At 50.0% G+C, this 57671-nt stretch carries 49 protein-coding genes and 1 tRNA gene (2 of these 50 cut by a window edge); 25 read left to right on the forward strand and 25 right to left on the reverse strand.

Annotation, left to right across the window (positions count from 1 at the left end; genetic code table 11):
- The 3 genes from ACJJIW_RS22050 to ACJJIW_RS22060 all read left to right on the forward strand — a co-directional run.
- Positions 1–718 carry the 3' portion of a S9 family peptidase gene (locus ACJJIW_RS22050; protein ID WP_444936370.1) on the forward strand. The gene continues 1358 nt to the left of window position 1, outside the view, so 718 of the gene's 2076 nt are visible here — the last part of the coding sequence; its start codon lies off the left edge, out of view; the stop codon is at positions 716–718.
- A 166-nt stretch (positions 719–884) separates the two neighbouring features.
- Positions 885–2939 carry a S9 family peptidase gene (locus ACJJIW_RS22055; protein WP_444936371.1) on the forward strand — a complete coding sequence of 685 codons (2055 nt, stop codon included), beginning with the start codon at positions 885–887 and terminating at the stop codon, positions 2937–2939.
- A 123-nt stretch (positions 2940–3062) separates the two neighbouring features.
- A complete protein-coding gene (locus ACJJIW_RS22060; protein WP_444936372.1) occupies positions 3063–5018 on the forward strand; it encodes an alpha/beta hydrolase family protein in 1956 nt (651 codons plus the stop codon).
- A gap of 81 nt (positions 5019–5099) precedes the next feature.
- Here the strand turns inward: ACJJIW_RS22060 and ACJJIW_RS22065 are convergent, their stop codons facing one another.
- The 4 genes from ACJJIW_RS22065 to ACJJIW_RS22080 form a co-directional block, all read right to left on the reverse strand.
- The gene (locus ACJJIW_RS22065) at positions 5100–5564 is read right to left on the reverse strand and encodes a Spy/CpxP family protein refolding chaperone (RefSeq protein ID WP_282933689.1); all 465 of its coding nucleotides are present in this window, start codon (positions 5562–5564) and stop codon (positions 5100–5102) included.
- Between the two features lie 262 nt (positions 5565–5826).
- On the reverse strand, positions 5827–6195 hold the full coding sequence (locus ACJJIW_RS22070; protein WP_282933690.1) for a hypothetical protein: 369 nt from the start codon (positions 6193–6195) through the stop codon (positions 5827–5829).
- A gap of 6 nt (positions 6196–6201) precedes the next feature.
- Positions 6202–6744 (reverse strand): flavodoxin, encoded by a 543-nt coding sequence (locus tag ACJJIW_RS22075; protein ID WP_282933691.1) that lies wholly within the window; start codon positions 6742–6744, stop codon positions 6202–6204.
- Positions 6745–6965: 221 nt separating this feature from the next.
- Complete coding sequence (locus ACJJIW_RS22080; RefSeq protein ID WP_282933692.1) at positions 6966–7430, reverse strand: Spy/CpxP family protein refolding chaperone; 465 nt, start codon at positions 7428–7430, stop codon at positions 6966–6968.
- A gap of 168 nt (positions 7431–7598) precedes the next feature.
- Between ACJJIW_RS22080 and ACJJIW_RS22085 the strand changes: the two genes are divergently transcribed.
- The 3 genes from ACJJIW_RS22085 (at position 7599) to ACJJIW_RS22095 (ending at position 10456) form a co-directional block, all read left to right on the forward strand.
- Complete coding sequence (locus tag ACJJIW_RS22085; RefSeq protein WP_282933693.1) at positions 7599–8303, forward strand: response regulator; 705 nt, start codon at positions 7599–7601, stop codon at positions 8301–8303.
- A gap of 10 nt (positions 8304–8313) precedes the next feature.
- Positions 8314–9690: an ATP-binding protein gene (locus ACJJIW_RS22090; RefSeq protein WP_413662836.1), complete on the forward strand. Its 1377-nt coding sequence runs from the start codon at positions 8314–8316 to the stop codon at positions 9688–9690.
- 88 nt (positions 9691–9778) lie between these two features.
- Complete coding sequence (locus tag ACJJIW_RS22095; protein WP_444893170.1) at positions 9779–10456, forward strand: SRPBCC family protein; 678 nt, start codon at positions 9779–9781, stop codon at positions 10454–10456.
- 52 nt (positions 10457–10508) lie between these two features.
- Here the strand turns inward: ACJJIW_RS22095 and ACJJIW_RS22100 are convergent, their stop codons facing one another.
- The 7 genes from ACJJIW_RS22100 to ACJJIW_RS22130 form a co-directional block, all read right to left on the reverse strand.
- Positions 10509–11012 (reverse strand): hypothetical protein, encoded by a 504-nt coding sequence (locus ACJJIW_RS22100; RefSeq protein ID WP_282933696.1) that lies wholly within the window; start codon positions 11010–11012, stop codon positions 10509–10511.
- A gap of 80 nt (positions 11013–11092) precedes the next feature.
- Positions 11093–12352 (reverse strand): YHYH protein, encoded by a 1260-nt coding sequence (locus ACJJIW_RS22105; RefSeq protein WP_444936373.1) that lies wholly within the window; start codon positions 12350–12352, stop codon positions 11093–11095.
- Positions 12353–13132: 780 nt separating this feature from the next.
- Positions 13133–13999: a 23S rRNA pseudouridine(2605) synthase RluB gene (gene rluB, locus ACJJIW_RS22110; protein WP_444936374.1), complete on the reverse strand. Its 867-nt coding sequence runs from the start codon at positions 13997–13999 to the stop codon at positions 13133–13135.
- On the reverse strand, positions 13996–15132 hold the full coding sequence (gene scpB / locus ACJJIW_RS22115) for an SMC-Scp complex subunit ScpB (protein WP_444936375.1): 1137 nt from the start codon (positions 15130–15132) through the stop codon (positions 13996–13998). Before scpB ends, rluB begins: the two co-directional genes overlap by 4 nt.
- A gap of 10 nt (positions 15133–15142) precedes the next feature.
- Complete coding sequence (locus ACJJIW_RS22120) at positions 15143–16165, reverse strand: segregation and condensation protein A (RefSeq protein WP_282933700.1); 1023 nt, start codon at positions 16163–16165, stop codon at positions 15143–15145.
- 53 nt (positions 16166–16218) lie between these two features.
- Entirely contained in the window at positions 16219–16842 is a 624-nt protein-coding gene (locus ACJJIW_RS22125) for an L-threonylcarbamoyladenylate synthase (protein ID WP_282933701.1), read from the reverse strand.
- A 92-nt stretch (positions 16843–16934) separates the two neighbouring features.
- Positions 16935–17891 carry a PHP domain-containing protein gene (locus tag ACJJIW_RS22130; RefSeq protein ID WP_444936376.1) on the reverse strand — a complete coding sequence of 319 codons (957 nt, stop codon included), beginning with the start codon at positions 17889–17891 and terminating at the stop codon, positions 16935–16937.
- Between the two features lie 196 nt (positions 17892–18087).
- Here ACJJIW_RS22130 and ACJJIW_RS22135 point away from each other — a divergent pair, with 196 nt between their 5' ends.
- The 7 genes from ACJJIW_RS22135 (at position 18088) to rlmB (ending at position 23011) form a co-directional block, all read left to right on the forward strand.
- Positions 18088–18807, forward strand: a complete 720-nt coding sequence (locus ACJJIW_RS22135) for a VC0807 family protein (RefSeq protein WP_282933704.1) — start codon at positions 18088–18090, stop codon at positions 18805–18807.
- Positions 18808–18842: 35 nt separating this feature from the next.
- The gene (locus ACJJIW_RS22140) at positions 18843–19142 is read left to right on the forward strand and encodes a YciI family protein (RefSeq protein ID WP_108734042.1); all 300 of its coding nucleotides are present in this window, start codon (positions 18843–18845) and stop codon (positions 19140–19142) included.
- Between the two features lie 30 nt (positions 19143–19172).
- The gene (locus ACJJIW_RS22145) at positions 19173–19853 is read left to right on the forward strand and encodes a TIGR04211 family SH3 domain-containing protein (RefSeq protein ID WP_282933705.1); all 681 of its coding nucleotides are present in this window, start codon (positions 19173–19175) and stop codon (positions 19851–19853) included.
- A gap of 154 nt (positions 19854–20007) precedes the next feature.
- On the forward strand, positions 20008–20601 hold the full coding sequence (locus ACJJIW_RS22150; RefSeq protein WP_444893164.1) for a peptidylprolyl isomerase: 594 nt from the start codon (positions 20008–20010) through the stop codon (positions 20599–20601).
- A 3-nt stretch (positions 20602–20604) separates the two neighbouring features.
- Positions 20605–21363, forward strand: a complete 759-nt coding sequence (locus ACJJIW_RS22155; protein ID WP_282933706.1) for a pyridoxine 5'-phosphate synthase — start codon at positions 20605–20607, stop codon at positions 21361–21363.
- Positions 21363–22232, forward strand: coding sequence for a Rossmann-like and DUF2520 domain-containing protein (locus ACJJIW_RS22160; protein ID WP_444936377.1), 870 nt, complete (start codon positions 21363–21365; stop codon positions 22230–22232). The genes ACJJIW_RS22155 and ACJJIW_RS22160 overlap by 1 nt, the downstream gene beginning before the upstream one ends.
- Complete coding sequence (gene rlmB / locus ACJJIW_RS22165) at positions 22229–23011, forward strand: 23S rRNA (guanosine(2251)-2'-O)-methyltransferase RlmB (protein ID WP_444893163.1); 783 nt, start codon at positions 22229–22231, stop codon at positions 23009–23011. Before ACJJIW_RS22160 ends, rlmB begins: the two co-directional genes overlap by 4 nt.
- A 354-nt stretch (positions 23012–23365) precedes the next feature.
- On the opposite strand, the gene guaA is transcribed toward rlmB, so the two are convergent.
- Complete coding sequence (guaA, locus tag ACJJIW_RS22170) at positions 23366–24943, reverse strand: glutamine-hydrolyzing GMP synthase (protein WP_444893162.1); 1578 nt, start codon at positions 24941–24943, stop codon at positions 23366–23368.
- Positions 24944–25044: 101 nt separating this feature from the next.
- The gene (gene guaB / locus ACJJIW_RS22175) at positions 25045–26532 is read right to left on the reverse strand and encodes an IMP dehydrogenase (protein WP_282933710.1); all 1488 of its coding nucleotides are present in this window, start codon (positions 26530–26532) and stop codon (positions 25045–25047) included.
- A 174-nt stretch (positions 26533–26706) separates the two neighbouring features.
- Here guaB and xseA point away from each other — a divergent pair, with 174 nt between their 5' ends.
- On the forward strand, positions 26707–28059 hold the full coding sequence (xseA, locus tag ACJJIW_RS22180) for an exodeoxyribonuclease VII large subunit (RefSeq protein ID WP_282933711.1): 1353 nt from the start codon (positions 26707–26709) through the stop codon (positions 28057–28059).
- A 73-nt stretch (positions 28060–28132) separates the two neighbouring features.
- A complete protein-coding gene (locus ACJJIW_RS22185) occupies positions 28133–30433 on the forward strand; it encodes a transporter substrate-binding domain-containing protein (RefSeq protein ID WP_282933712.1) in 2301 nt (766 codons plus the stop codon).
- Positions 30434–30447: 14 nt separating this feature from the next.
- On the opposite strand, the gene ACJJIW_RS22190 is transcribed toward ACJJIW_RS22185, so the two are convergent.
- The 3 genes from ACJJIW_RS22190 to ftsH form a co-directional block, all read right to left on the reverse strand.
- Complete coding sequence (locus tag ACJJIW_RS22190; RefSeq protein ID WP_282933713.1) at positions 30448–31425, reverse strand: NAD(P)H-quinone oxidoreductase; 978 nt, start codon at positions 31423–31425, stop codon at positions 30448–30450.
- A 204-nt stretch (positions 31426–31629) separates the two neighbouring features.
- The gene (locus tag ACJJIW_RS22195) at positions 31630–33927 is read right to left on the reverse strand and encodes a TonB-dependent receptor (protein ID WP_282933714.1); all 2298 of its coding nucleotides are present in this window, start codon (positions 33925–33927) and stop codon (positions 31630–31632) included.
- 587 nt (positions 33928–34514) lie between these two features.
- Positions 34515–36488, reverse strand: a complete 1974-nt coding sequence (gene ftsH / locus ACJJIW_RS22200; RefSeq protein WP_444936378.1) for an ATP-dependent zinc metalloprotease FtsH — start codon at positions 36486–36488, stop codon at positions 34515–34517.
- Between the two features lie 361 nt (positions 36489–36849).
- Between ftsH and ACJJIW_RS22205 the strand changes: the two genes are divergently transcribed.
- Positions 36850–36926, forward strand: a tRNA-Arg gene (locus tag ACJJIW_RS22205).
- 436 nt (positions 36927–37362) lie between these two features.
- Here the strand turns inward: ACJJIW_RS22205 and ACJJIW_RS22210 are convergent.
- The 4 genes from ACJJIW_RS22210 to ACJJIW_RS22225 form a co-directional block, all read right to left on the reverse strand.
- Positions 37363–38145, reverse strand: coding sequence for a sulfite exporter TauE/SafE family protein (locus ACJJIW_RS22210; RefSeq protein ID WP_444936379.1), 783 nt, complete (start codon positions 38143–38145; stop codon positions 37363–37365).
- An 82-nt stretch (positions 38146–38227) separates the two neighbouring features.
- The gene (locus tag ACJJIW_RS22215) at positions 38228–38740 is read right to left on the reverse strand and encodes a flavin reductase family protein (protein WP_444936380.1); all 513 of its coding nucleotides are present in this window, start codon (positions 38738–38740) and stop codon (positions 38228–38230) included.
- A gap of 25 nt (positions 38741–38765) precedes the next feature.
- Positions 38766–39794 carry a methionine synthase gene (locus tag ACJJIW_RS22220; RefSeq protein ID WP_444936381.1) on the reverse strand — a complete coding sequence of 343 codons (1029 nt, stop codon included), beginning with the start codon at positions 39792–39794 and terminating at the stop codon, positions 38766–38768.
- Between the two features lie 28 nt (positions 39795–39822).
- Positions 39823–40800, reverse strand: coding sequence for a DUF1852 domain-containing protein (locus tag ACJJIW_RS22225; RefSeq protein WP_444936382.1), 978 nt, complete (start codon positions 40798–40800; stop codon positions 39823–39825).
- A 152-nt stretch (positions 40801–40952) separates the two neighbouring features.
- Between ACJJIW_RS22225 and ACJJIW_RS22230 the strand changes: the two genes are divergently transcribed.
- Entirely contained in the window at positions 40953–41855 is a 903-nt protein-coding gene (locus tag ACJJIW_RS22230) for a LysR family transcriptional regulator (protein ID WP_444936383.1), read from the forward strand.
- 179 nt (positions 41856–42034) lie between these two features.
- Here the strand turns inward: ACJJIW_RS22230 and ACJJIW_RS22235 are convergent, their stop codons facing one another.
- Positions 42035–42793: a substrate-binding periplasmic protein gene (locus tag ACJJIW_RS22235; protein WP_444936384.1), complete on the reverse strand. Its 759-nt coding sequence runs from the start codon at positions 42791–42793 to the stop codon at positions 42035–42037.
- Between the two features lie 184 nt (positions 42794–42977).
- Between ACJJIW_RS22235 and ACJJIW_RS22240 the strand changes: the two genes are divergently transcribed.
- The 8 genes from ACJJIW_RS22240 to ACJJIW_RS22275 all read left to right on the forward strand — a co-directional run bounded on the left by ACJJIW_RS22240 (position 42978) and on the right by ACJJIW_RS22275 (position 49400).
- Positions 42978–43400, forward strand: a complete 423-nt coding sequence (locus ACJJIW_RS22240; RefSeq protein WP_444936385.1) for a nuclear transport factor 2 family protein — start codon at positions 42978–42980, stop codon at positions 43398–43400.
- On the forward strand, positions 43397–44245 hold the full coding sequence (locus tag ACJJIW_RS22245) for a M90 family metallopeptidase (protein WP_413662861.1): 849 nt from the start codon (positions 43397–43399) through the stop codon (positions 44243–44245). The genes ACJJIW_RS22240 and ACJJIW_RS22245 overlap by 4 nt, the downstream gene beginning before the upstream one ends.
- Before the next feature lie 69 nt (positions 44246–44314).
- A complete protein-coding gene (locus ACJJIW_RS22250) occupies positions 44315–45076 on the forward strand; it encodes a thiaminase II/PqqC family protein (RefSeq protein ID WP_444936386.1) in 762 nt (253 codons plus the stop codon).
- 141 nt (positions 45077–45217) lie between these two features.
- Positions 45218–45703, forward strand: a complete 486-nt coding sequence (locus ACJJIW_RS22255; protein ID WP_444936387.1) for a DUF6892 domain-containing protein — start codon at positions 45218–45220, stop codon at positions 45701–45703.
- 260 nt (positions 45704–45963) lie between these two features.
- On the forward strand, positions 45964–46293 hold the full coding sequence (locus tag ACJJIW_RS22260; RefSeq protein ID WP_444936388.1) for a YceK/YidQ family lipoprotein: 330 nt from the start codon (positions 45964–45966) through the stop codon (positions 46291–46293).
- A 478-nt stretch (positions 46294–46771) separates the two neighbouring features.
- The gene (locus tag ACJJIW_RS22265) at positions 46772–47899 is read left to right on the forward strand and encodes an acetyltransferase domain-containing protein (protein ID WP_444936389.1); all 1128 of its coding nucleotides are present in this window, start codon (positions 46772–46774) and stop codon (positions 47897–47899) included.
- 87 nt (positions 47900–47986) lie between these two features.
- Positions 47987–48460 carry a hypothetical protein gene (locus tag ACJJIW_RS22270; protein WP_444936390.1) on the forward strand — a complete coding sequence of 158 codons (474 nt, stop codon included), beginning with the start codon at positions 47987–47989 and terminating at the stop codon, positions 48458–48460.
- Positions 48461–48638: 178 nt separating this feature from the next.
- Positions 48639–49400 (forward strand): hypothetical protein, encoded by a 762-nt coding sequence (locus tag ACJJIW_RS22275; protein WP_444936391.1) that lies wholly within the window; start codon positions 48639–48641, stop codon positions 49398–49400.
- Between the two features lie 40 nt (positions 49401–49440).
- Here the strand turns inward: ACJJIW_RS22275 and ACJJIW_RS22280 are convergent, their stop codons facing one another.
- The 4 genes from ACJJIW_RS22280 to ACJJIW_RS22295 all read right to left on the reverse strand — a co-directional run.
- On the reverse strand, positions 49441–53448 hold the full coding sequence (locus ACJJIW_RS22280) for a translocation/assembly module TamB domain-containing protein (RefSeq protein WP_444936392.1): 4008 nt from the start codon (positions 53446–53448) through the stop codon (positions 49441–49443).
- Positions 53448–55247, reverse strand: coding sequence for an autotransporter assembly complex protein TamA (locus tag ACJJIW_RS22285; RefSeq protein WP_444936393.1), 1800 nt, complete (start codon positions 55245–55247; stop codon positions 53448–53450). Before ACJJIW_RS22285 ends, ACJJIW_RS22280 begins: the two co-directional genes overlap by 1 nt.
- Positions 55248–55397: 150 nt before the next feature.
- Positions 55398–55772, reverse strand: a complete 375-nt coding sequence (locus ACJJIW_RS22290; protein ID WP_108734070.1) for a hypothetical protein — start codon at positions 55770–55772, stop codon at positions 55398–55400.
- A gap of 368 nt (positions 55773–56140) precedes the next feature.
- Positions 56141–57671: the 3' portion of an acetoacetate--CoA ligase gene (locus ACJJIW_RS22295; RefSeq protein ID WP_444936394.1), read on the reverse strand. The gene runs 449 nt beyond the window's last position; only the last 1531 of its 1980 coding nucleotides appear in the window; the start codon falls outside the window, past its right edge — the gene reads right to left on this strand; it ends in the stop codon at positions 56141–56143.

Consider the following 57671-nt stretch of genomic DNA (forward strand, 5'->3'; position numbering starts at 1 on the left):
ATACCCCCTATTACTTGAGATCCACGGTGGTCCACTATCTAACTACGGCCCGCGCTTTTCTGCCGAAATGCAACTATTTGCCGCCGCAGGCTATGTCGTGCTCTACACTAACCCTCGCGGCTCTACCAGCTACGGTAATGAGTTTGCCAACCTGATCCATCACAACTTCCCGAGCCAGGATTACGATGACTTAATGGCAGGTGTCGATGCAGTTATCGCCCAAGGCTATATCGATGAGGATCAATTATTTGTCACAGGTGGAAGTGCCGGCGGCACACTGACAGCCTGGATCATTGGTAAAACTGAACGATTCAGGGCTGCGGTAGTTGTCGCACCGGTAATCAATTGGGAAAGCTTTGTTCTAACTGCCGATTACTCCAAAATATTTACTCGCTACTGGTTTTCCGGGATGCCTTGGGAGGCCCCCGAGGAGTATCGACGCCGCTCTCCACTCACCTATATTGGCAATGTCACTACACCGACCATGCTATTGACTGGCGAAAACGATTATCGCACCCCGATATCCGAGACCGAGCAGTTTTACCAAGCACTAAAGTTAAATGATGTAGAGGCGGCTATGGTGCGTCTTCCAAACACATCCCATAACTTTTCCGATAGACCCAGCAAGAGAATCTCTAAAGTAGCTTCGACCCTCTACTGGTTTGACCAACACAAACCCGACAGAGAAAATGAAAGCGAGGACTTGGCAACCAACTAATTCAAAATTTTACAGGCATATTCAGCCAAATAACGGAGTAGCAGGTCAGCCATCCTGCTGCTCCATCACGGATTATCCCATCGAGCACACCAGTCAACGGATCACTCCCTTTGCCCCCCCTTCCTCAGGTATCCTCTAGGAAACAAGAAGGAGGAGCCTAAAGATCATGAACCGGCTAATAAAAATTGTCGCAGCGATGTTTATCGCCAGCCCTGCGCTCGCTGATAACCAACTACCCAATTTTAGTTACGAGGATGTATTTAACCTCGAATACGCGAGTAGCCCTCAGTTCAGCAGTGACGGGAAAAGTATTTATTACGTCCGCAACTCAATGAACAAAATGAAAGACGGCAAGCGCGCGAACCTTTGGCGTATCGGTACCGATGGCAAAGATCACCGCCCTCTGACCTCTGGAGACTACTCCGATTACTCCCCACAGCTATCCCCAGACGGGAAGACCATCGCTTTTATCAGCACCCGCAGTGGCAGCCCGCAGATCCACCTGCTGTGGTTAGATAATGGCCAGAATCTGCAGATTACTCACCTGCCAAAATCCCCCTCCAATATCCAGTGGTCACGGGATGGTAAGCAAATAGCTTTCACTATGTTCGTACCGGAAAGCAAACCTCTGCCAGTACAGCTCCCCAGTGCCCCGGAAGGCGCAGAGTGGGCTAAGCCACCACAGTTTATCGACAGCAGCATTTATCGTTCAGATGGCATGGGCTATTTAAAGCAGGGGCATGTACAGGTTTTTGTGATCCCTCGAGAGGGCGGTACCCCTCGCCAGCTTACCGAAGGCGAGTACGATCATCACAGCAGTCTCGCCTGGAGTAAAAATAACGATGCAATTTACTTCTCAGCCAATCGTCATCCCGATCACGAAATCGAGCTGATGAACTCGGAAATTTACAAGGTGAGCCTACAAAACGGCAGTATCGAGCAAATTACCGAACGTTATGGTCCCGACCATCACCCGCAGATGTCTCCAGATGGTACGAAGCTGGCCTATTTAGGCTTTGAGGATCAAAAGCTCGGATACCAACAACATACTCTGCGCGTCCTGGATCTCAATAGCGGGAAGTCCCGTAAAATAAAAACTGCCAAGGATCGCAGTATCTCCAACTTCCACTGGCTGGGCGATAGCAAGCGAATTGCCTATAGCTACGACGATCACGGCTCCACCAAAATTGCCATCAAGAAAATTGGTTCCAGCGAAACCCTAATGGCCAGCGACGCTGGAGGCCTTTCGCTGGGACGCCCATACTCCGGTGCCAATTTTGCAGTCTCCAAACGCGGGGACATCGCCTACACACAAACAACCCCTCAAAATCCCGCCGAACTGGCTCTAGCGCGCAACGGCAAAACCCAGGCACTCACCGAGCTCAATGGCGACCTGATGCCACTGCGCGAGATGGCAAATATTGAGGAAATCAACTACAAATCGAGCTTTGACGGCCGAGATGTTCAGGGCTGGGTCGCTTACCCTCCCAATTTCGACCCCGAGAAGAAGTATCCCCTTCTATTGGAAATTCACGGTGGTCCCTTCTCTAATTACGGCCCCAGATTTGCCGCCGAAGTCCAGTTATTTGCCGCTGCTGGTTATGTTGTTCTGTACACTAACCCCCGCGGCTCCACCAGCTACGGCCATGAATTTGCCAACTTAATTCACCATAACTACCCGAGCCAGGATTACGACGACCTGATCTCTGGCGTCGACGCTGTAATTTCTCAAGGTTATATTGATGAAGAGCAGTTATTTGTTACTGGTGGCAGTGGTGGAGGCACATTGACAGCCTGGATCATTGGTAAAACTGACCGTTTTAGGGCCGCTGTTGTTGCCAAGCCTGTTATCAACTGGGAAAGCTTTGTCTTAACTGCCGATTATTCCAGGTTCTTTACCAACTATTGGTTCTCAGGTATGCCCTGGGAGAAACCTGAGGAATATCGCCGTCGCTCACCGCTCACCTATGTCGGAAACGTTACCACTCCCACTATGCTCTTAACCGGGGAAGAGGATTACCGTACACCGATGTCAGAAACGGAACAGTTTTATCAAGCACTAAAACTCAATGATGTTGATGCTGCCATGGTTCGCATTCCTGGGGCATCTCACAGTATCGCCGCCAGGCCTAGTCAATTAATAGCAAAGGTTGCCTCTATTCTTTATTGGTTTGATCAACACAAACCCAACCAAGAGAGCCAAGACCTTGTAGCAAGATAAATAAACATTCAATTTATTATATTTTGACACTTTCCCAGTGGGCTCTTTGAGCCCACTGGGTAATCTTGTTCCTAGCGCCATTTGTACCGCATAATCTCTGAAACAACAGACATGGACGAGATCATGCGCAAACTAATATTTCTATTATTTCTCTGGCCCACCTTTGTCTTCTCCAGCCAAATCCCCCTGAATGACTTGATACGTCATGCTGATATACAAGAAGTTAAAATCTCGCCAACTGGTACGCATATAGCAATTAGAAAGCTCCACGAGGGTGAGAGGGTTCTCATTTTTATGTCCTTGGAAACAAGGAAAGTTACAGGTCTTTTACGTTTTCGCGGTGAGGAAGAGGTAGGAGATTTTTTCTGGGCCAACCATGAACGGGTTGTTGCTGAGATAGTATCCCGGCAAACCTCACTGGAAACACCTGTCACATATGGTTCGCTCTATGCGATCAATTACGACAATACAAAAGCCAAAAATATTTTTGGCCACTCAAGTGGGGAGATGCAAACTGGCACTCGTTTCAAAAAAGCTAAAGCCACATATGCACACGCTGACTTGGTGGACCCTCTAATCCATAAAGATAAAAAAATATTGATATCCACTCGTCCATGGGCTCAAAACCAAGAAGCTATTGGGGAGATTTTAGAGCTGGATATCTATAGTGGTATCAAGAAAAAAGTGGCTAAGCTTCCAGAGGTTGACGGAGTTGTCCACACAGATAATAAAGGTAATATAGCATTTGCCACAGGGGTAAATGAAGAGAGCTATAAGCAACTTTATCAAATGACTGAAAATGGCTGGAAATTAGTAGACCAACCTGTATTAAAAAATGGCACCCCTGTTGGCTCAGACCCAAAAACCGGAGAGTTCTATCTAACGATTTATCACAATGACAATACTGAACAACTTATTAAAGTAGATACCAACTCAATGGAATACGAATCCGTATTCCAACATGAAATTTCAGATATCGAAGGTATTATTTACAATCCAAAAGATCTAAAACCACTCGGAGTGTATCTTTACCCAGACTATCCTGAGGAATATTTCTTTGATGATGGCGAAGGATTTTCCGCATATTTCCGCGGGTTAAAAAAGGCCTTTGATGGGTACAATCTTCTATTTACAAGCTTTACAACTGATGGTTCCTTGGGGATATTAAAGGTATATGGCGATAGACTTCCCGGAGACTATTTCTTAGTAAATACTAAAACCAAAAAAGTTGACTTCCTAATTTCCTCATCAGAGTGGCTAGACCCCCAAGCACTCAACCCAATGGTTGCAGATTCATTTATAACCGAAGACAAGCTTCGCATTGGCACTTACTTAACATTCCCCAAAAACAAAAAAGAAAATCTGCCGATGGTCGTCATTCCTCACGGAGGGCCCCATTCTCGTGATTATTGGACCTACAATCAAACCGCTCAAATATTATCCATGAACGGTTACTTGGTTCTGCAAATGAATTTTCGTGGCTCAACGGGATACGGTGGAGGGTTCTATACCGCTGGAGAAAAGGAATGGGGCAATAAGATTCAACAAGATATTGCCGACTCAGTTAAATGGGCTATAGAAAAAGGTTACGCAGATCCTGAGCGTATATGTATCTACGGTGCAAGCTTTGGTGGTTACTCAGCACTTATGAATCCTATTCGCCACCCCAGTCTCTACAAGTGTGCGGCAGGTTATGTTGGTATATATAACTTAGAAATGATGTATACAAAAGGAGATATCAAGCAGAGGGATCGCGGAATTGCATACTTAAACCGAGAACTCAGCCGGGATGAAAACTTCCTCAACGAGAACTCCCCCCTTTATAGCTTAGAAAAGCTCAATTTGCCGATATTTTTGATTCATGGCGAAGAAGACCAACGGGCTCCCTTTGAACACGCTAAAGCCATGGTGAAAGAGTTCAAAAAAATGAAAAAGCCTGTTAAAACTCTGTTTGTAAAAAGAGAAGGGCACGGGTTCTATACTGAAGAAAATAATATGAAACTCTACACGGAACTTCTTGAGTTTTTAGACGAGCATATAGGTATCGGGGCAGCCGAAAAGCAGCCTAGCAGAGGATAGAGTAATAAACTGAGAATGTAGCCCCAAACAACCAGGGGCTACATATTTTCGGTTTCGCGATCACTTCAAAATGAATCTCACTCAACCGTGATCGTGATATGCCTTCCATTTCTTCATATGACGATCTTTTTTTTCAGCCTTCAAGGTTTCCAATTTGGCCAGCTGTTCATCTGTTAATACAGATTCAAATTGAGTGCGCATCTGGTTGCGGCCCTGCATTTTAGCGACTTCCAGTTTGCCAATCTCGGCTCCCAGGCTTGCCAGTGTCTGCTGATCCGCACCGGCACGAATTGCTTCACGTAGCTCTTCATACGCTTTGTGCATTTCTTCGCGCTTAGCTATTTTTCCTTCACGGTTGGAATCACGAAGCTCTTTCAGTTGATCCTTTTGAGCTTCTGTCAGATCCAGTTCTTTAGCAATTTTTTCTGGACCATGACCGCGACCATCCATACGTCCTTTACCATCACATGCCATGCTAACGGCTGGTACAGCTACAACGCCAGCCAAAGCCAAACTACCTACTACAGTTCTCCAGTTTTTCATCATTCAACCCTCTCGTTTGCATTCAGTAAGTACATAGTAAGTGGGCGCCGTGTAAACAGGGGATAACTGTAGTAAACCTTTGTTAAGAACTCTCTATAAGCGCATTTTTATAATAAATACAAATTAAAAATGTACTGCCTGTAAACAACTTTTCAAATTAATCGTTATTTGGGGAATTAAGAGAGTTGGGCAGCATTTAAATTAGAAATTTATTCCGGAAGTTATACAAGGCTAACTTGTATAACTTCCACAATATTCAGAGGTTTTAATGGAGAGCGGCTGAGGAGGGATTTTGCTTCGTATCCACATCTTCCAGTGAGTGGGTCAGAACAAAGTAATAAACAACCTGCTCGCGCCCCTGGACTTCGGCTATCAGGTCAAAGTTGTACTCTCCCCGCTCCCCGGGAGAAATACGTACAGCAGCTATATGTTCAGGCTCAATAAACAGCTCGGCGACAGGTCGTTTACCGCGCATTACCTGAACTAGCTTGGTACGAGCATCTTCAGCAGTGAAGCGCCAGTGGTAGTCATCATCATCGTATACTACCGAATCACTACTCCCGGCCCTGACAATACAATTTGTATGCTCTGTCAGCCAAGGCCAAAATTCACTGAATAACAGGGAGCTTTTCATAGCGAATCAGTCATCCAGCTCAAGAGCATCGCTGCCAAGCTCAAACTCTTCAGCTATTTGCTGACACCAGCGATTCAACCGCTCTGCGGTCATCTCTTCCTGCTGGTCTTCATCAATAGCCAGACCGACAAATTTTGATTCACCTTCCACCTCAGCCTTTGAGGCTTCATATTCATAGCCTTCCGTGGACCATAGACCAACTATAGTGGCTCCCTTTTCCACAATAACATCGTGAAGCATACCCATCGCGTCCAGGAAATAATCACCGTACCCAAACTGGTCTCCCAGGCCAAATAGAGCAACCGTCTTACCGGTAAAATCAATTTCCTGCACATCCTCCCAGAACTCTTCCCAATCAGATTGAATCTGACCAAAGTCCCAGGTAGGAATTCCAAAAATAAGATGTTGGTAGTTAGCAATATCCAGCTGGGTGACATCAGCAACATCAAACAGGTCTACATTGCTTTCGCCTAGGCGGGCGCGAATACGCAAAGCTACAGACTCGGTATTACCCTCATCACTGCCATAGAACAAGCCGATTTTACTCACAGTCAACCCTCTCCGCCCAATCCGGGCCGCTACATACTGAATTACAAGGCGGCGTATTCTCCCAGCAATAACCGGGCTCAGCAAGTTACCTATTGGATCAGATTTCGGAAGGTATAAAGAAAAATGCCCCCGGGGCAGCGGGGGCTAAGGGTTATGAACCTGCTGGGCCTTGGGGAAGGGTGCACCCAGCGGATCGCACAAGGAGTCGTTGGTTGGGGGGCCTAGGACTCAGTATCCTGGCTAGCAGAGCTTTCACTACGCCGTTTCATTTGGCGTGCTTTGCGTTCGCTCTTAATCTGCTCTAACTTGGCCTTCTGCTCATCAGTTAGAATGGACTTAAACTGTTCTTTCATTTTGTTGCGGTTTTGCATTTCCTGAAGCTTTAGCTTGCCGAGCTCGTCACCCAGCTGGTCCAGTGTTGCTTGATCAGCACCGGACTCAATTGCCGCATCTATTTGCCTGCGCAGCTCGATCATTTGCTCGTGCTGTGCCATCCTCGCCTCGCGGTTACTTTCCCGGTTAGCTTTTAACTGTGCCTGCTGACCCTCGGTCAGCTCAAGCTGGCGGACCATATATTCAAATCCGCGCCCCTGATCACCTTCACTACCTCCGAAAGCTAGTGCCGCTGGGGCAACCAGAACACCTACCAAAGCCAAGCTTCCCATTGCTTGTTTCCAGTGTTTCATCCCTTCGTCCTCATGTTCGCGTTCAGTGACTACATAGTAAGCCCAGCTTGTGTAAACGGGGGAAAACGCCGGTAAACATTTGTTAAGAACGGTAAAAAGCCCTATCCCCAGCGGTAACCAGCGCCAGCGCTTTGCATATAATGGCCACACAGAAACTGAGAGAACGCCATGAGCCGCATCCTTTTAATCGACGATGACACCGAACTCACCGACTTACTAAGGGAGTACCTTACCGGAGAGGGTTTTCAAGTAACCGCTGCCAATGATGGTGGCCGGGGGCTAGAGCTCGCTCAGAGCGAGAGTTTTGACGCTCTGGTTCTGGACGTCATGCTGCCCGTTCACAATGGCTTTGAAGTACTACGCAAACTTAGGGAGGAGGCATCAGCAGCAAGTCGCTCCCTGCCGGTTTTGATGCTCACTGCAAAAGGAGACACTGTAGATCGTATCGTCGGCCTTGAAATGGGTGCCGATGACTACCTGCCCAAACCTTGCAATCCCAGGGAGTTGGCGGCCCGACTGCGTGCAGTGCTCCGCCGCGGCCGAGTCGAAGCTGAAGAAAGCGACGACAGTCTTAGCAGCGGCCAGATTCGACTACTGCCTGCAGAGCATCAGGGCTATTGGAATGATCAAGCTTTGGCTCTGACCGGCGCAGAGTTCGCCGTGCTCAAGGTACTGGTTCAGCATGCCGGCGAAGTGGTTGGCAAAGAGGTTCTCACTGAAAGTGCCCTTGGCCGTAAGCTGATGCCCTACGACCGCTCAATCGATGTCCATGTCAGTAACATTCGCAAGAAGCTCGCGGATAAAGGTGCCAGCCGCGACCTAATTATCAACATCCGAGGTGCCGGATATATGCTCACCCAGAGCAAGCAGTAGGTTTTCCACGATGCGCAGTCTCTTCTGGAAAATGTTCTTTGGGGCCTGGATCACCGCCATGGTGATGGTTGTAGCCGCCATTTACATTACCCACTTCGGTGAATTCGGCGATCCCCGACAAGAGGAACGTTGGGAGGGCCCCGCCCTATTTCGCGAAGTCATGCGAAATATGCGAATCGCCCGCCGTCACGGTCCCGAACAATTCCAGCACTGGCTCGAGAAAGCCCCCAAAAAAGTCAAACGGCGGGTTTATGCGGTTGATCAACAAGGCAACGACATCCTCGGTCGAGAAGTGCCATCAAATATGGGCTCGTTGATCGACAGCCTTGATTACCGCAATCGCGAAGCTCACAAACTGGTAAATAACAAGCCCACTGTAGGTTTCTTCCTGCCGCTGCGCACCGGAGACCCCCTGCGTATCGTCGTCGTTGCTGGGGATAGCAAGGAAGGGCTATTACTGCGCTTCCTGTGGCGCAATTTCTGGCCAATGTTGCTGCTTTCCATGATTGCCTCAGGTCTAGCTTGCTACTGGTTAGCCCGCTACTTGAGCCGCCCTCTTGAACAGTTGCGTGCCGCCACTAAGCGTGTCGCTGCCGGTGAACTAGATTACCGCGTGACTCCATCCCTGAAGTCTCGAAATGATGAACTGACTGACCTGGCCCTGGACTTCGACTCCATGACTGCCCAGCTTCAGGAGTCGATGTCCGAGCAGCGCCGCCTGATCAAGGATGTCTCTCACGAACTGCGCTCGCCATTAGCGCGCCTGCAAGTGGCACTGGCCATCGCCCGCCAAAAGCAAATTAACGGGCTCGATACAGAACTAGATAAAATCGGCAAGGCAGCGGATTACTTGGAAGATATTATTGCCGACGTGCTATCACTTCCTATTAGCAGCCAGGAGCAGCGCCCCCTGGATGACGTAGTGGAAGTTAATGCCCTGATAAGCGCCCTGGCGGAAGACCTCCACAGCGAAGCTGCTGACAAAGACCTTTCCTTTGAAATTCGCTCCGAAGGGGAAGAGCTCCTTGTCGCAACCCGGGGCAGCTCCCTGACCGCTGCCCTGGAGAACATCCTGCGCAACGCAATCAAGTACAGTCCCGAGCACGGCCGGGTCAAGGTGTCGATTAAAGAATCCTCAGAATCCTGCACCATCTCAGTCATTGACTCAGGTTCCGGCGTGGCAGATGAGGAATTGGAGGCTATTTTCCGCCCCTTTTATCGCACAGACAGTGCACGCACCCGGGAAAGTGGTGGCTTTGGACTGGGACTCGCTATCGCCCAGCGCACCATCCTGCATCACCAGGGAAGTATCAGCGCCAAAAACAGCCGGGATGCGGGCCTGTGTGTTGAGATTAAGCTCCCCCTGCTACATATTGCCGACGATTAAGCATCGCAGCAGCTAATATAAGCATCTCTACCGCCAGAGTTTTCTGGCGGTTGCTTCCTTGCACCCGCAAATAGCAAAGGAACCCGCTATGCGCTGGATTATTTATATTCTTATTGCCCTGGTAATTCTCGTGCTCGCGGGATATTTATTCCCACGCGAAGTCACTGTTCATCGCAGCGTATTTATCAACAAACCACCACAAGTGGTTTTCCCCTACGTTAATAATTTTCACAAATTCAACGAGTGGTCCCCATGGCGCCACATCGACCCCTCGGTACTCTATGAGTACAGCGGTCCCCAAGAAGGCGTCGGTGCCAAAATGACTTGGCGCGGTGAAAACTCCAAAGCTGGAAGCGGCAGTCAAACCATCTTTGCCAGCAAACGAGATTCTGTGGTCGCTACCAAACTGGATTTTGGCGATGGCAGCCAGGCCACAGCAGAATTCCAGCTGGAACCAAAGGATGGCGGCACCCTTCTTACCTGGAACTTCCACAGCGATACCGGCGGTGGCCCCAGAGAGCGCTGGATGGGTCTGGCAGTGAAAAAAATGGTGGGAGAGTCCTATGAGCAAGGATTGGAAAAACTAAAGAACCTGGTTGAAACCGCACCGGAAAATAACAACTCCGGCGGAACCTCTACCGATTCAGTTTCAGATATTCCGTCCGATGTGGATGACGCTATGGGTGATGGCCCCCAAGGCATCCCCAATGAATTGCGCAATCAAAATGAGGAGGAGGCGGGAGAGACACCCGCAACCCCACAATAGTCCTCAGCGCAGCTCCTGCAGCGACCTCCTTTCCAGGTAGCCGCCCAGGGCTTTATCGGATTGGAGAGCTGGAGAAGTGGTGCACTACCAGCTCCGGCTTATCGCGCTGGATAAACAGAGTGGCCAAGATCCGCTTTCCCCCACGACTCCAGGTACTGTGGTCGTGGGCGTTAAAGGTCACGGTAATTTGATTAAACCCGGACTGCAATAATTTTTCTGGAATATGCAGATCTGCAGCATAAAGTCGCTGGACCTTGCTGCCATTAATATATAAATGTGCATGCCCCTCCAAAAATGGCTCACCTTCCTCACCGGCAAAGCGCGGGGATTCCAGTTCAAACCGATCGTAATCAATATGGAGGTTGTAGCCCGACAGGTCATCCCGACTGATATCCAGCTCAATCCTGGGCACTGCGACATGTACCGGTATCTCAATCAGGGGGTGCTGATCGCCATTGTGTCCCGCGTGAGAATTTGTCTGGGCCACCTGTGACGACACCGGAACAGCTGCGCCCAAGAGCAAAACCCCGGCGATAAAATACCAATGCATTTTCATTGAATATTTACTCCTGTAGGAGCCCCTGAATAACTCCGTGATACCTCTGGCTGTCAGAGGCCCCCTAGATTAAATATGAGTTAATACTCCCAGCAGCGATTCACGACTCCCTCGCTATCCAACTTGCCAGCAAAACGCGGGCCAAACGTATACGGGAAAGCTGGAATCAATTGGCCGCTACTATCCTCAGTCACCGTCAAATGATAATGGTAGCCGCGCTGATTATCGCTGTGACCGTTGAATTGATCGAGATAGGCCCCGCCCCGATCAGTCAAACTTTCATCCCAGTAGTAATCCTCGTAAAAGAAACCTGAGACAGTCTCAAACTGATTGCCAGAGGGGGATGTATAGCTATCACTGGTATCAGGGCCTGCGTAATTCGTATATGTAACGCCGCGATCGACATTGTATTCATCAACTAACAAACAGTTGCGCCGACCGGCAACACCGCAACCCGTAGCTGAATTCGGGTTATCGTAATTACGAATTGCCCAGCTACTTTTTGCCAATACACCAGCATCCTCCCATGGACCATAGATAGCGTAGCCATCGGCGGTATACCCATAGATGGGAGAGTGCCCATCCGCAGTATCACCGACGATATCTGCCAAACAATTACTATAAACATGGTGGTGATAGTCGCCATTTGCCGCGTGGCCCGCACAAATATCCACATCGTACAATTCGGCTACAGGAGCCAGGGTGTGCCAGATATTGTTGACCCTCTGCCCGTCACTCCATTGATAAATAGAGGTGCCGTTGACCCAATACCCCTGAGCACCAAGACCTGATTCACAGGGTTCTGTTGCCACTTCCGGCTCTACCGGGAAATAGCCCTCGTGGGAAACTTCTTCCGGGCAGACGGGTCCCGGTGGCCAAAAACCGTAACCTGCCCCAGCAGCGCAAGTGTCGTTGCTGCGATAGCCAATATCCTGAGCAAAGCTGACGCTATCCCCCACTTCAACAGAGGGATAACCATTGAGGAAGTCGGAAAATGCTTTGGGACGATCAACAAGTGAATCAAATATTTCCCGAGTGATATCAATCTGATAATTGGGAATACCTGAGGCAGTAATCTTCGTGTACTCTTTTCCATTAACCCTGACCGATTCAATCCTCTGGACATTCACCAGCACCCGGCGATTGCCGTTGCTCTTGAAAATATAGCGAGCACGCTCTCTATCTGTATTTAGAATCCATCCCTCTTCTGAGACTGTATAAGCAGAGTTCAGCGCATCACCTTCTGCATCATATTCACGCTCGGGGAACTGTTGCGCCACGGCACTCGCAACGCTCAACCAGGACAAAACCCCAGTCGCAAAATAGCTTTTTAGCTTCACAAAACCACTCCTTATTTTTTATTTATAAAGAAATAACTTCATATCATTAAATATCGACAGGAAATCTGACCGCTCAATACAGTCAAAAAACCCAACCCGACACAACACACCTCCTTACACCGAAAAGACAAGGCAAACAACAAATTGGCGCTCGGGATGGAGCAATCGAAGCAACACACCCACAATCAGACCACCCCACCAGAAGAAGCACTCAAAAAGCGCTCATGTGTACAATCATTTTTCGATAATCAAGCAAAACACTTACAAGAAAAGCTTTAAAAGAGCACCCAACAACCATCAACAAAAAATACAGGGACTTTATCAACCTTTCACAACCACAAAAAAATCGAGAAAACCATAAAAAATCATCAAAAAAATTCACTTAATTTTTATGCTTTACTCAAGCCGTAAAAAGCAAAAAAGTAGCCCGCAAAAGTGAATGAATTGTGGAAGCCTACGGACCGAATTCACAACATTTGATATTTTCTATATTTCTTACGGGACTCGATAAACTGTCGAAATATTATCAATTAATAAAAATAGAAAAATGAAAATCCGGACACTACGGGTGTACCGAAAACCACTTTCGGCAGTTCAGTGTTTTTTGAAGAAGGGGAAGTGGATTGCTATACCAACGAGTGAAGGGTGAGATCTGCAAATAAATATACGGCTAAATTCAATTTGAAAACTATGGGTTAATCACTCGCCATTTACGTCTCTACTGTCATTTTAGCATTGCCTTATACATAAAAAAGCCCGCTAGTGCGGGCTTTTTTATTTCTAACCTAACTTCGGCCGATTGCGCCGAGCAGCCGGTGCAGGCGACTTGCGCAACTTCCTACGCTGACGCTCCAGGTTTTGTTTCTCACCCTGGGTCAATGGGCGCTGGCCCAGTTTCGGCATTCCCGCCGTTACGCAGAGGTCATCGATCTCGCGGGGCTCCATCTCAATCCACTGCCCCACGCGCACATGGGAGGGAATAAAGACGCTGCCGTAGCGCACACGCTTCAAGCGGCTAACTCTAACTCCCTGGGACTCCCACAGACGACGCACCTCACGGTTGCGGCCCTCCATCACTACGCAGTAGAACCAGCGGTTTTTACCTTCACCACCACTCTCTACGATGTCGGTAAAGCGCGCCGACCCATCATCTAACAACACGCCCTTGAGCAGACGCCGCCTCATTTCCTCATCCACATCCCCCTGGATTCGAACCAAATATTCGCGGTCGATTACCGAGGAGGGATGCATTAATTTATTGGCCAGCTCTCCGCTATTGGTAAACAGCAGCAAACCACTGGTGTTGAAATCCAGGCGCCCAACAGAAATCCAGCGGCCGGTTTTCAGTCTCGGCAGGCGATCGTAGACTGTCGGGCGGCCCTCCGGGTCGTGGCGGGAGCATATTTCCCCAACCGGTTTGTTGTAGAGTATTACCCGGCAGCGATTCTGCTCTGCTGAAGGCAGCCGGCTACCATCAAACTCGATATGATCCGAGTCAGTTACGCGCTCGCCGAGCTCCGCCACTTTTCCATTTACGGTTACGCGGCCCGCATCAATTGCGCGCTCCATTTCACGGCGCGAACCGAGGCCGGTGCGCGCTAATACTTTCTGTAATTTCTCGCCTGCTGGCGGGGTACCATCACTCATGGGGTGGTGCTTTCCACTTGTACTACTTCTTTGGAATCTTCATCGACATCAGCATTTGCCTCCACCGACTCCTCGGCGACCTCTTCAGCTGTGTCGTCTTCGGCAAACATACTGCTGGGTGGTAACGTTGCCGTTAGAGAGCCCTCGCTCTCTTCTTCTGCTTGCGGCGATTCAGCGCTGCTTTCCTCATCACTGTGAAGTTCACTCTCTTCACTTAGATCAACATCTATATCCAACTCCAAATCATCTTCAGAGTCTTCCTGCGCCATTTCCCACTGGATCTCTGCTGCCGCAGTTTCCACTGGGTCTTCCTCTGCATCCGTCTCGGCGGGCGCTACTTCGCGGTCTACTTCGGACTCGGACTCGGCGCCTGATGCTTCAGCAGCAACTTCCTCAGCCAAAGCCTCTACCAGGGCATCGTCTATATCTTCGTGTTCAGCCGCAGGGGCTTCAGTAGGGGGTTCTGCCTCTGAGTCTTGCTCTGACTCAGAGTCTTCCGAAGCACTATTGTCCACCTCGGACTCCCCCTCCTCGGACTCCCCCTCCTCGGGAACCGGCTCTGGAGGCAAACCTTCCTGCTCCAGAATCTGGTTCAGACTCTCGATATCGCGGATCTCCGCCAGAGTCGGCAAATCATCCAGGGTGCTCAAATTAAAATAATCGAGAAACTCCCGGGTTGTTGCGTAGAGAGACGGCTTACCGGGCACGTCCCGCTGCCCCACAACTTTAATCCAACCGCGCTCCAGCAGGGTTTTAACAATATGCGAACTCACCGCAACGCCGCGGATATCCTCGATATCACCACGGGTTACCGGCTGTCGATAAGCGATAATGGCAAGGGTCTCCAAGGTAGCACGGGAATACCGTTGCGCCTTTTCCTCCCACAGCCGATTCACCCATGGGGCCAGGTCTTCCGGCACTTGAAAACGCCAACCAGTCGCGACTTTCTTCAGTTCAAACCCTCGGTCAGCACAACTCTGGGCGATTTCTTCAAGCACATCTCTCAGGGTAGTCTTGGAGGGTTGCTCTTCCTCGTCCAGCAAAGACAACAGTTTTTCTTCACTGAGGGGCTGGCCAGCGGCCAACAGGGCGCCTTCGACGATTTTGCGCAGTAATTCGGGGGCGATTGTCATCTTCTATTTTCTAACTCGAATACATTTCCGACGCTTTATCCGAGGCCTCTACAGCGTCCTCTGGATCTTCAACCTCTTCGAGAGTCTGATCCTCAAGCTCGCTGCCAGTACCGTCTTCGCTTTCACTACTGTGGGTAGCAGCGCGAGCACGCACGTGGATCGGGCCAAAAGCTTCATTCTGCACCAGCTCCACCAGAGACTCTTTTACCAGCTCCATCACTGCCAGGAAGGTCACTACGACACCGAGGCGACCCTCCTCAACGGTAAACAGGCTGACAAATGGCACAAACTGGCCGTGGCGGATCTTATCCAGCACCTGGGTCATACGCTCGCGGGTGGACAACTTCTCCCGCTCAACCTGGTGGCTCTCAAACATATCCGCACGCCGCAGCACATCAGCCAGGGCGACCAGGACTTCTTTCAAGTCAATTTCAGGGTCGGGGCGTGTGATACTTCGATCGGGAGCCTCTGCGTTGGCCTGATGGACATCCCGGCCAACACGGGGGATTTCATCGAGATCCTCAGCCGCAGTTTTGAAGCGCTCATACTCCTGCAAACGGCGAATCAGAGCCGCGCGGGGGTCCTCGCCCTCTTCCTCCTCCGCTTCAGGCGGTCGCGGCAACAACATCCGCGACTTTATTTCCGCCAACATAGCGGCCATGACCAGATACTCGGCGGCCAAGTCAAAGCGAATTGCCGTCATCATCTCCACATACGCCATATATTGATGGGTGATGTCGGAGACGTTGATCTCGAGAATATCCAGGTTTTGGCGGCGAATCAGGTATAGCAGGAGATCCAGAGGCCCCTCGAAAGCCTCCAGAACAACTTCCAAAGCATCTGGTGGAATAAAGAGATCCTGCGGGAGGTCGTTAAAGATTTCGCCCTGCACCAAGGCCAGGGGGGAATCCTCATCCGAGTCCTGGCCCGGCGATTCCGCATTGCCAGCCTGGGCAGAAGCTTCATCATCGCTCGCCGCAACCTCGGCCAGCACTTGCTCCTCGACCTCTGCTAGTAACTCATCACTGGACACCCTGCCCCACCCTCAATCGTGCAAACGCGCGATTATACACGGCGCCGCAGCTTTCAGCCGAGTATTTCGTCAGTTGCCCCACATCCCTGGCGAATCAGTTGGGGCTCATCACCCGTCAGGTCGATCACGGTGGTGGGCTCCAACCCGCAGAAACCGCCATCGATAACCAATTCCACTTGGTGCTCCAGGGTATCGCGGATATCGTAAGGTTCGGTTAGGGGCTGTTCTTCGCCGGGCATAATCAGGCTACAGCTCATCAACGGCTCGCCCAATTCTTCAATCAGGGCCAGGGCGATGGGATTATCCGGCACGCGAATACCGATGGTCTTGCGCTTCGGATGAATTAACCTGCGCGGCACCTCGGCGGTCGCCGGCATAATAAAGGTATAGGAACCCGGCGTATGATTCTTTAACAGCCTAAACATCTGATTGTCGACCTTCGCATAGGTCGCCAGCTCCGATAGGTCTCGGCACATCAATGTGAAGTTGTGCTGCTTGTCCAGTTGGCGCACCCCTCGAATGCGCTCAACCGCCAGCTTCTCTCCCAGTCGACAGCCTATGGCGTAAGCTGAATCGGTGGGAAAAACAATAACGCCCCCTTGGGCGACGATCTCTGCTGCCTGAGTGATCAGGCGGCCTTGAGGATTATCCGGATGAATCTGAAAAAACTGCGCCACAAAGCCCCCCAAAAGCCTTACCGATTGAAAATACCTCACTGCCATCCACCAGGCTTAAAGCCGGACGATGGCCCCCAATTCACAAGCCGGAATTAGGGCAGCGAAACGTGACCCCGCTGTTCCCGGTGCAGAGTGTGCCACAGATTCCACACCGGCTCGACGTCTGCTGGCAACCGAACACAACCTAATTCCCGCCACGGCTGCTCCGGCTGGTGGAAATCGCTGCCAAGGGAACAATATGGCATCGATTTGCCCACCGCCTCCGCAGCTGAGAATAGTAGTTTCCTCAACTCCCTCGTCTGTGTCGGGTTCTGCCGACCGCACAACAATTCGACAGCATCCCCTTTTTCTTCCAGAAATGCCCCCAACAATCGCAATAACTGGGTGCGGGTCAATCCATACTTGAGGGGATGAGCCAATACCGCACAGCCACCGGCCTGATGAATAGTGGCGATAGTCTCTCCCAGCTGGGGCCACTCGACCCGCACATCCCCCACCTTGCCGGCACCCAAGTAGCGCTTAAATGCCTTACCGGTATCATCTATATGTCCAGCTTCCACGAGCCATCGTGCGAAATGGGGCCTACCCAGTACCGAGTCGCCCGCCAGGGCACGCCCACCCTCCAAGGCACCGCTAAAGCCACGCTTTTCCAGCTTCTCCGCAATACGCTCTGCCCGCTCCTCGCGCAACTGCTCACGCAGCTGAATGGCTTCTTGCAGGAGCCCCGATTCGGGATTGATGTTCAGGCCCACAATATGTACGGGTCTACGCCCCCAAAGACTGGAGAACTCAATCCCCGCCACCACATCTACGCCCAAGCAGTCACCTTCCTGTTGAGCCTCAGACACTCCATCCACCGTATCGTGGTCGGTTAGGGCGAGCATCGTCACACCTTGGGATTTCGCTCTCGACACCAGCTGCGCAGGACTTAAAATACCGTCAGACGCGGTACTGTGGCAGTGCAGATCTACCAGGTCTGTATTCAAATCGGCTGAAAGGGTCTTCAACAACAGGCTCTCACTCAGTTCGACGATGAAAAAGATCGCCATATCCGTCTTTTCAGGAACAATCGCCCTATTGCGCTGTCTATGCGGCACTCGGCGTTTTCAGGGATAAGGCCCGGACTAGCAGTCACTCTCAGGTGGCTCGCCAGGGCCGAAGTCTGACAGTAGTTTTGTCAGCGGGGAAATTGAACGGGCTATCAGCCCCACCAGTTTCCAGCGGGCATTATCACCGGAATTGAGTATGACCGAAACGAATTCGACCACGACATCTCCCGAGAAGCCTAAAAAGGAAGGGTTTCTCAGCAATATTGCCTTCAATGTCATTATTCCGACATTGATACTGACCAAGCTTTCCGGGGATGACTGGTTGGGCCCAACCTGGGCATTGATAGTGGCCCTGGCCTTCCCGCTGGGCTATGGCCTTCGCGACCTGCTGCGCCTGGGCAAGGTCAATTTCTTCTCAGCCCTCGGGTTTATTGGCATCCTGCTCACTGGCGGCATCAGCTTGCTCAAGCTGGACCCGCAGTATATTGCGATTAAGGAAGCTGCAATCCCAGGCCTACTGGGTGTTGCCACGGCACTATCCGTTTACACCCGCTGGCCGCTGGTCAAAACCCTGCTGTACAACGATCAAATTCTGAATACGACAAAGATCGCCGAGTCATTACAGGCCAATGGTAACCAGCCAGCCTTCGACCGCACTTTGCGCCAGACTTCATGGATCGTTGCCGGGTCATTCTTTTTCTCCTCGGCGCTGAATTACATTCTCGCCAAAATGATCGTCACCAGCCCGCCGGGCACAGAGGCCTACAACACCGAGCTGGGCGAAATGACCGCCTATGGATATCTGGTTATTGCGATCCCATCAACCCTGATTCTGATGGGTGCACTCTTTTTCCTGTTCTCCCGTATCGGCAAGCTGACCGGGCTGAAACTGGAAGAAGTGATGGTTGCGCAATAACACCTTAAAAAAAACTAACAAGAGCATTAAAAACAATGTGGTACGCAATCATCAGTGAAGATGTTAGCGATAGTCTCCCTTTACGCAAAAAAGCCCGCGCCGGTCATTTGGCTCGACTCAACCTTCTAAAAGATGAAGGTCGTCTCCTGGCCGCCGGCCCAAATCCCAGCATCGACAGCGAAGAGCCCGGTGAAGCCGGCTTTACCGGCAGTCTGGTAATTGCTGAATTCCCCTCTTTGGAGGAGGCCAAAGCCTGGGCTGACAGTGACCCCTATATCGAAGCAGGCGTCTATGCATCGGTTACAGTCAAGCCCTACAAGCTTGTACTGCCCTGATAAAAACTCTAACCAAAAAGCTGCATCACAATGAAGAAATTACTGTCCGGTGTACTCGCTGTAGCGCTGTTGAACTCAGCGCCAGCGGCACTTGCAGCGGAGACCCGCTATATTACCGACCAACTTCACGTGCCCATGCGCTCCGGCAAAGGCAATGAATTCCGGATTCTGCACCGCGGCCTGGCCAGTGGTACCGAACTAGCCCTACTCGAAGATGCCGCCTCGGACGGCTGGGCAAAAGTGCGCACCCCCAACGGCACTGAGGGATGGATCAGACGCCAATACTTGGTCAGTGAGCCCGTGGCAAAACTAAAGCTGGCAACTGCAGAAGCCAACCTGGCCCGCTTTGAAAAAATGGAAGGTAACCTGGGGGGAGAAGTTCGCCGGCTGGAGACAGAAAACGGCGAACTGAATAGCGCCCTGACCTCTGCCCAGCAGCAGAGCCAGGAATTGGCCGCCGAACTCAAGAGCCTGAAATCCCTTTCTGCCGACGCAATTTCGCTCAACGATCGCCATCAAAAACTCCTGCATCAGTACGAATTACTGAAACAGGAAAAAAGCATGGCGGAAGCGGAAATTCAGCGTCTGTCCGGTAGCGATGCCCGCAAGTGGCAAGTGTACGGTGCCCTATCCGTTGTATTAGGCGCTATTCTGGCGATGATTGCCCCCCATGTGCGCCCGCGCAAACGCAATTCCGAGTGGGCCAACTGATCTCCCTCGCTACAACCAAAATCGCTTACTATACGCCTGTGGGAATGTTGAAAAGCATCCCTCAGGCAGCGATATTCAAATACTTTCTCTCTACCTACAACCATACGCTGGCACAGAGGTAAACCGATTACCCCCGGACACTCAAAGGACACGGATGATGCGTAAATTAGTTATTTTTCTTTTCTGTACTCTATTCAGCCTTCCGCTATTTGCCCAAAACCCTCAGGTGAAACTAGAAACTGATCTCGGGGTTATTCGTATCGAGCTATATGCCAAGCAAGCACCAGTCACCGTAGAGAACTTCCTCGCTTATACCGATAGCGGCTTCTACGATGGAATTATCTTTCACCGTGTTGTGCCTGGATTTGTCGTCCAAGCCGGTGGTTTCACTTTTGATTTCCAAAGAAAAGAAACTCGCGACGCTATCGCCAACGAATCAGCTAACGGACTCCAAAACCTGCGTGGCACCCTTTCCATGGCGCGCACAAACGATCCCGATAGTGCCACGTCCCAGTTTTTTATTAACCTGGTAGATAACACCCGTCTGGATGCCAGCGAGGATAAACCTGGCTACGCAGTTTTTGGCAAGGTTATCGAGGGAATGGATATCGTAGAAAAAATTGAGCGGGAACCCCGTGGCCTTTATCGCAGGCACCCAGAGGCCCCCAATACTCCGATTCGGATTCTTTCCGCAAAACGAATTACAACCAGCGACAACACAGTCGCTGAACACAGCAAGGGAGAATAAGCATTGATCGCTCTCAGCGTAAACCTCAATAAAATTGCCTTAATCCGCAACTCCCGCGAGGGCAATTTTCCCGACGTAATCGCCCACGGACGCACTTGCCTTGATGCCGGAGCCCAGGGGCTGACTGTACACCCCCGCCCAGACCAAAGACATATTCGTCCAGGGGATGTGCGCGACCTGGCAAAACTCTGCGCCAGCCGCAAGAACATAGAGTTCAACGTTGAAGGCAACCCCTTCGCCGCTCCCCTGGGGGACTACCCCGGTCTAATACCACTGGCTTTGGAAACCAAACCAGACCAATGCACTTTGGTCCCCGACACCAATGATCAGCTCACTTCTGACCACGGCTTTGACCTCAAACAGGATGGAGATCGATTAGTTCCGATAATTGATCAACTTAAAAATGCCGGGATACGTGTCAGCCTGTTTATGGACCCAGACCTGGACCAGATCAGCCTGGCCAAACAGGTCGGGGCTGACCGTATTGAGCTCTACACAGGCCCCTATGCCGAAGCCGTAACCAAACAGAGCCCAGAGCTGGAAACAATTTTCTCTGCCCACTGTGCCGCCGCTGAGCACGCACATCAGCTGGGACTGGGGATTAATGCCGGCCATGACCTCAACCTGGTTAACCTACCGCGCTATCGAACATTACCGGGCTTGCAGGAAGTCTCCATAGGCCACGCCTTTACTGTCGATGCTATCAGCATGGGCCTGGAGAATGCCGTTAACGCCTACGTCGACTGCCTCGCTGGTAGCTGATGCAAAGCCTCAATATTATTGGCGCGGGCCGCCTTGGCAAAACCCTGGGGCGGCTGTGGCAGGAGAGCGGTGTATTCGAGATACAGTCAATTTACAACCGCAGTCTCGAAAGTGGAAAAAGTGCCTGTCGATTTATCGGTGCAGGCAATGCTGTCGATTCCCTCTCAGCAATGCCTTCAGCAGACCTATGGCTGATTGGTTGTATCGATAGTGAAATCGCTATATTTGCGCAGAAACTTGCCGATAGCGGGCTGGTCGACGAGCGCACTATTATATTCCACTGCAGTGGCGCTCTCAGCTCTAAAGAACTAGCCCCCTTGAGACCCGCTCTGGTTGCCAGTGCTCACCCGGTTCACAGTTTTGCCGAACCGGAAACCTCACTGCAAACATTTGCCAAAACCAGCGTCGCTGTCGAAGGGGATAGCCATGCAGTAGAGGTTATTTCTGTGGCTTTTGCAGCCATTGGCTGTGAAACACTGGCTATTGATCCCCTCAACAAGTCTCTGTACCACGCTGGATCAGTGATCGCCTCCAACTACCTCACCACCCTAATGGACCTGAGCTTACAAAGCTTTGCAGCCGCTGGCATAGAGCGGGACAGTGCTCTTCGCCTGTTGGCGCCGATTGTTTCACAGACTCTGCAAAACAATTTGGAGCTGGGACCAGAGAGGTCGCTGACAGGTCCCATTGCCAGGGGGGATGTGGAAACCGTTGGAGCCCAGGTGGAAAGCATTGCATCAGTAGATAGCCAACTGGCACTTTGCTATCGCCATCTGGGCCTCGCCTGTGTAGAGTTGGCGCGGCGCGGCTCGCTCTCACCTGAGAGCGCAGCCAGATTGATCGAACTGCTGAGTGAGCCAACGCGGTGAAAGACTCCTCCGAATACCTGGAAAAAAAAGCCTTCTTCGATAGCCTCCTGACAATTTATGGGCGCAAGCCTGTACTCGAGGCTCTCGAGGATTTATCTGTACCCGTCCATAAATTACATCTGGCCCGCAGCAACCGGCGCGACCAGCTAATCCAGCGAATGGAAACCCTGGCGGAAGAGCGTCAGATTGAAATTGCTTACTGGGATCGCAAGGGCCTGTCCCGGATTTCGAAGAATTCCCGTCAGGACCAAGGTGTAGCCCTCGACCTGGCCCTGCCCCACTACGGCAGAGCGGAGGACTTTTTACAGAAGGTTGCAGCCCCAGAGCACAAAAACACCTATGAACTTCTGGCCCTGGATGGCATAACCAACCCTCAAAACCTGGGCATGATTATTCGCTCAGCCTGTGCCGGCGGCATTGATGGAATCATCCTGCCAAAGAAAGGCTGTGCACAGATAGACCCCCTGGTTATCAAAGCCAGCACAGGCACACTGTTTAAAACCCAGATTTTGCGCTGTGACAAATTGGCAGCCACCCTGGGGGAGTTCCGCGAGGCAGGGGCTCAGGTTTGCGGGCTGTCATCCCACGCCCGAACCACTCTGAAAGAGGTCTCCAGTAAAGTCTCCACAATTTTTGTGTTGGGCAATGAAACCCACGGCGTTAGCGATGCCGTCGCAGCTCAGTGCAATGAGCTGGTGCGTATCCCCATGCAAAACGATGTGGAAAGCCTGAATGTGGCGGTCACGGCCGCGCTAATTAGCTTCCGCCGAGAAATTTAACTCTACCCATGTGGGAGGCACCCTCCTCCCACCCTCTCAACTTATCCCACGAGTTCAACCCCAATCTATCCAGGATTATCCACTACCCACAGATTCTGTGGATATCTCTGTGGCTAACTTCATGCCGCAAGCCGCAAAGGCCCGCCACTTGGAGATTGTGACAACATGAAGAAAAAATAGACAACCCGGGAAACGCTTAAAAAATCAACGAGTTAGCGAAAACCTAACAGGGCGTTTAGCGACAATCCGTACCAATTAAAGATCGAATAAAGAGAAGGCTTCGTTGTGGAAAATGAGACGCTAAACCCAAAACAAAAAAAGAAAGGGGTGCTAAGCACCCCCTCGATTCTGCCGTTACTCCCACTCAATTGTCGCGGGAGGCTTGCTGGAAACGTCGTAGACCACACGAGAGATGTGCTCTATCTCATTGATAATACGGTTTGAGACCTTCTCAATCAGCTCATAGGGTAGGTGTGCCCAACGCGCCGTCATAAAGTCCACAGTCTCTACCGCGCGAAGAGCTACCACGTATTCATATCGACGGCCATCACCGACAACACCCACAGATTTTACCGGAAGGAATACAGCAAAGGCCTGGCTGGTTTTGTGATACCAATCGGCGTTGTGCAGCTCCTCGATAAAGATCGCATCCGCCTCTCTCAGAATATCGGCATATTCCCGCTTTACCTCTCCGAGAATCCGCACACCCAGACCCGGTCCCGGGAAGGGGTGACGGTAAACCATGTCGTAAGGCAGGCCCAGCTCCAGCCCGATCTTACGAACCTCGTCTTTGAACAGTTCACGCAGGGGCTCTACCAACTCAAACTGCATATCCTCTGGCAAGCCGCCCACATTGTGGTGAGACTTGATTACATGTGCCTTGCCGGTTTTAGCGGCGGCAGACTCAATAACGTCTGGGTAGATAGTGCCCTGGGCCAGGAATTTCACGTCCTGCAACTTGGAAGCTTCGCGATCAAAAATCTCAATAAAGGTATTACCAATGATTTTGCGCTTGGCCTCAGGGTCTTTTTCACCTTGAAGACGCCCAAGGAAATCCTCTTCCGCATCAGAGCGGATAACGCGAACGCCCATATTGTCGGCGAACATCTGCATTACCTGGTCGCCTTCGTTTTTACGCAGGAGACCATTATCTACAAATACGCAGGTCAGCTGATCGCCAATAGCCTTGTGCAGCAGTGCCGCCACCACAGAACTGTCGACGCCACCGGATAAACCGAGCAGCACCTTGCCCTCGCCCACCTGATCGCGGACTTTAGCAATAGAGTCTTCAATAATATTCGCGGGAGTCCAGAGTTTCTCACACCCGCAAATATCAATCACAAAGTGCTCATAAATACGCATGCCTTGCAGGGTATGAGTCACTTCCGGGTGGAACTGTACACCGAAGAAATTCTTCTCGGCGTGGTACATACCGGCAATTGGGCAGGAATCGGTGGAAGCCAGCAGCTCAAAGCCCTCTGGCATCGCCACTACCTTGTCGCCGTGACTCATCCAAACATCCAGTAGGGAACTGCCATCATCAGCGATATGATCTTTGATATCGCTCAACAGGTTGGATTGGCCTTCAACTTTTACCTGGGCATAGCCAAATTCGCGAATATCGCTGCCCTGTACGGTGCCTCCAAGCTGATGGGCCATGGTCTGCATGCCATAGCAAATGCCCAGTACCGGCACGCCCAGGTTATAAACCGCTTCTGGCGCGCGCGGGGAGCCCTCTTCTGGTACCGACTCGGGGCCACCGGCGAGAATAATGCCCTTGGGCTGATACTCACGAATTTCCTCTTCGGTCATATCGAAAGCGCGAATTTCAGAAAATACGCCCAGCTCGCGAACACGGCGGGCAATCAATTGTGTGTACTGGGACCCGAAGTCGAGAATGAGTATTCGGCTGGAATGGATATCTTGGCTCATGACTTACTCGATAACTGGATTAAATAACGGCAAACGGACCTTGAAGGTCCGTTTGCTGCTTGTTCCATCTAAATTTTTTTCACCTGGAGAAGGTCGAAGGCTTAGCGTCGGCCCACCGGGTAGTTGGGGGCTTCTTTAGTAATTTGAACGTCGTGGACATGGGACTCACCCATACCGGCTGCCGTGACCCGCACAAACTCTGGACGAGTGCGCATGGTCTCGATATCGACACTGCCGGTGTAACCCATGGCTGAACGCAAACCACCCATCATCTGATGAACAATGGCTGACAGCGGACCTTTATAAGGCACTCGACCTTCGATGCCTTCCGGTACCAGTTTTTCAGCGCCCTTGCTCGCATCCTGGAAATAGCGATCGGAAGAACCCTGAGTGCGAGACATAGCACCGAGAGAACCCATCCCACGATAGGACTTGTAAGTACGGCCCTGATAGAGCTCAACTTCGCCCGGCGCCTCTTCGGTGCCGGCGAACATGGAACCCATCATGACAGATGAGGCGCCGGCAACAATTGCCTTGGAGATATCGCCGGAGTAACGGATACCACCGTCGGCGATCATGGGCACACCAAATTCTTTAAGGGCTGTGGCAACCTCTGCAATTGCCGTCACCTGGGGTACCCCGATACCCGTTACGATACGGGTGGTACAGATAGAACCGGGGCCAATACCCACTTTGACCGCATCCGCACCGGCCTCAACCAGTGCACGCGCTGCATCAGCCGTAGCAATGTTGCCACCGATCACATCCACCTGGGGGTGCATTTCCTTAATGCGGCGCACGCGCTCAATCACATTGCGGGAGTGACCGTGAGCGGTATCTACTACCAGCACATCAACGCCGGCTTCTACCAATGCAGCTACGCGATCATCGGTGTCCGGGCTGGTGCCCACAGACGCGCCCACACGCAGGCGACCGTCGGAATCCTTACAGGAGTTCGGGTACTGCTCTGCTTTGTTAAAGTCTTTAACAGTGATCAGGCCGCGCAACTCAAAGTTGTCGTTAACCACCAGTACTTTTTCGATACGGTGCTTATGCAGCAGTTCGCGTACTTCGTCGGGGCTCGCATCTTCGTGGGCCGTCACCAGACGCTCTTTCGGCGTCATGATGCTGGCGACACTGACGTCGAGATCAGTTAAGAAGCGAACGTCGCGGCTGGTAACGATACCTACCAAATCGCCACGATCCATTACCGGTACACCGGAAATATTATGGTGACTGGTCAGCGCGATCAACTCGCGCACAGTGGCATCGGACTCAATAGTAATAGGGTCTTTTACAACACCGGCTTCAAACTTCTTCACCGCGCGAACGGCAAGAGCTTGCTCTTCTATCGACATACTCTTGTGAATAATGCCGATACCCCCTTCCTGGGCCAACGCAATGGCCAGGCGAGCTTCCGTCACCGTATCCATAGCAGCGGACACAATGGGGATGTTCAGGGTAATGTTGCGGGAGAGTTGGGTTTTTAAACTCACATCCTTGGCCGTGACCTCGGAATATCCGGGCACAAGTAGGACGTCGTCAAAAGTGAGGGCTTCGCGCGCGATGCGCAGATTGGATTCAGACATTGTTGACACTCAAACCTCGAATAGGCGGGATTGGGTATCGGCGCGATTATACCTCTACGCGCCCAAAGCGCAAACATCAATTTGCAGAAAAACGGATTTGTACAGTAAAGCTCTTTACCTATAAGGGCGATACTGCAATATTGCTCCGCCCAATACGCGCGACGAGATTCACCGATGCAGACAATTCCCCCTAGTCAAAATGCCAAGCGCAGCGTGCTGTCGGTCAGTGACCTGAATCGGGAAGTTAAACATCTTTTGGAAAGCAGTGTGCCCCTTCTATGGATCAGTGGGGAGATTTCCAATTTTTCCATGCCCAGCTCCGGACACTGGTATTTTAGCCTTAAAGATGCGCGGGCCCAGGTGCGCTGCGCCATGTTTCGCGGTCGCAATCGCAGTGTCGCCTTTCGGCCGCAAAATGGTCGCGAGGTTTTAATCAGGGCCAGGGTGAGCCTGTACGAAGGGCGCGGAGAATTTCAGCTAATCGTTGAGCATATGGAGGAGGCCGGCTTTGGCGCCCTGATGCGCCAGCTGGAACAGCTCAAAGCAAAACTGCATGCCGAAGGCCTGTTCGAAACAAGCAGAAAACGCTCTCTTCCGTTTTTGCCAACCAATATCGGCATTGTCACTTCGCCGACAGGCGCGGCAATACGGGATATGATTCACGTATTGGGCAGGAGACACCCTTCTGCACAAATTGAAATCTGGCCCGTAGCCGTTCAAGGTCAGGGTGCCGCTCAGCAAATCGCGGCAGCGATTGAAAAAGCGGGCCGCAGTGGTCGCCACGATTTATTAATTGTCGGTCGCGGCGGAGGCTCCCTGGAAGACCTGTGGTCTTTTAATGAAGAAATTGTCGCCCGCGCACTGGCCGCAAGCCCTATTCCCACTATTTCTGCAGTCGGCCACGAAACCGATACGACTATTGCAGATTTAGCCGCAGACCTGCGCGCCCCCACCCCTTCTGCCGCGGCGGAAATAGCCAGCGCCAATGCTGCAGAAATTTTACAGCGGCTTGACCAGGTCCAGCGCAGATTGCACCGCGCCATGGACAACCAATTGAAGCATTTATCTCAACAGGTTCAATTGCGACGCAACCGTTTGCGCCACCCCAAAGAGCAGCTCCTCAACCAAGCCCAACGGCTGGATCATTTGGAGATGCGCCTGATAGCAGCTTGCCAACAGCAAATCCAAAATCGCAAATCCCAGTTGGATTCCGCCTCCAGAGCTTTTGCCCACAACCTACCGACACGCCGACTCGACAACAGTCGAAAGCAGTTAATCCAACTCAAGGGAAACCTGGAGCGTGCGATACAACTGATATTACAGCGCGGCGGTGACAAACTCTCCCACGGGGCTCAATTACTACAAAACATCAGTCCCCTGGCAGTATTGCAGCGAGGCTACGCCATTGTTCTGGATTCAGAAAATCGCGCAATTCGCGATAGTTCAGAACTGGATACCGACCAGCAAGTCCATATTAAGCTGGCCAAAGGGAACTTCACTGCAAAAGTTAATACCATCGAAAACTGATTTCTTTAACAATTAAAGGGCGCAAATCAAGCGACACTATAATGATTGAGGTAGAGTGCCTTCGGAGCAATATATGGATAGTGAATCTACTGCTATCCACCTCAACCAGTGGACCTTGATACTACTTTCAGTACTACTGCTTGCCCTTGCGGCCTGCACGGAACCAGATCGTGATTCTGGAGTAGCCGAATCAGTCACCATGTCAGCTGCCGAAGCGCAGGATGCCGACAAGCGATCAGGGCAACTGCCTGAAATAACCCCCGCTAAAGAACAGCAAGTCAACTACGTCGAAACCGGTGACCTTAGGGACATAAGAAAACACGGCACAATTCGGTTCGTTAATTTAACCGGTGCTTCCGAGGACCTGTTACCTCGTGACGATGTGGTGAGTCTCCGTCACTTCGAACTTGCCAACAAACTGGCCAAACAGTTAAAGCTGGAACCCAAGTGGATAAAAGCTGAAACGCCCGATGACGCGGTGCAAATGCTGATCGATGGCCAGGCAGATGTAATTGCCTATAACCTGACTGTCACTGACGCCCGTGAAGAAATTATTGACTTCACGGTTCCTCTTCGCCATTCGCGGTTAGTACTCGTCACTGGTCCTGAGGGTCCAGATATTTCAGATGCGAGCAAATTAAAGGACCTGGAATTTATTATCCCCGCCGGCTCTTCTATTAAAGAAACAGCAGAGCAACTTGTTGCCGAAAATCCAAACTCAAACCTAACTATTCGAGAAATTGATATTAATGGTAACCGAGATACCTTGCTGGATATCATTAATGGCCAAAAGAACCGGGTTGCTATTTTGGAAGATTTTTCAGCCCAGGATTTGCGCAATTACCGCGATGACATGCGGATTGGTGCAGATGTATCTGAAGTACAAAATATTGCCTGGGGCGTACGCAAAGACTCCAAACGCCTGCATACCACTCTCGATAATTTTTTGACCCGCAACCTGGTTAAATCCCAGGAAGAACGCATTACCGATTGGAAGGGTATTAAAAAATCTGGAGTAATCAGGCTACTCACTTATAACGGGCCGACAACCTATTTCTTATGGAAAGGGGTATTAATGGGGTTTGACTACGACCTAGCCCAGGCTTTTGCCAATAAGCACAAACTCCAACTCCAGGTTATTGTTGTCCCCTACGAAGAAGACCTTGCCGACTGGCTGAGGGCGGGTCGCGGTGACTTTGCCGGGGCCGAACTCAATATTACCAGTGCCCGTGAAGACCAGGGCATGGTATTCACCAAGCCCTATGTCGAATCCACAGACCAGATCGTCAGTGGTAAAGGCAGCCCCCCTATTACCCAGATTCAGGATCTTAATGGCCGCAAATTAACCCTGCGCGCCTATTCATCATTTATTGAAACCGCTGAAACACTGAAAGAAGCTGGTATTGATGTCGATATCCGTGTGGCGCCGCCAGATATTTCCCAGTCACAAATCTTCTCATTAATCGCCGACGGGCTGGTAGATGCGACTATATCCCACTCCGGTCGAGCCAAGATTGAGGCATCCGTTCAGCCACAACTGGTACTCGGAACCCTTATCGGTGACCCGCGTCCACAGGGCTGGATGGTATTAAGACAAAATTGGCACCTGTTACAGAACTTGAATAAGTTTTTGAAAAATTATAGAAAAACGAGCCAGTACCAGAAGCAGTACCAGGCTTATTTTGAGCCGAACAAACGATTTACCCAGCGAGTAAGTTCCCGGGTAATACCGGGAGAAAACCTCTCTCCTTACGATGAGTTGGTGAAGGAATCTGCCTTTAAATACGATTTTGATTGGCGCATGATCGTCGCGCAAATGTGGCAGGAGAGCAATTTCAACCCTAAAGCCGTATCTCCAGTTGGCGCGCAGGGGTTGATGCAGGTAATGCCTGCCACAGCCGAGGAAATGGGATTTCCTCCGCCGCTGTTCGAACCTGAAAGAGGTATTAAAGCGGGGGTAAAATATATGGATTGGGTGCGCGATCGCTTTAATCCCGCTTTGCCAACCGTAAATAAACTCTGGTTTACTCTCGCTTCCTACAATGCCGGATACGGCCACTTACTCGATGCCCAACGGCTGGCTAAAGAATTGGGACTGGATCCCAATGTGTGGTTCGACAATGTGGAAGTCGCCATGCTGAAACTGGCCCAGCCCCAATACTTTAAACGGGCGAGATACGGCTATGTGAGAGGCTCCGAGCCCGTGCAGTATGTACGCAATATCAGCAATCTCTACAAAGCCTATGTGGAAATGATGAGCGATGATGTGACAGTCCGCCCACCTCTACAGCGCTTGCCCGGCAAAATCTATTGTGAACCCGGGGATGTGCCTGAGGGCGTTATTCAGCGGATGCCCACTTACTCCTCGCCCTAGGCAACCACAAGCCCTCACAAGGTTAAAACGATTTTCCCGGTGATAGTGCCAGACTCGAGTAATTTATGGGCCTCAACCGCCTGATGCAGAGGAAATTCAGCGGCTAGTTGCGGCCGCACTTTACCCGCTTCAATTAGCGGCCAAACCTTTTGCTCCAGTGATTTCGCAATACCGGCTTTCACTTCTGGCGAGCGTGCCCTCAAAGTTGAGCCGGTCAATGTAAGTCGCTTCAACATCACCGGCATCATATTTACTTCTACTTTAGCGCCAGCCAGGTAGGCAATATTCACGATTCTGCCGTCGTTAGCGGCCACACGAATATTGCTATTGATATAGCTACCGCCCACCATATCCAAGATAACATCAGCTCCGTGATCATCTGTCATCTCGCGCACCACGGAGACAAAATCTTCATCCCGATAGTTGATCGCCTTCTCCGCTCCCAAGGCCACACAGGCTGCGCATTTATCTTCTGTTCCCGCAGTAGTGAAAACCCGGGCTCCCAATTGATGGGCCAACTGGATTGCCGTGGTACCAATGCCAGAGGAACCACCATGGATTAAAATCACCTCACCCGGCTTTAAACCCGCGCGGTCAAATACATTAGTCCATACGGTGAAAAAAGTTTCCGGCAATGCAGCTGCCTCAATAAGACTAAGGCCTGCAGGGACCGGGAGGCATTGTCCCTCTGGGGCTACTGCGTACTCTGCGTAACCTCCACCATTGGTCAGGGCACAAACTTTATCTCCCACCTGCCAGCGCACAACTTTTTCCCCGACTTCAACAACCTCACCAGCCACTTCCAATCCCAATACCGGCGATGCCCCGGAAGGTGCGGGATAATGCCCTTGGCGCTGCACAATATCAGGGCGATTAACCCCAGCTGCAGCTACACGGATAAGGACTTCGTCTGCGCCGGGAACAGGCTTATCCATCTCCTTCAATTGCATAACTTCAGGCCCGCCAAATGTAGGCAGATCAATAAACCGCATATTTTTCCCCTTTATAGGTTCACTTTTATTGCCACGCCAACAAAACAAGAGTATCAAAAATCATCAAGCAGTTTTTATTCAACACGCAACCCAATAAAAAACGGCCAGCCCCATCACAACTTTTAATTGTGAAAAGGAACTGGCCGTTTCGAAGTCTGCTGGCTTAAAAATTACTTTCTCTAAGCAGCAAATTCTCAACCGAGATTAGAGTTCGTAAATAAACTCAACCCCCATAACACGACCTTTATTCAGCGGGGTAAAGCTGGCACCGATACCACCAAGGGTAACTGGTAGCTGCGTGTCATTACCCTCAGTAACTTCATCAAGCATATTTTTACCGAATACAGAAACTGTATATTGGCCGCTATCCGCAGTATAACCAATACTAAAGTCCACCATTTCCACTTCAGACAACATGCCTCTGTTGTCATCCGTATAAGGTGCTTCATCGCGATGATTGTAGTTAATGCGGGAGGTGATTGTTCCGTAGGAACCCAGAGACAAATCGTGCACTAACCCTATACCATAAGTCCATGGCGCCAGGCGTGGGATCTCGAGACCCAGATCTTCATCATCCACAAGGCCGTCACCATTCAGGTCACCGAGTACCTTATCGTAATCGCCATCTACATAGCCCACGTTGAAGGTAAGCAGCAGGTTTTCACTGAGCGCAGCCATGGTCTCCAGTTCAGCACCACGAATTGTCGCATCTGCGGTGTTTCGAATAATTTGCGCCACACCGGTCACTGCGTCAGCGAGATTCTCCTCCCGCTGCATATCATCAATCGTGTTGTGAAATACCGCCATATTGGTCCGAACACGGCCATCGAGCCAATCTACCTTAGCCCCAATTTCGAAGCTGCTTTGCTCTTCCTGGTCTGTTGCCTGCGGGGTATAAGGCATTCCTGTGGTCGGATCTATACCTGCGTTGCGGAAGTTGTACCCTCCACTGCGGAAACCCTTGGTCCAGAATGTGTAGAGCTGCGTCTCGTCTGAAACAGTCCACTGCAAGCCAACTTTGGGAGTGAAGGCATTCCAGCTTTCGCTATCTTCAAAGTCGTAGGCAGCACAGCCATCCAGTGTGCAGAGGTTCAGGGGAATAGAGGCAATCTTCGCATCTTTCTCCTCACTCGAGTAGCGTCCACCCAGGGTCAACACCCAGGCCTCGTTCAGATCGATATCAGCCTGGGTAAAGAATCCATAAGTACTGTGATCCTGCACACCACCACCGGTCCAATCGATAATGCCACCATAACCATCGGCTAATAAACGATTTTCCAGGTAGGTTACATCCTGAGAGAACCAATAGGCACCGGCAGTGATGGCTGTGCGACCGAAACGGCCGGCATAGCGCAGCTCATTACTCAACTGGCTCTGATCCACGCTTGAGTCCGCATGGAAACCGACAAAAGGTAGGGAATCAATATCCCCCAAGCCCCGTGCCTCATACTCACGCCAAGCCAAGATATTTGTGATGGTGCCATCACCGAACTCAACATCTTTATTGAACTCAGTAATGATCTGGGACCACTCGTCTTTTTGATAACCCTCTTCGTCCTGGGCCACCTCAAAAGAATCTTCACTATTGTCCCAATCAGGAATACCGTATGCCTCAGCAATCTGGGTTGCGCTGGGATAGGCAATAATACCGTTACCAGTATCAACTACATAAGCTTCGTTACCACGGTTTTGAGCGACAACCCCATCTGAGTCCATACGCCCGTGCTCCATCCGCACAAGCAGTTCTGCCGTTTCATTGAGCTGAACACTAAAGCTTGGGCGAATAAACCAGCTGTCAGAGGCACCGGCATTATCATTGCCGGTGGCAACATTTTCGAACCATCCACGGTCATCGTTGTAGTAAACGGTCAGGCGGCCGTTAACATCGTCAGAGATGGCACCATTAATTGAACCCGCAGTCACCACATCCAGATTATCCGTTGTGGACACCTTGACGCGAGCAGAGAATTCATCAGTTGGGCGCGCTGTTTTAACTACGACAGCGCCACCGGTAACATTACGGCCAAATAGCAGGCCCTGCGGACCACGGAGAACTTCGATACCCTCCAGGTCAAACACATCGGTAACAACACCCGCATTCACACCGAGGTACATACCATCGACAAAGACCCCTACTGTGGGATCAATTGATGGAATAGAGCTATTCACTCCAAGACCGCGCACAGTGAAGTTTGCCGTATTTTTTACAGTACCCACATCCTCCAGCTGGACGTTGGGCATTTTGAAAGAAAGGCTTTGTAAATCCCTGGTTTGCAGAGCCTCCAGTTGGTCACCGGAATAGGCGGTAGCCGCTACCGGAACATCCTGAAGTAATTCTGCGTCTGCACGCTTACGGGCTGTTACCTGCACTTCTTCCATAAGGGTGCCGACTGCTCCCTCTGCGGCATAACTGGGGCTAATACCACTGGCTAACCAAAGAGTTGCTACGGAACAGGCGGAAAGCAGAGCAGAGTGCTGCTTGGGTTTTGACGGACTTCCCATGTTTTCTCTCCATTGTTTTATTTTTTTTATGTACAACAACGGACTTATCGCAATCGGTACTGCCTGGCTCCACTGCTCTACCTCATAAAGAGGCTCCGACTAAGTGAAGCTCCGATTCAAGACCGCGCTGATAAAGAGGCACAGATTTCGTAGTGAATCTGTGACATGGACAGGTTACAGGCTCACAACCGTGTGTGGAAGTCTATTTACCGTAAATGTCTGTAAAAATAACTCAATTAGTCTGGAAAGTTCTTTCAACTTGAAGAAAAAAATTAAAGGGACTGGAAAAAATAAAATTATGCACTGTTTAAGGGCGATACTCTAAGTTGCCCTTTTACATAGAAAATTGATTATTTTCAAAAAAGCCAATGACAATATGTATCTAAACCACCCCAAAAACACAAAACTTTTTGTCTATTTTAAATTGATGCGCTCTCAGCTCTTTTAGATTAGTCTGAAAGTGCCCTTCGATATTTCAGGTTACCGGCAATTCAAAACTAATAAACTCAATTAACCTGGTACATTTAAATACATTAAATTTGACCAGCGGGTCTGCCTGGAAAATAAATTTCCATTAAAGCCAGGAGCTATTTCGGCGCAATAGAAGTGTCATCACCACCCGAAGCCACATGGGAAAGTATTTCATTTATTTCCGCTGCATCGAGGGTTTCTTTTTCCAAAAGAGCCACAGCCAATGCATCCAATTTCTTGCGATTTTTTGTCAGCAACTGATCTACTTTCATCTCAATTCCGCTGATCAAAGCAATAATTTCGTCATCAATAATCTCTGAGGTGTGTTCGCTGAAGTCCTTCTGCTGGGCCATTTCACGTCCAAGAAATATATGTTCCTCTCCCCGGCGGAAAGCGACAGGGCCTAATTTTTCGCTCATCCCCCAGTGCGTCACCATGTGACGGGCCAGTCGCGTCGCCTGCTTTAAATCTGCCTCAGCACCAGTGCTCACCTCCTTGAACACCACCCGCTCAGCGACCCTCCCCCCAAGCATTACGCCGATACGATCGCGGAGATAACTGACCTGCATACTGTGATGTTCTTCGGTGGGAATCTGCTCGGTAGCGCCGAGACTGTGCCCTCTGGGAATAATAGTCGCCTTCTCCAAGGGGTCTGCATTGGGCAATAGCGTTGCTACCAGCGCGTGTCCCGCTTCGTGGTAGGCGATAATCCGCTTGTCCTCCTCACTGATAACCATTTCGCGCTCGCCACCGAGAACCACTTTATCCCTCGCCCTCAACAAACAATCCATATCCACTGCGGACTTATCTTCTCTCCCTGCCAACAGTGCGGCCTCATTAATCAGGTTTTCCAGATCCGCGCCGGCAAAACCTGCGGTCAGGGCCGCGAGCCGCTCCAGATCCACCTTGCCGTGCAATGGGACATCGCGGGAATGAATCTCAAGAATCTCCTTACGTGCGGCCTTGTCTGGAAGGTCCAGAGTAATTTTTCGGTCAAAGCGCCCCGGTCTTAGCAGTGCCGCGTCGAGAACGTCGGGCCTGTTGGTTGCCGCAACCACCACCACCGCTTCCTGGGGATCAAAGCCATCCATCTCACCAAGGATCTGATTGAGCGTCTGCTCCCGCTCATCGTGTCCGCCACCAACACCCGTTCCCCGCGCCCGGCCGACGGAATCAATCTCATCGATAAAGATAATTGAAGGAGCATCTTTCTTGGCTTCGGCAAACATATCCCGCACACGAGAAGCGCCCACCCCTACAAACATCTCAATAAACTCAGAGCCACTAATACTGAAAAATGGCGCTTCGCTCTCACCGGCCAGCGCTTTCGCCATCAGGGTTTTGCCGGTACCGGGAGGCCCCATTAGCAAAATGCCCCGGGGGATCTTCGCTCCGAGCTTGCGATAGTGCTCCGGGTTCTTGAGGTAGCCCGCCACTTCTTGCAGGTCCTTCTTCGCATTTGCCAGCCCGGCCACATCATCGAAAGTCACTTGGGACTCACTGCGCTCAAACCGCTTTGCTGGTGATCGAGCAAAACCGAAGGGACTGCCGGGAGCCCCACTGGCCATCTTTTCCTGCATTCGCCGCCCCATCCAAACCAGGAGCCCAATAATCAGTATCCAGGGCAGAAGCAGAATCAACATCCGCTGCATAAAGCCCCCTCCCGGAGACTCTGCCAGGATCTCCACTTTCTCCTTTTCCAGAAGGGGCAGCAGTTCGGGGTCTTGAACGGAAGGTAAAATGGTTGTGAAGTGTTCCGGCGGTGGAGCCTTTTTTTCTTTCTCGCCAGTGTTTGACGCCGGCAGCTTGCCCGCCTCCGGCTTAAAAGTGCCGCTGACTCTATCCCCCTCGATAACCACGCTGGCAACTTTGCCTTCGGCGACCTCTTTCTTAAAGTCACTGTAAGCTAACTCAGTCCGCTTGCCAGAAAGCTGTCCGTTAGTGCAGTACTGTACAGTCAGTATTAAAAGGAAAATCCACAGGAAGTACTGAAGCCAATTCAGCGGCCCTTGCGGAACCGGCTTTCCCGATGGCGGTGAAGGAGACTCCCCCTGCGGCAGCTTTCGCTCTTGGTCCTGCTCGTCCGCCATATATTCTCACTATATCTCTGGAGAAGCCTGCCGCCGGAAGATAGGCCTGGCAATGGGCAATGGAAAAGGTGCGAATCATCGGAATCCCGGTAGAGTAATGAGTATAGTTCGCCGCCAATCACACCGAGGAATTTAATGCCTCGCCCCCGGATAACTGGCGCAATCGGTACTCAAGGCAGTATTTTTCAAAGGAAGGCTTGCAAATTGAGGAAAGGCACGGCAGAATTCGCGCCCTGTCGAGACTGGTCGACCGCTCCCAGAGGGGCCCAGAAACTCGATAAGTTGCGGATTTTTAAGGATTTTTTCCAAAAAGAGGTTGACGGCAACGAATCAACTCTCTATAGTTCGCACCCATAACGACGCGCTCGTAGCTCAGCTGGATAGAGTACCTGGCTACGAACCAGGCGGTCGGAGGTTCGAATCCTCCCGAGCGCGCCATACAAAGAAAAGGGCTTACGTTTCACGACGTAAGCCCTTTTTTGTTGCAGAACAGCTAGTGCCAAACTGCTCATTGCACAATTTATTCTTCGCAGCCTCGCCCTACCCCAGCAACCCCCCTTCACTTCAAGCAATCACAAACAACTTGAATGACCCAACAGGGTTAGAAACAATCGCTCCATACAGCGGATAGATATGCGCACATCAGTCAGCGGGAGCAATTGCACCAACTGTCCAACCTCCAGATACGTTAATCCATTTTCATCTCACTAGGGTCCTGTGCTCGACTAGAGATTTCGACACACAAAAGAAAGTAAGGAGTTAATACTCCTAACTTGGGCCCGATCGCACTTGGAAAAGGATTGAAGCCCCCTTCCACTTTTGCAGCTGCACCTACGCCAAGATAGCAATCGATAGACTGCAATTCATTGATGCCTCAGAGAAGAAAACTTCCACCCACGCAGAGCAACAGCAGGGCAAACAAACGCTTGAGCAATCGCGGAGATAACTTGTGGGCCAGTCGCGCTCCAAAACGGGCGAAAAACATGCTGGTGATGGCGATACCGACCATGGCTGGCAGGTAGATAAAACCAAAACTCCACTGGGGCAGTTCAGGTTGCTGCCAACCAATAACCATAAAACTCAGAGCGCCGACGGCAGCAATCGGCAGACCACAGGCTGAGGAAGTTGCCACTGCTTGCTGCATCGGCACGCTGCGCCGAGTCAGAAAGGGAACCGTCAGTGTGCCACCGCCGATGCCAAAGATGGCAGAGGCCCAGCCTGTTACCCCGCCGGCCGCTGTCAGCCCCAACTTGCCGGGAACAGCGCGACTGGCCTTGGGCTTAAGCTCCAGCCCCATTTGAATGGCAATGGTGATAGCAAATACACCAATGATCTTTTGCAGTACCGGCCCCTGGATAGCTGCCGCAGTGAACGAGCCGAGACTTGCACCGAGAAGAATACCCAGGCTCATCCAGGCAAAAGTCGGCCATAGCACCGCACCTTTGCGCTGATGCTCCAAAACCGAGTTAATCGAAGTAAAGACAATAGTCGCTAGCGAAGTACCCACAGCCAGGTGGGTCAGCACATGCGGATCGATCCCCTGTGCAGTAAAGCTGAATACCAGCACAGGTACGATGATGATGCCACCACCGACACCAAACAGACCGGCCAGCACCCCAGCCACAGCTCCCAGCAGCAGGTAGAGTAGAAATTCCATAAATTCCTCGAATTAATTAATGCGGGTTTCTTCTGGAGGCAGGCGATGGGGCCGCATGTCCGCAACCCGTTGCTCACATGTATTACCCGGCTGGGGGCACCGCAGTAAGGTTGCGATATTGACCTTTGAAATACAGAAGTGGCTGCCTTGCAGCAGCTTTTTGTAGGTTTAACGCCTTCACCTCACCAATCACAATCAGGTGATCTCCCGCAGCGTGTTCAGCATGAATTTCACAGTCAAGCCAGTGTAGGCTGCCGGCGATAATAGGATTCCCCAGCGGCGATTCCTGCCATTCAACTTCGCTCCATTTGTCCGCGCCTTGACGAGCAAACTGGTTGGAAATCTTAACCTGATCATCCGACAGGATATTGACTGAAAATCGGCCTGCCTGGCGAATTTTGGGGTAGCTGTACGAACTCGACATAACGCTGAATGACACTAATGGCGGGTTCATCGATACGCTATAAAACGACTGGCAGGTGAAGCCTATCGGCTCACCCTCACAGTCCGATGCGATCACGGTAATACCGGAGGCGTAATGCCCCAGTGCTTCGCGAAAGCGCAACGGTTCTATGGCTGTACTGGAAAGTGACATGGGAGCACCTGAATATTGGGGACAGCTAAACCGAGAGCTCTCTTCGGACAATTTCTGCACCTGCACTTAACGCATTGAGCTTACCGTTCGCAACCTTACGGGATAGAGGCGCCATACCACAGTTCGTACAGGGATAGAGATCCTTAGCATCCACATACTTGAGTGCTTTTCGCAAGGTATCGGCGACTTCCTCCGGTGTTTCAATCGTGTTGCTTGCCACATCAACAGCGCCCACCATCACTTTTTTACCACGAATAAGCTCAAGGAGATCCATTGGGACATGGGAGTTGTGGCACTCGAGCGAAATCAGATCGATATTGGATTTTTGCAGTTTTGGAAACGCTTCTTCATATTGCCTCCACTCTGACCCCAGAGTTTTCTTCCAGTCTGTATTGGCTTTGATGCCGTAGCCGTAGCAAATATGTACGGCAGTTTGGCATTTCAGCCCCTCAATGGCTTTTTCTAAAGTGGCAATCCCCCAGTCATTCACCTCATCAAAAAACACATTAAATGCGGGCTCATCAAATTGAATAATATCAACACCAGCAGCCTCTAACTCACGCGCTTCCTGATTGAGAATTTTGGCAAATTCCCAGGCGAGCTTTTCGCGGCTTTTGTAGTGGCTATCGTAGAGAGTATCAATCATTGTCATGGGGCCAGGTAATGCCCACTTGATAGCTTGACTGGTTTGCTTGCGTAGAAACTTGGCATCTTGAACAAACACTGGTTGTTGACGAGATACTTCGCCAACAACTGTCGGCACGCTCGCTTCATAGCGATTGCGGATTTTAACGGTTTCCCGCTTCTCGAAGTCAACGCCGTTGAGGTGCTCGATAAATGTGGTCACAAAATGCTGGCGGGTTTGCTCCCCGTCACTAACGATATCGATACCGGCTTGTTGTTGCTCTTGTAAGGTCAGGCGCAAGGCATCCTGCTTACCCTCATGTAATTGATCGCCCTGTAATTTCCAGGGAGACCAAAGTTTCTCGGACTCTGCGAGCCAGGATGGTTTGGGCAAGCTTCCAGCGCTTGAAGTTGGCAATAGGCGATTCATGAAAAATAATCTTATCTATATTTGTTAATTAAAGCGCGTAATTAGCGGCCCACTGATCAAGGATACTTCTGTATGGCTTGATAAATTGTTCTTCAGTAAACTTCCCTTGCTTTATAGCCAGCTGGCTACGCTCTTCCCGGTCATAAACAATTTTAGTCAGTGAATAATCCTGGTGCTTCAAGCTGGGCTGATAGCAGGTCCCCGCTACAGAATTTGCATTGTATATTTCAGGTCGATATATCTTTTGAAAGGTCTCCATCGTGCTGATAGTGCCAATAAGCTCAAGATTCGTATAATCACCAAGCAAATCACCTTGGAAGTAAAAAGCCAAAGGGGCAACACTATCCGGCGGCATAAAATAGCGAACCTGCAAACCCATTTTCTCGAAATACTCATCAGTTAAAGAGTATTCGTCCTGCCGATACTCAACACCCAGCACGGGGTGCCGGTTTTCAGTTCGATGATAAGTTTTACTGCTTGATACACTCAGACAAATAACAGGGGGCTTGCTGAAATTATCCTTGTAGGCATTTGAATTCAGGAACGATTGAAAAATTTTCCCGTGAAGATCACCATAGCCCTCAGGAAGGCTAAACTTGTCTTGCTTCTTGTTATGCTCCAACAACAACACGCTAAAATCATAATCCCGCACATATGAAGAAAAGTTGTTTCCTACTATGCCCTCAATCCGTTGATTGTTTTTATGATCAACAATATTCGTCTTCAATACTTCAATGGTAGGAAAGGCTTCTCCGTTGCCTTCAATATCAATATCAACGGAAATAATATCCAGCTCTACAGAGTAACGATCTGCACTAGGGTTGTCCCAATGCGCCAAGGCATTGAAACGACGATCAATCATTCTCAAGGTGTTGAGCAAGTTATCCCGACGGCTCTCCCCTCTCGCCAAGTTCGCAAAATTGGTGGTGATCCGCGTGCTATCCGCTGGACGATAGTTTTCATCAAAGCGTAAGTTCTTGATGGTGAATGCAAACTCTTTATTCATTGCGGCCTGGTATCCTGATTCCTAAGGCAAAAACTGAGTTCTTTGCTTGGTGATTGACATTGCCAGTCAGGATAAGGCTCTTTATAAATGAACAAAAATGGTATATTTTCAACTATCCATTAATTTTACTCATAGTTTGCTCGGGTAAAGCTATGCTAGAGCGCACGCACTTAACAATAATCCAGGCCGTAGACCATCACGGTTCGCTAACCGCAGCGGCCAAGCACCTCTGCCTAACCCAGTCGGCGCTGAGCCACACGGTACGCAAACTGGAACAGAACCTCGGGGCCCCTATCTGGTTGCGTGAGGGCCGCAGCTTGCGCTTGACCCAGGCTGGTGAGTATCTACTTGGATTGGCCAACCGTGTCCTGCCACAACTGGAACATGCTGAGAGCAAGCTAAAGCAAATGGCTCAAGGTGAGCGCGGTACCCTGCGTATCGGTATGGAATGCCACCCCTGCTATCAGTGGTTACTGAAAGTAGTGTCGCCATTTCTGGAAGATTGGCCGGACGTGGATGTGGATGTTAAGCAGAAATTTCAGTTTGGAGGTCTCGGCGCTTTACTGGGTTACGAAATCGACCTGCTAGTTACCCCTGACCCTTTCTATAAAGCCGGACTGCGCTTCGATCCCGTATTTGACTACGAGCAGGTGCTGGTCGTCCCTCGAGATCACCCAATGGCAAAGCGAAAGTACCTGACAGCAGAAGACCTACGGGATCAGGTGCTGTTAACTTACCCCGTGCCACCGGACCGCCTGGATATCTATACCCAGTTTCTCAACCCTGCGGGCGTGGTTCCACTGCGCCACAAGACCAGTGAAACTACCGATATCATGCTTCAAATGGTGGCCAGCGGCCGCGGGGTCGCAGCCCTGCCTCGCTGGCTTGCAGAGGAGTACTCTACCAAGCTGGCACTATCGGTGGTGCGCCTCGGACGACAGGGTATTGCCAAACAGATTTTCTTAGGAACTCGTGAAGACGACAGCGAAGTTGAATACCTGAGCGCTTTTATCAAACTGGCGAGAGGTTATGAGCATTCAGAAACTGGGAGCTAAGACCGATTAGATTTATCGATAACTCCGCAAGAATTCATTAAGCAGCAAGTTTCTATTTGCCGGCAACGAACTAAGTGCAGTAGATCCGAACCCGCCCCACTACACCAAACAAGAAAGGCCTAAATCACAAGATTCAGGCCCCTTCTTTCTCGAGTAATTGTTCCGCAATTTCAGGCTATCTACTTACAAATATCCTGCTTTTGCACCACATCGTATTTCTGCAATAGGGCTTTGTAGCGGCCACTGGTGCACAGCTCTGCCAGCCCGCGATTAAAGTCATCTCGCACTTTTTCATCGCGGAAACCGACTCGAAAGTCTGTCATCATCGGGAATATCTGGAATAGATCAACCTGAGCCATGGTATGGCCCATTTTATTGCTGTAGTACTTAAATAGCTCCATATCCACCACGGCGACCGCATCTGGCATTTTCCAGAATTGGGCAACCAAGTCACGAGCTGTTGGCGCTTGCATAACATTCTGTTTCTGGGTGCCATTAGGCCCAAACATTTTTTCAAATTCGGGCCCAAGATCCATGGGAGCTCCCTGCCAAGTGATCACTTTCTTACCCGCGAGATCTGCAATACTGCCAATCTTCATTTCTGCGCTGGCTTTAGCAATGGCGTAATTGGCGAAGCTGATCATATTGTTCGAGTAAAATAGGCCATCATTCTTCTTGAGTACATTCACCGCTGCCTGAACCATACCCTTCTCAAGTGCCGGGGCCGTCTCCGCAAACCCCATCTGAACGAACTCCAACTTATAGCCAGGGAGAGCTTGCCGAACGATATCTATTTCCAAACCACTGGTCGCACCGTCAATCACATAGGGCGGTGCATCCCCCGCGATCGCTACTTTTAACGGGGTTTCGCCGGACTGGGCCAGCACCTGGGTGCAGACTCCAAACATCAAGATAAGAAGGGCCAATAGCGAACGCATAAGCTTCTCCACAGTGACAGGAAAATCACCCAGACGCTCTAAGTGTTGGCAGACATCCCCCATTTATCAAGCTTCGCTTCCGGATAACTCTATCCATCCGAAACCTTGAATTCGGCAGTAAACTCCCCATTCTAAAACCAGGCAAATAGTAATTTGTCGCAACTGGGGCATACCGGGTAAAACAGTGATACATGAGATTGCCGATATTCTGATTGAGAATGAAACAAAGCTGCATCAGTTCGAGATACGCAAAGACCCTGAAGTCATTAGCAGGCTACTAAGCCCTGATTTTATAGAGGTAGGGAAATCCGGGCGGACCTTTGATTTCAAGGCAATAGTGCGATCAATGCAACAGGAGGAAAATACGGGCTGGGAAATTCACAGCCAAAACTATGAATGCATTCCTCTCTCTGACACAGTCATTATGCTGTTGTATAAATCTGCACGGCGAGGCCAGCAAGGGGAGTACAAGGGGTTTTGTAAGCGATCATCTATTTGGGTTAGAAGTAAAGGGCAGTGGCAAATGAAATTTCACCAGGGGACTCCCTGCCAAGAATTTAAGCTGGAAGATAATATCTCATGCAAACAACCGGCATTTAAGCTGTGAGTGCTTTTATCGCAATTATCCTGCTGGCCCTGGCGATATGGCTGGTTCCCCACTTCTACCGACAGTGGCGCATTTTTTACCTGCGCTCACAACCCTTAACACGGGAACAGCTACAACTCATTAGGGAAAATCTTCCTCTCTATCACTACCTTAACTCCAATCAACAGCAAGAGTTATGCAGTAATATCGCCCTATTTCTCCACGGCAAAGAGTTTGTCGGTTGCGAGGGGCTTCAGGTCAATGAACGCATGAAGGTGGCCATCGCTGCCCATGCCTGCCTACTCCTATTGGGCCGCAAGAATGAATGCTACCCCAACCTTTACAGCCTGTTGCTCTACCCGGACACCTATGTCGCTCACGAAACCCGTCGGGAAGGCTATATAGAAACAGCCAGGCACAGTGCCCGTGAAGGGGAGGCACATTATCGTGGACCCGTAGTCCTCTCCTGGGGTGACCTGGAGAAAGATTTACAATCGCCTGAACGGGGCCACAATGTCGCCCTGCACGAGTTCGCCCACAAAGTCGATGAAGAGGATGGTTACTTTGATGGCCGCCCTCTATTTGAAAGCAGTGATGAAGGGGCCACCTGGGCTGAGGTTATGAGCCGGGAATTCCACCGTTTGAGACAAAGAGCTGAATTCGGTGAGTTTCCTGGTGATACACCCTCTGTGCTCGATTTATACGGCGCCCAGTCTCCCGCTGAGTTCTTTGCTGTAGCAACAGAAAGTTTCTATACGATCCCAACGGCTATGCACGCCTTACACCCGGAGCTCTATAAGGAGTTAAGTCATTTCTATCGAATTGATCCCGCCGAATTAATACGCGGAAAAAGTACTGTGGCCTGACAAATACGCTACCAGTCCAGTTTCTGTCTTCCTGCTATGCTTATTTCGTGCACCAGCGGAGTTGGAATAGTGGCCAATACGCATTGTTTAAGATTCGCTCTTGTGGGACTGGTTGTTCTTTTGGCCATGACTCAACCGGCCACAGCAGATATCGCCACAAACCAACAGGATGCAAAGGCTCTGATAGAGCGCCTTGAAAAACTGTATCTCAAGGGCCCTACACCTGTCTTTGTTCTACAGCTGGAAAAAAATACTCTACCGGACGCTAAGTTACAGGCTTTTGCAATGGAGCAACGCCTTATTAACTTATCGGACTTGAGAAGTAATGCGCTATCTCTGCATCGTTTTGGTGGCTTACCGGGACATAGTACAAGAGCATTTTTTACTCGAATTACGACAGCAGAAATTCAAGCTAATACCTTGTTACCTAATCTAATTCAAGCATTGGGTATCTCACCCGAGCAGATCGCACAATACCAACCACTCGCAGGTGCCCAAGCCTACCCAGCCTACACTACCTGGCTAGCCAACTACGCTACACCCGCCGAAATTGCCGCTGCCCTGTTAATCAACTTTCAGAGTTTTGGCAAAAATGCTGAGCGCGTTGCAAAAGCTCTCAAACAAAATAAGCGCTTTACCAATGAACAGCTCAGTTTCTTAATGACTTTTAGTCAACTTCCAGAAGGATTCAGGGATCAGGCTATCGATATAATTGCAAGAGGACTAGCTTCAGGTGTTCGAGAAAATGATATTGCCATTCGCGTGCGGTTAATCCAAGCCTATGAACGGGAGTTTTGGCGGGCATTTGAAACAAGCAACATTCGCAATTAGTACGATAACTCAAATTCTCTAACTTATCGGCATTACTTAACCGCCAAAGATATACCTAAAATTCTTGATTGACCTAGTAAAAACTACTTTTATTCTCTCAAGCCGAAAGAACTTCCCCTATTACGAAATATATTGTAGACAATGAAAAAAATGGATCTCACAATACTTATATGGAAAGTAAAGGTAGATTTAAAAATGAGTGAATATGCGGAATTCAAGGATGAAAACTTCAGGTTATTAGTCCTGGATAAGTTAATGTACCATTATAAGGTAATACAGCCTGAATTCGATATTTTTCAGTTTGCCGATAGTTACACCAAAAGAAATATAGATATAGAAGAAGAAGGGTACGAGCCTATCCCCGAAGCTCTCGACCACTTCCGGTCCATTCAAATTAAGAAAGAATGGCTAAAGGATATAACTGACCTTCATCAGGATGGGGGTGGCCATATCTGGTTACAAATCATTCCCTTCTGGTGTGGAACTACTGACGACTTTGATATCCATTCCACCGAAGACACAAACCTCCTACCAAACCTGAAAAAGCTCATACTTTTCTACAATGAAGAAAATCCAGAAATTTTAGAAGATTTTAAAAGAAAAGGCATAGAGGCCAAATGGGTATAACTCTAAAAAATTACTATCAGGCAAAAAATATTTAAATTCTAACCAATATCGTATATCAGTCCGCCCTTTACTTGAAACTAATGTTCTGAGTTTGAGATACCGCCAAGCAGCGACAAAGTAAACCTCAGATATGAAAATTTTGACTTTCTTCACTTCCAATTGAGTACAGATATTACTTATAGTACACGCAAAATCTGGAACTAATTTAGAAAACACTACTCTATAGCCCCGCGAAAGATCACATCAGCAAGGATTAGTTTGTGAAACGTATTATTTCTTTAGTATCAGCCTCTCTAGTTTGTGTATCATGTGCCACAGTGAAGACAGTTAACCCTAAGAATAATCAGGTAGATATCACTCATAGAGGCCACAAAAGCTATTGCGAAAGTATTCCAAGAGTTTATAGCGGAACCTCTTACTCCTTTTGCTTGCTAAATAGCGAACCCAGTCAGACTGTAAATACTGGATCAACTATCAACCGTGTTCCACTGGTAGCTATAGATGCTGTTTTTTCTGTAGCCGCTGATACCGTTGTTTTGCCGTATACCGTAGTGACTCAGGCGAAGTATGGTAATATCGAAGTAAACTGATATGCTCCACCTGTAGATTAATAATTTTAAAGTAGTTATTAATAAGCCCAACTGAAAAATCTCTCTTTTAACCACAGAAAAATATATTTATTGGGAACAGGCCGCGATCACTGATTTTGTCTTACTTTCAAATCCATGATCCGGCCTCTAGCTGCCCCTAGGCTAAAAGTAAAACCAAGCAAATTAAATAATATTGATTATCGGGTGGGCAAAATTTCTTGGACTTGCCAGAACCAAAATGCCTGCACTATCGTCCCTCCACCTACATATCACACAATTAAAAAGCAATTGGTTGCTTGAAGAATATATGTACAATATGAAAGGCAGACAGCTCCCACCTGCCCCTAAACAATAATAAACAAAGACCGAGAGACATCATTTATAGCTCTCTTTAACCGCCTCTACATTCCAACTTCAAGGTAACAAGAACCCTTAGAGAGAAAACGCTATAAAACCCACTAACTTTGGAGATAACAAATTGCGATATCCAGCAATAGACATCACTAGAGGTATATTAGTAATTATTATGGCCCTCGATCATACTCGAGATTATTGGACTTCGACCCAGTTTGACCCATTGGACCTATCCCAATCCTCCATCGCTTTGTTTTTAACTCGTTGGATCACGCATATATGTGCCCCTGGATTTATATTTCTTACAGGATTGAGTGCCTATTTTCACGGTAAAAAACTTAACTCCAAGCCGGAGTTGGCAAAATTCTTAATACTTCGAGGGTTAGTACTAATTATCCTCGAACTAACCTTGGTAAACCTCTCTTGGCAGTTTGCTTATAATTACGCTTTTGTACAGGTAATCTGGGCCCTGGGCGTATCCATGATCATACTGGCGGGCTTAATCTATTTGCCAATGATATGGACCAGCATCGTTTGCCTGGCCGTAATATCCTTACATGGATACCTGAATGATGACTTCATGCGCCAGCTATTAGGTGGCTATGAATGGCTTTGGATTCTTGCGCATGTACGCACTAGTTTTAGACTTTTTGAGTTCAACACCGGGATTTTTGCTGCTTACAATATTATCCCCCTCTTTGCTCTTATGTACCTTGGCTATGTATTTGGGCCTCTTTACGAGATGGCAAACAAGCAACGAGTGCGATTATTAATAACAACAGCGACCGCGCTTTCGATTATATTTATTGCGGTTAGACTAATAGGCTTTGGCGACCCCAATGATTGGATTCCACAGCAGGGGCTTCTGGGCTTTATCAACACAGCCAAATACCCAATGTCGTTCAGCTATATCCTTATGACAATGAGTATAGTTTTCTTGATCATGGCTATCGTAGAAAATCGGCAAAACCGAATACTGGATGTATTGCTCCTCTTTGGGCAGGCCTCATTGTTCTTCTATTTACTCCATGTCCCAGTGATCAATCTGTCCGCACACCTATGGAGCTACTTAGAGTTTGGAGTAGCAACCAACTTCTTCAACGGCTCCAAAGTATGGCCTGAAGGCTACACACCTAATTTACTGAGAACCTATGCCTACTGGATTGCTCTGATTGCGATACTTTACTATCCCTGTAAGAAATATCTTCAAAAGAAAAAAGAAAGTGGATCGGTGATATACTCCTACGTATAACTCTCGGCACAACTTTATTTCGCATATTAAAATTCTGCTCTGGGGTGAGCAAAGCCCCAGAGTTACCTCCCAATCAGGACGATATAGATGTTGCAAAAAATAGACCAATGGATTGATCAAATACTGATAGACTTCAAAGAAGAGAGACAATCTTGCGCAAGGTTCACAGAGAAGTTTTCAGGGTATTATACGGAAGAATTTCTTAGCAAAAGCTACTTTGTAGTGGTTGATAATATTCCAAAACCGAGGTTTCCCGAGCTCTACCAGGCTGGTCTGGGTGACTTTGTCGACATGGAAGTAGCCGGTATCACTTACAAAGATACCTACTTTGTCAAAACACCATTTGCTGCGGACATTTCCCTCCATTTCCATGAGTTAGTCCATGTCCACCAATGGTCTCTCTTGGGAGCAGAGTCATTTATCAAACGTTATATCAGTGAAATTCAGACCTACGGCTACAACGGTGCACCTCTGGAAAAAATGGCCTACAGCCTGCAAGATAAATTTATGGACAATTGCACTCCAACAGATGTTTTAAGTTACGTTCAGAATCATTTGTAAGCACTCAATGATCATTGGACTTCATCTATAAAAAGGTTACCTTCTGGATAAGTGAAAGTGACCTTTGTGCTACCAGCCAAAATTGATCTTATTGACAGGCTAAACATTTCTACTAAAGCCTGATCATCAAGACACAAACTATAATTTATTGAGTTTTATAGTTTGCAAGCTCCACACCATGCTACAAGCAACCCGACTCTTCCTGATCTTTGCTGCCCTATCCACCTTAAATCTGGCATCAGCAACAACATGTAAGCCCATATTCAATCATCAAGATGACAAAGTGGCCGAAAACAATCGCTGCACTAAAATCAGCTTTCAACCAAGCAATACGGAAGGATCCGGCGTTATTATTATGGATGACGATACCAAAGGCTCCTGCGCTTATACATCTGCGGTTCAGTGTGGGAATACCGAGATTAGAATGAAAGATATTTCAGCAATTGACTTTAAGGTTGACGTGCCCCCAGGTAAGTGTGGTGCTAAAGAGTGGATTGCCGTTTATATGTTTCCCTGGTGTGGACAACCTGGTGGATGTTGGGCCGGAGGGCAGCGGGAAGTCGATTTTGTAGAAACAACAGGCTCTAATGGTCCGGGAAGTTTCGCTTCCAATTGGGGAGGGCTTCCCAGTCAGGCGGCGTGGACAAGCCAAACAGGCCCCCTAAAGGTGAAGAGTGGTACCCAACAGCATATAACTTTTACATCCAAGAAAATCATATCGGGTGAAGCTAGTGGAACCTATCAATGGGATATAAGAGTGTGTGAAGCATCTGCGTCCAAGTGCGATGATTCAAATCAGCTTTGGCACGCCTACCGGGAAAAGGGGCCTGCAATTTTTGATGAATCCATGATGATCGTGATCGACAACTGGGGCGTCAACAATCCACCCCAGCCAGGTTGCACGTTAAAAATAACGGATATGCTAATCACCAAATATTAACGATGCTTCTTACAACGATAGGGGGTTAGTGGCGAAAACCCTAATAGTCTTTTTTCCACTGTAACTCTACACTACCGGAACCGCTATCACCGTCATCGGCACTTTTAAACTCCAGGTTGAGGTTATCCCTAAGTTCTATTTGCATCTCCGCCTGCCATGGACTGAGAGGATCGGTACTTCTCTGTAATTCCACATAAATTCGATTGGTAATATATTTGCCCAAGCTCAATGCGTACTCATCACCTTCGTCTCCCTCCTCCTGCTCAATATTGAGTGTATCCAGGTGCAACAGCTCGCGTGTCTTGGCGATAGGGTCCAATACCGCTCGCCCCGACTGCAAACTGCGTACGACACTAACCAAACGAACAGCTTGTAAAGGTGAAATATCTGATAATGACTTCCCAAAAAGCAACTGCGCCAGAATTTCATCCTGAGAGGCCGAGGGGTCAGAGGTAAATGTAATATCCAAGTCCGCAGCAGTGCCTGATATCTGCGCGGTTATTTCTCCATCGCTATATTCATAGATACCTTCAACCAGGATAGCGACCTCATTATTCTCGAAGCGAATTTCGCCATCTTCTAGATCAAATTTCTTACCGAATAAATCAAAGCTGCCGCGAACAATTGTTAATTCGCCGGAGGCTTTTGGCTTATCTGCGGTGCCTCGAATATCCACCACGCCGCGCAATTGAGAATTTAAGCCAAGTCCGCGCACATAGGATTGTTGGTCCAAAACAATCTCTACATCCAATCCAATTTTGCTAAACAGGGGAGAAGATCGCTGCACCTGTGGGCCATCGACCTGAACTTCCACCACCTGGATTTCTGGAACACTGCTGCCGATCCATTGCTCAATCTGTACAGCCAGCGGCTTCAAAGTGAATCGCCCGGTAATTTCTGCATCCTGGGTTGAGCCCGACAAACGGGCATCGCCGGATATTGCACCGCGTACTCCCGGTGAGTTAAGCAAGTGGGCCCGACTGAGACTTAATACGATATCAAAACTGGGCGAGCTATCCGGAGGTAAAAAGACCGCCCCTCCCAGGTTTATCCGCCCACCATCACCATCGGTAGCGCTTCCTCGCACAATCCGCCACTCCTCAGGAGACAGCTGCGCGTAGAAATTAATATCCGCAATGCGAGTATGGCTCGGTCGGTGCTCATAGCGACCATTACTCAATTCGATATCACCGGTTAATAGAGGACGCTGCCAATTTCCGGTACCGTCAACATTGAAACTGAGCAAACCGCGCATACGGTGGACACGGGGATCAATATATTCCGCAATCACTGACAAATCGGCCGTACCGCGCCCCTGCAATTGAAAGGGCACATTTCGCAGGCCACCAGTTTGATTATTATCAGCAAATAATTGTTCGAAGATCGGCGCAATCAAGACACTTACTTGGCTATTTACTGCGTTGCTACCGCCGTGTTGGGCAATCAGGGATGCGTCCAGCTCTCCATTATCTGTCTGCCAATCCAATACTATCGAAAGCGGTTGAACCTGGATTCCGCGCTGCCCTCGCCCCAGGGCTTCTCCAGTAGCGCGCAATTCCCCTTGGAATTCAGGCTGCTTGGGGCTTCCACCAATACTGGCATAAAGGCTGACATCTCCATTACCCGCCCTACCGCTGGAAAAACTATTCGCCAGATCCGATAGATCACCCTGGCCGCGCAACTCTAAATCCAGTCGCTCTGCGTTCAAGCTACCCAGTATCGATAATTGGTTGCGACCCGCCCATAGCAGCTCGATACCATCAGTTACCAGGCTCCTGTCTGCATAGTCCAAAGTACCCTGTAAATGCCAGGGCTCCAGATGAAATTCTCCCTGGGCGATCAGGTTGGCTTTAATCTGCGGGTTTGAAATAGCCCCGTCAACCCTGCCATCCAAGCTCAACTCCCCTTCAAGGGAGTTAGGGAGAGAGAGACCGACGAGATCTACCAGGAACAGCGGTAGATTGCGCGCGCCCATATCAATTTGTAATCGGTCTTGCCGAGGTTCGATAGAACCATCGGCCTGCAGCAATGCCACCCCCACCCGACCCAGCTGCTGGGCATCTTCAGCGAGGGCTGTCAGGCGGCTTTGGCTCTGTAGGGGCTCCGGCTCCCCTTTATCAAAACCTGAGGCAATCACGGGGGACTGAGGGCCTCTGCTTGAGGATGAACCAAACTGGTTGCCATTGCCGTTGGTAAATAACTCCAATCGCAGGTCACTGACCTCTATCAGGTCCATATCGCCACTGGCTTCCCCTTTTAAGTTAAAGGGGTAATCCTGCGCGACGCCATTGGAATCCAGTAAAATACTTACCTGGGGATTACTCCACTCTCCCCGGACTGTTACTTCGGAAGTCCCCCCTAGACTTACCCCCTCTGCCTCGGTAACTCCAAGGTCATCGCGCAAGCTAATATTTTTGCCATCGATCTGCCCGTGTAAATCCAACTGCTTCTGTTCAATATCAAGCTGACCGATTACTTCCAGATTGAGCTTCTCACCGGTAAATACCAATTCATCAATAGTCAGCGCGTGCAGGTTTCCACTTATCGCCGCCGTCAACTCACCCTGTAAGTCGTGGTAAGTACTCACTGCACTCAGAGACAAATTGAGGTTTGGGTTTTTCCATGAGCCGATGGCCTCCACACGCAACTGGTGCAAGGTGCCGGATAAAGCAGTGGGGATATCTACCCTATCAGCCTGGGGTAGCGAAGCTGCAAGCCGGCGAATTTCTTCAACACCCAACTCATCAATCTCTCCCACCAAATCCAGTGCTTTCAAATTCGTATCTACAGTACCGAGCACCTCGATCCGTGCACCGGCAAAGTGCAAAGATAAGGCTTGCAAGTCAATCACACCTGCCTGGGTATCGACCCGGCCCTCCAATTGCAGGGGCTGCTGCCGGTAGCTGCTTTCCACTTGTAAGCTGCCATTAATATTCGGCTGTTGCAGGGAGCCCTGCACCGAAAAATCTGCGCTGAGCCAACCACTGTCCAGGATATCCTGCCAAGGGCGGGAAAGTGTTAGCGGGATTTGATTGAGGTTAACTGTCCCATTGACACCGTCCGCGCTAATGTTGCCTTTAATCGTACTGCGCCGCTCATCCACTCGCAGCCAAATCCCCTTTGAAGAGAGACGCCAGGGGTTAATATCGGCTTCGATACTCCCTGTCAGATCCAGCTGATGTTCTGCTAGAGGAGCTGCGATCGAATTAATATCCAGCAGCAGTTTTTCACCCTGCTTACGCAGGGATAGTTCGCCGCGAGCATCCAATACCTGATTTTCCGGCAGATGCAGCTGTCGGCTGACAAACCCCTGGCCCACCTCACTGGTAGAGAAATCGATTACAAAGCGCTCGCCCTGCATCCGGCCATTTACAGTGAGATTAAACTCGGAACCATTCAGCTCACTCACTTCGATAAATAGCTGCGCCGGTTTATCCTGCCAGCGGTATTGGGCGTTAGCCTGAATAGCAACAGGGGGAATCCCCGTCAACCGGCTGTCCACCAATTGCAGGCGAGCTATATCCAGCTGCGCCAAGCGAAACCCGGGAACTAGCAACTCCCAAGTAGTCGATGGCTGCTCCTCTCTGACAACTTCAACCTCCTCTTCGCCAGAATCTGCCAGCGCAGAGAGAAGTTCATTGAGGATATTTAGGTTGAGCAGTAAATCTTTGGCCCCCACTCGCTCAATATCGATGGGATCTCGGGACAAGCTGTTGAGGTTGACTTCCAGGTCCTGGGCTTCGGCAAGCGTATTAGCTCGATAGTCAATTCTCAGTCGCTCGAAAAACCAAAATCCTAATTTTTCACTGTGAATTCCCTCTGCCTCAATTTCGAGGTCGTCCACCAATTGCTCGGCAGCGTAAAAAGCCCCACGAGTAAGGCCGACGCGCCCCGGTTCCGTGCTGAGGAAATAGATAGCGGACATCAGGAGGAACAGACAAATGCCTGTTACCAGGGAACCCCCAGCACCCAGGGAGCGCCAGAGCCCACGCAGGAAAGCACCAACCCAGTGGGCAACGCCCAGCCCAAACAGGCCCAACCAGCGCATCAGAATGCCTGCCCCAAGCTCACATACACCTGGTAGCGATCATCGATGCCCTCACGGCGATCGAGGGGAAAGGCGATGTCCATGCGGATGGGGGCAAAGGAGGTGATATAGCGCACGCCAAAACCCGTTCCCCAAAACAGGTCGGAAAACTTGGGCGCTGCGTCCTCATAGGCATTGCCGCCATCGAGAAAAATCACACCTCCCCAGGTATCCGTAAAACGAAAACGGCCCTCAAAAGAAATCTCGCTGAGTCCCCGACCACCGATAGCATCGGAGAGGGTTTCCTCACCCTCATCATTAATCTCAATAAGTCGCGGACCCAACTCCTGGTAACCATAACCCCGCACGGAGCCACCGCCACCGGCATAAAAGCGCTCATCCGCAGGCAGCTCAAGATTCGACTCCCCTGTAATTGCCCCGGCTTTCAACCTTATTGCCAAGGTGGGCTTATAACGCCAGTCATCGGCTGTTTTATACGCAGTGAGCTGTAGGGTATTTTTAACAAAGGTGGTATTGGTATTTCTAAGATCGATATAGGGTTTTACTTCCAGCGCAGAAGTAGCGCCACGGCGGGCATCCAGGGGTTTGTCTGTCGTGTTTAATTTAAAGCCCAGGGGGAAAGCTAACAGTGTGTAGTTTTCATCGGGATCATCTGCTTCAACTGCCCCTTCCACCTTCTCGTCCACTTCACTGAATTTCAGCTCGGCGCCACCACTCAGCGTGCGATGCTTACTGATTTTTCTCGATACCAGAGCACTGAATGTCAGGGACTCTGAACGGTAGGAATCAACATCCTCACCTTCCAAAGCAATACTGGCGGTCAAGCGTTGCTTGTCATGGAAGAAACGGGGAATAGTAAGCTTGCCTTCCAGGGTTTGCTTTACCTCGTTGAGCTTACTTTCGACTTCAATTTTTTCCCCACGATGGAAAACATTGCGATGTTCCCAGGCTGCTGAAATACCGGCTCCCTCATCAGAGGTGTACCCCACCCCCAAGGTTATGGTGCGGTGATTGCGCTCCTGAATAACAAAAGTAACATCCACCAACCCATCGTAGGGTTCAGAAACTTCAGTATTTACATTGGCAATTAAGTTGGTGCGCAGCAGACGCAACTGCGCAGCATCCAGTTTACTGCGGCTGAAGCAATCTCCGGATTTAATCTTGACCTTATCCAACAGGTAGTCCTCTTCAATAGAGGTGACTCCTTCAATGCGGACTTGGCCAACATGGACTTCGGGACTGGAGGCCACCCGATATTCCAGTCTCGCAGCAGCTTCCCGGTGAATCACCGTTGCCTGGTAGCTGACATCCACATTCAGCAGACAGGCATTTTCATTGAGGTACTTGGTAATTTTTTCTACGCCCTCAAGTACCTTGCTGGCAATCAGGGGATCTCCAACATGGATAGGTAAGCCGCTAAAGCCTGCCCGCAAACCGGCCGGCATATCAATATCCAGGCTCTTGATATGGTATTGGGGGCCGGGAGTGACACTATAGAAAATTTGGTTGCCAGAAACAGACTCATACACAGTGGCATCATAATATCCCTGCGCACGCAGTAATTTTTCCAGGTTACCCCGCTCATAGTGCGCAATATCCGCCGGATCATCGTAGTTTTCCAGCGCACTACTGTTCTTGCGCAACTCGTTGAGTTCGGAGGTCAATTTTTCCTGCAGCTGAGGATCGCCCTGCACCAGCAGGGTAAAACCCGGCAAGCGATCAAAAAATGGGATGGCTGCTGCCAGCTGCATTGGCAGCGCTAGAAGGGCAACAAGTAGGGAGACAAAGAGAATTCGCAAGATCTTTATCCAATGTCAGTAGCGGCTACTCCGCAAAAAATCCGGGTATCCGTTCCCTCCGTAGGCTGGAATATCCAGCTGATGACAACAGCTGGGATAATTAAATCGACTTATTGAGCAGCCAATAAGCCGATTCGGCGTTTGGGACTTCTATGGCTGTGTGCCTTGGCTGGGCATTAAGGGATTACAATCCTGGATAATCACCCGCCCTTCCAGAATATTTCCTTTGGAATACTCCGTGAAAATACACTGGTTAGTTTTGGGGTTATAATTCTCGATCCACAAATTATCTTCTTTCCAGGTGGCGCCGATATGGCGGTACCCATCGGGCACAGAGATACGCATGACCCCGCCAAAACGCTTCACGAAAACCTGCTCATAGTGAAAGTAGTAGGCAAGCCAGCCGCCAACAAAGAAAACCGCAGCCACGATTGCGCCGATCTTAAGGCTGCCCAGGCGACTGCCGATAAAAAGAGAAGCAATAACCAGGGCAATCACCGCTGCCCAGTACAAATAAGTAACCATGACTGTTTTTCTACCGTGAATTATTGGTGTTTATAAAGTGAAGGGTAGCGCAGAACCGCAGCAAACTAAATGGCGCCGGGTTACGCTCCCTTACTCCTAAGGAGCCTCTGAATAACTCCGTAATGCCTCTGCGGGCCTTGAAGGTTGCAGATGTTAGGCGCAGCTCGCCGCGAATGGCCGTAGCCCTTTGTAAGAGCTGCAACGCAGCAGCTGTGGCCTTAAAGGCCCGCCCTTCGGGGCTTGCAGAGCGATCCACACTCCGCGTTGCGACCTCTTGAAAGGTCTAGACATTCCTGCGAAGCCGCGCCTTGATTGTGAACCGCTCTGCATGCCAGAGGTATCACGGAGTTGTTCAGAGGCTCCCTAACTTACTCCTCTGCCAACTCCGGCAGCTTTTCAAATAGCGATAAGGCTTCAGGGTTGGCCAGGGCCTCTTTATTTTTAACCGGTTTACCCTCCACCACATTGCGTACAGCCAGTTCCACAATCTTACCGCTGATAGTTTTAGGAATATCCGCCACCTGGATTACCTTCGCCGGTACATGGCGAGGCGTGGTATTGGCGCGAATCGTGGAGCGGATTTTCTGGGTCAGATTCTCGTCCAGTACAACACCCTCTCGCAAAACCACAAACAGCACTACCCGTACATCGTCGTGCCAGGGCTGGCCGATACAGATACTATCGAGCACCTCCTCGACTTTCTCCACCTGGCGGTAAATCTCTGCGGTTCCGATACGCACACCGCCGGGATTAAGTACTGCATCGGAGCGGCCATAGATTACAACACCACCGTGTGCCGTAATCTCGGCATAGTCCCCATGCGCCCACACACCAGGCCAATTTTCAAAGTAAGCACCGCGGTACTTGGCTCCATCTGGATCGTTCCAGAAGCCAATCGGCATACAGGGGAAGGATTTGGAGCAAACCAGCTCCCCTTTCTCTTCAACCACCGCACTGCCTGTATCATTCCAGACTTCCACCGCCATACCCAAGCCGCGACACTGCAATTCACCGGCATAGACCGGTAAAGTTGGGTTGCCAAGGGCAAAGCAAGACACAATATCGGTGCCGCCGGAAATAGAGGATAAGCAGAGATCTGCTTTTATATCTCTGTAGACATAGCGGAAGCCTTCGTGGGCCAGCGGAGAGCCTGTGGAGAGCACCGCACGCAATTTCTCCAGCTTGTGGGTCTCCCGGGGTTTGCAGCCACTCTTCTCCAGCGCAGCAATATATTTGGCACTGGTGCCAAACACACTGATTCCCTCTTCATCGGTCATATCCCATAGACTTTGGGATGAAGGGTAGAAAGGTGAGCCATCAAACAGCACCAGAGTCGCCCCACAAGCCAGGCCACTCACCAGCCAGTTCCACATCATCCAGCCACAGGTGGTGAAGTAGAAAAGTGCATCCTCACGGCGCAGATCGCCATGCAAGCGATGCTCCTTCAGGTGTTGCAGCAAAGTGCCCCCCACTCCGTGGACGATGCACTTGGGTACACCAGTAGTACCTGAGGAGTACATGATGTACAGGGGGTGATTAAATTCGGTTTGTACAAAGGAGAGTTCGCGAGCGGGCGCCGCTGCTTCAAAAGCTTGCAGTAGTACCGCCTTACCCAGCGGCTCAGCCGCTAGTACCTGAGCAGTTTCCTCTTCTGAGCGAGCAACCGGCACCACTACCAAAGTTTCTATGGATTCGATTCGCTGCATGATCTCGCGCAGACGCGGCAGTGAATCAATAACCTTGCCGTTATAGAAGTATCCTTCACAGGCAAATAGCACTTTCGGCTGCACCTGGCCAAAGCGGTCAAATACTCCATTGATACCAAAGTCTGGTGAGCAGGAGGTCCAGATAGCCCCGAGGCTGGTGGTGGCCAACATGGCCACTACGGTATCGATCACA

The organism is Microbulbifer maximicatervae (SeqCode) (assembly GCF_052467815.1).

Excerpts from the sequence above, each read along its gene's own strand:
- ACJJIW_RS22095 (WP_444893170.1), top strand. The coding sequence starts at position 9,779 with ATGCGCTGGATTATTTATATTCTTATTGCCCTGGTAATTCTCGTGCTC.
- ACJJIW_RS22185 (WP_282933712.1), top strand. The coding sequence starts at position 28,133 with ATGGATAGTGAATCTACTGCTATCCACCTCAACCAGTGGACCTTGATA.
- ACJJIW_RS22100 (WP_282933696.1), bottom strand. The coding sequence starts at position 11,012 with ATGAAAATGCATTGGTATTTTATCGCCGGGGTTTTGCTCTTGGGCGCA.
- ftsH (WP_444936378.1), bottom strand. The coding sequence starts at position 36,488 with ATGGCGGACGAGCAGGACCAAGAGCGAAAGCTGCCGCAGGGGGAGTCT.
- ACJJIW_RS22270 (WP_444936390.1), top strand. The coding sequence starts at position 47,987 with ATGTTGCAAAAAATAGACCAATGGATTGATCAAATACTGATAGACTTC.
- ACJJIW_RS22070 (WP_282933690.1), bottom strand. The coding sequence starts at position 6,195 with ATGAAAAGCTCCCTGTTATTCAGTGAATTTTGGCCTTGGCTGACAGAG.
- ACJJIW_RS22235 (WP_444936384.1), bottom strand. The coding sequence starts at position 42,793 with ATGCGTTCGCTATTGGCCCTTCTTATCTTGATGTTTGGAGTCTGCACC.
- ACJJIW_RS22065 (WP_282933689.1), bottom strand. The coding sequence starts at position 5,564 with ATGATGAAAAACTGGAGAACTGTAGTAGGTAGTTTGGCTTTGGCTGGC.
- ACJJIW_RS22160 (WP_444936377.1), top strand. The coding sequence starts at position 21,363 with ATGCAAAGCCTCAATATTATTGGCGCGGGCCGCCTTGGCAAAACCCTG.
- scpB (WP_444936375.1), bottom strand. The coding sequence starts at position 15,132 with ATGACAATCGCCCCCGAATTACTGCGCAAAATCGTCGAAGGCGCCCTG.
- ACJJIW_RS22060 (WP_444936372.1), top strand. The coding sequence starts at position 3,063 with ATGCGCAAACTAATATTTCTATTATTTCTCTGGCCCACCTTTGTCTTC.
- ACJJIW_RS22215 (WP_444936380.1), bottom strand. The coding sequence starts at position 38,740 with ATGTCACTTTCCAGTACAGCCATAGAACCGTTGCGCTTTCGCGAAGCA.
- ACJJIW_RS22150 (WP_444893164.1), top strand. The coding sequence starts at position 20,008 with ATGATGCGTAAATTAGTTATTTTTCTTTTCTGTACTCTATTCAGCCTT.
- guaB (WP_282933710.1), bottom strand. The coding sequence starts at position 26,532 with ATGTCTGAATCCAATCTGCGCATCGCGCGCGAAGCCCTCACTTTTGAC.
- ACJJIW_RS22230 (WP_444936383.1), top strand. The coding sequence starts at position 40,953 with ATGCTAGAGCGCACGCACTTAACAATAATCCAGGCCGTAGACCATCAC.
- ACJJIW_RS22130 (WP_444936376.1), bottom strand. The coding sequence starts at position 17,891 with ATGGCGATCTTTTTCATCGTCGAACTGAGTGAGAGCCTGTTGTTGAAG.
- ACJJIW_RS22275 (WP_444936391.1), top strand. The coding sequence starts at position 48,639 with ATGCTACAAGCAACCCGACTCTTCCTGATCTTTGCTGCCCTATCCACC.
- xseA (WP_282933711.1), top strand. The coding sequence starts at position 26,707 with ATGCAGACAATTCCCCCTAGTCAAAATGCCAAGCGCAGCGTGCTGTCG.
- ACJJIW_RS22080 (WP_282933692.1), bottom strand. The coding sequence starts at position 7,430 with ATGAAACACTGGAAACAAGCAATGGGAAGCTTGGCTTTGGTAGGTGTT.
- ACJJIW_RS22220 (WP_444936381.1), bottom strand. The coding sequence starts at position 39,794 with ATGAATCGCCTATTGCCAACTTCAAGCGCTGGAAGCTTGCCCAAACCA.
- ACJJIW_RS22225 (WP_444936382.1), bottom strand. The coding sequence starts at position 40,800 with ATGAATAAAGAGTTTGCATTCACCATCAAGAACTTACGCTTTGATGAA.
- ACJJIW_RS22140 (WP_108734042.1), top strand. The coding sequence starts at position 18,843 with ATGTGGTACGCAATCATCAGTGAAGATGTTAGCGATAGTCTCCCTTTA.
- ACJJIW_RS22195 (WP_282933714.1), bottom strand. The coding sequence starts at position 33,927 with ATGGGAAGTCCGTCAAAACCCAAGCAGCACTCTGCTCTGCTTTCCGCC.
- guaA (WP_444893162.1), bottom strand. The coding sequence starts at position 24,943 with ATGAGCCAAGATATCCATTCCAGCCGAATACTCATTCTCGACTTCGGG.
- ACJJIW_RS22145 (WP_282933705.1), top strand. The coding sequence starts at position 19,173 with ATGAAGAAATTACTGTCCGGTGTACTCGCTGTAGCGCTGTTGAACTCA.
- ACJJIW_RS22255 (WP_444936387.1), top strand. The coding sequence starts at position 45,218 with ATGAAAAAAATGGATCTCACAATACTTATATGGAAAGTAAAGGTAGAT.
- ACJJIW_RS22055 (WP_444936371.1), top strand. The coding sequence starts at position 885 with ATGAACCGGCTAATAAAAATTGTCGCAGCGATGTTTATCGCCAGCCCT.
- ACJJIW_RS22135 (WP_282933704.1), top strand. The coding sequence starts at position 18,088 with ATGACCGAAACGAATTCGACCACGACATCTCCCGAGAAGCCTAAAAAG.
- ACJJIW_RS22190 (WP_282933713.1), bottom strand. The coding sequence starts at position 31,425 with ATGCGGTTTATTGATCTGCCTACATTTGGCGGGCCTGAAGTTATGCAA.
- ACJJIW_RS22210 (WP_444936379.1), bottom strand. The coding sequence starts at position 38,145 with ATGGAATTTCTACTCTACCTGCTGCTGGGAGCTGTGGCTGGGGTGCTG.
- rluB (WP_444936374.1), bottom strand. The coding sequence starts at position 13,999 with ATGAGTGATGGTACCCCGCCAGCAGGCGAGAAATTACAGAAAGTATTA.
- ACJJIW_RS22290 (WP_108734070.1), bottom strand. The coding sequence starts at position 55,772 with ATGGTTACTTATTTGTACTGGGCAGCGGTGATTGCCCTGGTTATTGCT.
- ACJJIW_RS22085 (WP_282933693.1), top strand. The coding sequence starts at position 7,599 with ATGAGCCGCATCCTTTTAATCGACGATGACACCGAACTCACCGACTTA.
- ACJJIW_RS22090 (WP_413662836.1), top strand. The coding sequence starts at position 8,314 with ATGCGCAGTCTCTTCTGGAAAATGTTCTTTGGGGCCTGGATCACCGCC.
- ACJJIW_RS22280 (WP_444936392.1), bottom strand. The coding sequence starts at position 53,448 with ATGCGCTGGTTGGGCCTGTTTGGGCTGGGCGTTGCCCACTGGGTTGGT.